We start from the raw sequence: 57,466 nt of genomic DNA, 5'->3' as shown, positions 1-57,466 counted from the left end.
GCTCGTGATCCCGGGAGCGGTCTGCCTCCTGCCGGCCTTCGTGCTGCTCGGGATCGCCCCTCTGGTGATCCGGCTGGTGGCGGGATGACCTTCTCTTCGTCCACAGCCTGCACGATCCGTATTCCATCCACAGGCAGGCCTTTTCCCACAGGTGGGGGCACCTTCGCCAGGCAGTCTGAGATTGGCCGCGATCGGGGCGGCCGACCCGGCCGGGGGCACCGGCCACGGGGAGAGGACAGCCATGCAGCTGAGCACGATTTCGTCGGCTCACCGCTTTCAGGAATGGTTTTCGGCCGGGTTGCTCCGCTGCCGGGAGTCCGTCGGATCCACCCGGCCGACTCGCGAGAGGGGCGCCAGCACCGCGGAGTACGCCATGACGATGCTCGCCGCCTGCGCCTTCGCGGGCGTTCTGCTGGCCATCATCCGCAGCAGCGCGGTGAAGGGCCTGGTGCTCGCGATCATCCAGAAGGCGCTGAGTATCTGATGAATCAACTGGACGGCCGGGGTGATGAGCACATCACCCCGGCCCGCCCGGCCGCGGGCACCGCCCGGCCGGACCGTGGCAGCGTCACCGCCGAGTTCGCTCTTCTCCTGCCGGTTCTCGTGGTTCTCCTGACGGCCGTCCTCAGTGCCGCCACGGCCGGCGTGAGACAGCTGCAGTGCATCGACGCCGCTCGGGCCGGGGCGCGGGCGGCGGCCCGTCACGACGACGCCCGGCCGGCCGCGACCGCCGTCGGCCCGGAGGGAGCACAGGTGGACGTGTCGAACGGAACCGACTCGGTCACAGTGCGGGTGTCGGACGAGGTGTCACTGCCCCTGCCCTGGCATCCGCACCTCACGGTGGGAGCGGAGAACACCGCCCAGGTGGAACCGGAGGCCGGCCCGTGACCATCAGAAGCAGCACGACCATCAGCGGTGACCGAGGTTCCGGGTCCGCCCCGGGGGCAGCGAGCCGCCGGAATCATGGCCTCTCACCTCACCGAACCCCGGAGGCATCGCCCCGCCGGCGACAGGGCTCCGTATCGCGCCCGGCGCATGAAGTGGTGCCTCGTCCCGGCCCGGACACCTCGTTTCACCTCAACCCCGGCGCTGTGACTTCTCGGGACCCCGTTGTCCCACCCCACCAGAACCTCGGCCCCGTTTCTCGTCCGGATCCTGCTGCAGCGGGTCGTCCCGGTCCCGAAATCTCACCTCCCTCCAGCACCGGCACGGCGCCTCATCGCAGACCCGAGGCCGCGTCCCACCCGAGCCCCCGGCCCGCGCCCGGCTCAGGCCCCGGCGCTGCGCCCCACCCGAACCCCCGACCCGCGCCCGGTTCGAGCCCCAGCTCCCCGTCCTGTCCGGGCCTTGAGGCCGTTCTCCGGCCGGAGCCGGGCGCCGGGGGGCGCCGGGGCGGTTGCGCACCGTCCAGGAGCTCTCCGCCCGTCCGCGTCTTCGATGACCGGGGGTCGGGGACGGTGCTGCATCTGGCGTTGATCGCCACCGCGGCGCTGCTGATGACGGTCGTGCTCACCCTCGGCTCGGCGGTGTCGGCGCGTCATCGGGCCGCGGCGGCCGCCGACCTGGCGGCGCTGGCCGCCGTGGACTCTCCCTCGGGCTGTTCGGCGGCGGCCCGCATCGCGACGGCGAACGGTGCCCGGCTGGCTCGATGCGTCCCCGGAAGAGATGGGACGGTCGTCGTGAGCGTCGCGGTCGAGGCACCGGGACTGCACCGAAATGTTTACTGCACCGCACGGGCGGGGCCTGGACCTGCACCGATGGACTCCCGAACGGGTTGAGCGAGCGCAAGGATCAGGGGTGGAACGGGTACCTGGCCCAGGGGCGGGGGAACTTGTCCGCCAAATTGGTGACACCCAGTGGGCGGTGTGGACCATTGGAGTGACCGTCAGATGATTGAATGCCGGAGGCGCGCCCCCATGGCGAGGGCTGAACAACAGATTCGTACACCGCGATACGGGCACAGAATTTCCCGGGGAGGCGATGTGGAGCTCACCGTGGCGACACGGCGCGAAGGTGTCCAGACGGTCATCAGCGTGGCTGGCGAGATTGACGTGTACACGGCTCCCACCCTGAGGGAACGGCTCAACGAGCTGGTCACGGACGGCGAGTACCACCTGGTGGTGGACATGGGTGGGGTCGACTTCCTCGACTCCACCGGGCTCGGGGTCCTGGTCGGAGGGCTGAAACGAGCCCGCTCGCACGACGGCTCGCTGCGACTGGTCTGCGACCAGGAAAAGATTCTCAAGGTCTTCCGGATCACCGGGCTGACCAAGGTTTTCCCGATCCACGCCTCACTCGAGGAGGCACTGGCCGAACCGGCCGGCGATCCCGGGCCGGTCACGATCTCGCTCGACAGCACCACCGAGAAGTCGCTCGACGGCCCGCCGGACGGGGAGTCCTCCAGAGGCACGCCATAACCGGGTCCGGGTCGGGAACGCCTGTGGCCGGTGTCGAGCTGCGGTTCCCGCCGGCCGCCGAATATGTCCGCACGGCACGGCTGGTCGCCGTCGCGGTGGCTCGCCGTGCCGGACTCACGCACGACCTGGAAGAGCTGCGCCTGGCCGTGGGCGAGGCCTGCGCCCGGGCCGTGCGGCGCTGCGACGCGGCCGACTGCGACGAGCCGGTGACGATGTTCGTGGACGACACCGGTCCCCGCCTCGTGGTCGAGGTGACCGACGCGGCGAAGATCGCCCCGGCACCCGAGGCCGAGCCCGAGCAGGTGTCGCTCTCCCTGATCGAGGGTCTGGCCGATTACGTCGAGGTTCGCACCCATCAGGGCATTTCCGGCGCCCAGGTGCACCTGGAGTGGTGGCCGGCAGCACCTTTCGATCCCGACCGGTAACCCGACCACGCGACGTCGGCCAGCGATCCACGTCCACTGTTACCCGCTTTGAACCCGGCAGTTCGGCGATATTAAAACGGGCAAATCCACCCAAAGTGAAAAGAGCCACGCGTCAGACGTTTGGTGGCGCGCATCACAGTACATAGACTCCGCGGAGTGGGAACTTCCGCCGGAGGTCAGGCGTCCCACGCAAGCCACCGCCCCGTTCCACCCTGTCGCCTGCACTGGAGACCTCCCACCCGCGACGGGTGAAGGGGGTCGTCTGCGCACGTCGAGGAGGACGGATGCAAGGCTCTCTGGCTGCCACCACTACGGCAGATGTGAATCTCGAGGGACGAAATCTGACGTTGGTGGTCGTGGTCTTCGTGATCTCGATCATCGCGCTCGGAGTGGCGGCGGCGTTCCGCCGGCTCGTCCTGGCGGCCCCTGACGGCACAAGAAGCATGGTCGAGATCGGCACTGCCGTGCAGGAGGGCGCCGCCGCCTACCTGCGCCGGCAGTTCCGCACCCTGGCCGCCTTCGTCGTCCTCGTCCTGATCGTCCTCTTCCTTCTCCCCGGGGATACGGAGGTACGGATCGGCCGGGGAATCTTCTTCATCATCGGTGCGCTCTTCTCCGCCGCCATCGGTTACCTGGGCATGTCCCTGGCGGTCCGGGCGAACGTCCGCGTCGCCGAGGCCGCGCGCAACGGTGACCGCGACGGAGGCATGCAACTGGCCTTCCGCACCGGTGGATTCGTCGGCATGTGCACCGTCGGCCTGGGCCTGCTCGGGGCCTCGTCCGTGGTGCTGCTCTACGGCGGCGACGCCCCCTCCGTCCTGGAGGGCTTCGGCTTCGGCGCCGCCCTCCTGGCGATGTTCATGCGCGTCGGTGGTGGCATCTTCACCAAGGCCGCGGACGTCGGCGCCGACCTGGTCGGCAAGGTCGAGCAGAACATCCCGGAGGACGACCCGCGCAACGCCGCGACCATCGCGGACAACGTGGGCGACAACGTCGGTGACTGCGCCGGTATGGCCGCCGACCTGTTCGAGTCCTACGCCGTCACGCTGGTCGCGGCACTGATCCTCGGCAAGGCCGCCTTCGGCGTCGAGGGCCTGGTCTTCCCGCTGATCGTGCCCGCCCTGGGCGCGCTCACCGCGGTGCTGGGTGTCGTCATCACCCGCACCCGGCCCGGTGAGAGCGGTCTGACCGCCATCAACCGGGGCTTCGGCATCTCGGCCGTGGTCTCGGCCGTGCTCTGCGGGATCGCCTCCTTCGCCTACCTGCCCTCGTCCTTCGGCGAGTTCACCGGCGGCGACACTGTCGTGCAGGGTCTGGAGGGCAACCCCCGCCTGATCGCCTTCGCGGCGGTGATGGTCGGGATCGTCCTGGCCGGCGTGATCCTCTGGCTCACCGGGTACTACACGGGTACCGACAAGCGCCCCACCAAGGACGTCGCGGCCACCACCACGACCGGTGCGGCGACCGTGGTGCTCTCGGGCATCGGACTCGGCCTGGAATCCGCGGTCTACACCACCGCGGTCATCGCGGGCGCCGTGTTCCTGGCCTTCAGCCTGGGCGGCGTCTCGGTCTGGCTGTCGCTGTTCCTGATCGCGCTGGCCGGTTGCGGCCTGCTGACCACGGTCGGCGTCATCGTCGCGATGGACACCTTCGGCCCGGTCAGCGACAACGCCCAGGGCATCGCCGAGATGTCCGGCGACGTGGACGGTGAGGGCGCGCAGATCCTCACCGAGCTCGACGCCGTCGGAAACACCACCAAGGCCATCACCAAGGGCATCGCGATCGCTACGGCCGTGCTCGCGGCGACCGCCCTGTTCGGTTCCTACACCGATGCCTGGCAGACGGCGCTCGCCGAGAGCGGCGTGGCCCTGGACGAACTCGGTCGCAGCTTCAGTCTCGAGATCGTCCAGCCCAACACCCTGGTCGGCCTGATGCTGGGTGCGGCGGTGGTCTTCCTCTTCTCCGGTCTGGCCATCAACGCCGTCACCCGGGCCGCCGGGGCCATCGTGGTCGAGGTGCGGCGCCAGTTCCGGGAGCACCCCGGGATCATGGACTACAGCGAGAAGCCGGACTACGGGCGCGTGGTGGACATCTGCACCCGCGACTCGCTGCGCGAGCTGGCCACGCCCGGTCTGCTCGCGGCCCTCGCCCCGGTCGCCGTGGGCTTCGGTCTGGGCATCGGCCCGCTCGCCGGGTACCTGGCCGGGGCCATCGGGGCCGGTGCCCTGATGGCGGTGTTCCTGGCCAACGCCGGTGGCGCCTGGGACAACGCGAAGAAGATCATCGAAGACGGCAACCACGGTGGCAAGGGCTCTCCGGCCCACGCGGCCGCGGTGATCGGTGACACGGTCGGTGACCCGTTCAAGGACACCGCGGGACCGTCCATCAACCCGCTGATCAAGGTGATGAACCTGGTCGCGGTGCTGATCGCACCGGCCGTCGTGCAGCTCAGCGTGGGCCAGGACGCCTCCGCCGGACTGCGCTACACGATCGCCGGGGTGGCCGTGGTGATCATCGTGATCGCCCTGGTCATCACCAAGGGCCGGACGGTCGACTACGGGGACGATACGTCGACCGGCGCGGGTGCGCCGGTGACGGCCGGCCATCCGGCCACGTCGGTGACCAGCCCGGTGGAACGTCGTCCGGTCGCCCAGACGGTGGACGTCGACGAGACCGCGCCCTCCGCGTCCACGGGCCGCACCACGCAGTAAGCATTTCCTGACCGACACCGGCCACGCGGGCGATCAGCCCGCGGGGCCGGTGTCGTGTCCGCCCTGATCCGCCGTGATCCGCTCTGAGGTAGAAACTCAGGCATGACAGCTGACGTCACTGACCCCCGCACGGGCGAACTGGTCGGGCGGCTGCGCACCGACCTGGCCGGGTTCACCGTGGACGCGGTCAACGATCTCCTCGGCCCCGTGGCGCAGGCCGCTCTGGGGCGCGAGCAGACGTTGCCGGCACGCATCGTGGTCTCCCAGCACCCGGACGAACCCCTCGCCGCCCTGGTCGCCGTATTCCTGCTCGGTCTCGAGGTACCGGCGGCCCGCCTGGCCCCGGCCGTACCCACCATCGGCCTGGCCGGCCTGGCCGAGCTCGGGCTGATCGCCACGGCCGGTAACGACCCGGGTGACCCGGTCCGGGCCCTGCTCGACCTGCGCCCCTACTCGACCGTGGACGCACTCGGACCGGCCGACTGGTGGCTGATCTCGGACTTCTCCGAAGTCGCCACCGGACATCCCCTGAACGAGGACCACGTGCTCGGCGTAGGTGGCGCCTCCCTCACCCTGGCCCGCTGCACGATCCGCCGGCCGACCGGACGGGTTCTCGACCTCGGGACCGGCTGCGGCATCCAGGCCCTGCACGCCGCCCGGCACGCCCAGCACGTGATCGGCACCGACATCTCCGCCCGGGCTCTGCACCTGGCCCGGATCAACTGGGCGCTCAACTCCGGCACCGTGCCCGGCGCGGTGCTCGAGGGACGGCCCGGCAGCCTGCTCGAGCCGGTGGCCGGTGAGCTGTTCGACCTCGTCGTCAGCAACCCGCCGTTCGTCATCACCCCGCGCTCGGTCCCGGCCGCCACGTTCGAGTACCGCGACGGCGGGATGGTGGGGGACGATCTGGTGCGGCACCTGATCGAGTCGGTCGGCACCGTGCTCGCCCCGGGCGGCGTCGCGCAGTTCCTCGGTAACTGGGAGGGGCGCCGCGACGAGGGCTGGACCGACCGGGTGTCGTCCTGGCTGGAGACGTCCGGGCTGGACGGCTGGGTGGTGCAGCGTGAGTGGCAGGACCCCGCCGAGTACGCCGAGACCTGGATCCGCGATTCCGGGCAGCACCTCGGGAAGGATGCCGACGATCTGTACGCCGCGTGGCTGTCCGACTTCGCGTCCCGGGGTGTGGACGGGGTCGGGTTCGGCCTGATCACGCTGCGGCGTCCGGAGTCCGGGGAGCCGCGGCTGCGCGTGGTGGAGGAACGCCGCAGCGGACCGGGTCTGCCCTGGGGCGACGAGGTGATCTCCACACTGGAGCGTCAGGACTGGCTGGCCGCGCACGACGACGATGCCCTGCTCGCGGCCATGCTGAAGGTGGCCCCGGACGTCACCGAAGAACGTCATCATCTGCCCGGGGCCGAAGACCCGAGCGTGATCCTTCTGAGGCAGGGCGGCGGGGCCGGCCGCGTGGTGCAGGCCGGCACCGCTCTGGCGGGCTTCGTCGGAGCATGCTCCGGCGACATCCCGGTGGGCCGCCTGATCGCCGCCCTGGCATCTCTGCTGGAGGTCGACGGTCAGGCGTTGAGTACCGAGCTGCTCAGCGATGCCCGCAATCTCGTGCGGGACGGTCTGCTGGAACCGACCGTCTGAGCTGGCCCTGGGGCCGGGTTTCTAGGCCCGGCTCCAGGTCGCCAGAGCGTGCTCGACCACCGAGATCAGGGTCTGCTTGGCAGACTCCCGCTCCCGTGCGTCACAAACCAGGACGGGAACGTCCTGGCTGAGCTGTAGCGCCTCGCGGACGTCCTCCGGACGGTGCCGGAGCAGACCGTCGAAGGCGTTGATCGCGACCACGAAGGGAAGGTTGCGGGCCTCGAAGAAATCGATCGGCCCGAAGCAGTCCTCGAGTCGACGGGTGTCTACGAGGACCACCGCCCCGATCGCACCACGGACCAGGTCGTCCCACATGAACCAGAACCGGTTCTGCCCCGGGGAGCCGAACAGGTAGAGCACAAGCTCCTGGTCAATGCTGATACGACCGAAGTCCATGGCGACCGTGGTGGTGGTCTTGTTCGGCGTGGCCGTCAGATCATCGACGCCGACACTCGCCGAGGTCATGACGGCCTCGGTCCGTAGCGGCATGATCTCGGACACCGCACCCACGAACGTGGTCTTGCCCGCACCGAATCCACCCGAGATGACGATCTTCGTCGATCGGGTGGCCCTGGTCTCAGAGCCGCTGAAGGCCACTGAGCACCCTCCTCAAGAAAGCTGGATCACGTTCGTCACCAGAAGCGTTCGCCGTGGACAGCACCTCGACCAGACCCAGTTCGACCATGTCCGCGATGATCACGCGGGCCACGCCGAGCGGGGTGTGGAGTCGGGCAGCGATCTCGGCGACGGAGATCGTTCCCTCACACAACTCGATCACCGTGCTGTGTTCCGGCGAGAGCAAGTCGTTCATTCCGGGGTCCTGACCGGTGACCGTGGTCACCACCAGGGCCTCGAGATCGAGGTCGTGCACCGGGCGGGTCCGCCCACCGGTTCTGGCGTATGGACGCACCATCGACGGTGGCGGGTCCCCGCCCTCATGAGCTGAATAATCGGTCATCTCGGCAATCTGCTCACATCTGTGGCAGCGAGCCGCCGTGGCCGTTGTGACGGATCTCCGGCGACAGGTGCTGGCCGACGCGGTCGACCAGAAGCGTCATCTCGTATCCGACCAGTCCGATGTCGGAGGTCGGAGCCGCCAGAACTGCCAACCATGAGCCGTCCGAGATGGCCATGAGAAGCAGGAATCCACCCTGCATCTCGACAACCGTCTGAACAACCGCACCCGCGGCGAAGCACATGGCCGCGCCGTTCGTGAGGCTGCCCAGGCCGGAGGCCACTGCGGACAACTGGTCGGCTCGGTCACGTGGGAGCCCTGCGGAACTCGCCACCAGAAGACCGTCGGCCGAGACCACGGCAGCGTGAGCCACTCCTGGTACCCGCTGTGCGAACCCGTCGACCAGCCAGGTGACGTCGGTGCCGGTGCCCGTGCTCACTGGTCCCCTCCCTGCTCTGCGGAGGAGCCATTATCGGCACCGCCGTCGCTGTTGGTGGTGAAAAGGCTTGCACCGACCGGATTGAAGGCCGATGCCGGGTCTGATTTCGCCCGTGCCTTACGTGCATTGGCAAGACCACGCTGGTAGCTGCCCAGCCGGCCACGGACGACAGTTGCGTCTGCGGGCTGGCTTCGCGCCACCGGACGAGAACGCGCCGGTGTGGTTTCGGTGACTGACCCTGCCGTCGAAGGCAGGAGGTTGGCACCGGGTCGACGGGTCGGGAGACCCGCCTCGGAGCGGCCGTCCGTCTCGGGGGCCGATGCTGCACGAGCGTTCGTGGCCAGCCATCGCTGGTCCCCGAGCGTCGCCCAGCGGCTGGACTGCTTGTTGCGCTCCCGTTCGTGGTCGCGCAGATCGATGATCCGCTGGTCGCCGTTCTCGACGGAGATCGAGGGGGCGGCCTGCGCCGGCTCCGAACTGAACCAGACCGAAATCTGGTCGAAGATCGGGGTCGGGTCATCGAAGTCGGTTCCAGGGCCGTCCCCGATCAGCGGCGCCGGGGTCTCGGCCGGACGGTAGGCCGCCGCGGCCGAGGCGCGTGCCGCCAATTCGCTGGGCAGGTTGTCGTCCTGCCAGCCCTGGGAGATCTCACCGGTCGGCAGCCCCTGGTTGGGGGCGGCGCGGAAGGATCCGGTCGGAGCCGACAGCGGGTCGGTGACGCTCTGCGCACCGGTCGCCGGGCCGCTCTCGATCGGACGCCGCGCCAGACCGGGCAGACCGGAGATTCCGGCCGCCGGCGTGCTGTCGCCCGTGCCGAACGGGGCCGGACGGGGCGGCGCCTGACGGTTCTCGGTGCCCGGACCCTGCTGCTGGCCCAGCGGCTGCCCCGGCCGGGGCGCGAAGCCCAGGTCGCGGCGGCCGAAGCCCTGCTCGGTCGTAGCCGGGGTCGCGCCGTTGTTCCGGCCGAGGTTGTTCTGGCCGAAACCCTGGTTGCCCTGGTTGTTCGAGCTGCTCGGGTTGTTCGGGCTCAGGAGCCCCTGGGCGCCGAACCCGCTGGGGGGCTGCGGCGTGCGCTCACCCGGGGTGCGGGTAGGCAGGCTGGGGATCCCGCCCGGCGTGGTCTCCGGCGGAGGAGGAGTGAAGTGGCCACCTCGACCGGGCTGGAGCGGCGGGCGGCTGTAACCGCTCTGCTCCTGCTGGTCGAACCCGAAGGCGGGCTGCTGCTCCGGCTGGCCGAAGCTGAAGGCCGGCTGCTCGGGCTGACCCAGCTGGCCCGGCTGAGCCGGTTGACCGAAACCGGACTGCGGCTTGACCTGTCCACGGTTGGCCACACCGTTTTCGCCGGACTCCCCGGCGGCGGCCGGGACATTCGGGGTGAACAGACCCGTCGAGCCGGTCTCCGGGATGGCATTCGCCTCGGGCGGCAGGCCCGCGTTCTGGCCTCCCGGTACCCGGCGGCGACGCGGCAGCTCGGAGTCGTCCGTGTCGGCGACCGAGCGGACACCGGCGGCAGCCTGGGCTGCGACCCCGGCGGCGGCAGCGGCGGCCGAGAGCGCACTCTGGTCACGCTGCTGCTGCTCGCGCTGCTGGTCTCGCTGCGGCAGCTGGTCGGTCATACCGATCGCGCCGAACGTGTCGTAGTTGCCCTGACCCTGGTTGCCCGGGCTCTGCGGGAGCTGCGGACGGGGCATCCCGGCGGCCGGGGTGAGCGGCCGCATCGTCGGGTGGGCACCGGTCGGGTTCTCGCCGGTACCACCCGGCGCGCCGATGACCAGCGATGACGGGACCCGCACCAGGGCAATCGTGCCGGAGGCGTCGGGCCGGGCCTGCAACTGCACCCCGAAGGTGCCGCGACGGGCCAGGCGGGCGACCACGAAGAGACCCATGCGGGACGGGACCTGCGTATCGATCGACTCGGGCTGGGTGAGGCGGGAGTTCAGGCGGTCGAGCTCACCGGGGCTGATACCGACACCGGCATCCAGAACCTCGATCTGCAGACCCCCGTCGGCGGTGAAGGCCGCGGAGAGCACGATCGCGCTGGACGGCGGTGAGTACATCGCTGCGTTGTCGAGCAGCTCGGCCAGGAGGTGGACGAGTTCGCCCGCGACCGTACCGGCGATGGAGGCGCCGCTGACGGGCTGCAGGCGGACCCGCTCGTACTGCTCCATCTCGGAGGTGGCGGCGCGGAAGAGCTCAGCGATCTTGACCGGTGCGGTGGCACGGGTACGCACGGCCGAGCCGGCGAGCACCAGCAGGTTGTCGTTGTAGCGGCGCATCCGGGCGGCCAGGTGGTCCAGCCGGAACAGGTTGCGCAGCTGGTCCGGGTCCTGCTCCTGGCTCTCCAGGCTGTCGATGATGGCGAGCTGCTTCTCCACCATCGACTGGCTACGACGCGACATGCTGACGAATGCCTCGTCCAGGGCGCGCCGCAGGCGAACCTGCGCGGTGGCCAGCCGGACCGCTTCGGCACCCAGGTCGTCGACCGCGTGGGCGACCTCGAGGGTTTCCGGACCCGGGTTGAAGTTGGCCGGCAGCACCGGCGGGAGCGAGATGTCGGCGCCGACACCGTCCTGCTCGATCCGGGCCACCGCGGCCGGCAGCTGCACGCTGGCGACCTCGACGGCACCGGCGCGCAGGCGGCGGAGCGGAGCGGTGACGGTACGGGCGATCGTGGTCAGCAGCGTGCTGACGACCACGATGGTGAGAAGCACGGCTCCGGCGACCAGGGCGACCCGGAAGAGGGCACCGGTCTCGGAGTCCTGTGCGGACTTCAGCGTGGTGCGGGCGCTCTCCGTGGCGACCGACTCGATCTCGGCCAGACGGTTCGAGGCGAGCTCGGCGAACTTGGAGGAGTCACCGAAGTTGGCGTCCCGCTTGCCGATGTTGCCCTCGAGGGCAACGCGCCAGCTGGTCATCGCCGCCGTGCGGTTGCCCAGCGCCAGGAGCTGCTTGTTCTGGTCGGCGTCAGCCACTCGCTGGGCCTGGGTGAGGCCGAGCTGCTGCTGCGCGATCAGGCCTTCGAGCTCACGGATGCGGTCGGTGTTGACCAGGGCCTGCCCGGTGAACACGTTCGAGAAGACGACGATCTCCTCGGCCGACGCGAAGCCGGTCTGGGAGACGTTGGCGAACAACGTTCCCGAGGCAATGGTGGAGCGGCTGCTGGCCGTGACCGCGATGTCCGTGGCCAGGCCCTGCGGCAGCTGCCGGACCAGGGCGAACATGGTCTCCGTGCGAGTGGAGACCTGGTTGACACCGGAGTTGCTGTTCAGCGTGCCTTCGGTGATCAGCAGGTCGACCGTCTCGCGGACGGCCGGGAGGTTGTCGAGCTGCGCCAGCAGGTTCTTGGCGCTGGTGGGGAGCGACGAGCCGGCGGTGTCGCGGTCGGCCAGATCTTCCAGCTTGGGCCGGATCGCATCGATCTCCCGGTCCGTCTCGGCGCGCGCCTTCGTCAGCGTCGTCTTGTCGGTCTTCGCACCGGGCATACCGAGCTCGTTGAACAGCACTCGGCTCAGGCGCAGCGAAGGCTCCATCAGCTCGGCGTCGAGCCGCGCCGTGTGCGCATCCCGGTAGGTGCTGGCCAGCGATGCGACCAGCACGCCACCACCGATGAGCAGCACGACGAGCGGAATGGTGACCAGAAGCGTCAGCTTGCGGCGGATGGACCATCCGGCAATAGACGAGCGACGGGGCGCGTCCGGGACGCTTTCGACGTCGACCCCCGGTTCGACCGAACCGTGTCGCGGCACGCGATCCTCCCTGCGGCCACTTTCAAGTGGCATCCGGTAATCTGGCCGTCCGCTCAGTGATCTTTCCGTGTCTTCGTCGACACGGCTAATCCCAGGCATTTCGACCCACCTCGTTGTCCAGCGTGTGCTGATCGTGGCAGAAGGTCTCGCCCAGAGGCTACGTCCCGATACCGGCCTTCGACGAACCCGGTCTCAACCCGCACTGCCGCCATGAGGGCCTTATTCTTCGCACTCGTGCTCAAATCACCCTAGCGCCTCGAAGCAACCGGGCAGGAATCGCGGCTCATGCCCATGAGCCCCGGCCTGGGCAAGCTCCCATAAGTGGCTTCGGTTGTGACGCTGATCACACCCGGATGGGCTTGGCCGGTTTGGGCCGGGGGTGGCCACTCGTCACTTTGCGTGTCACTCTCGCAACGGCGATGTGATCACCGCCGGGGACCGTGGACACCCACGAGGGTCGCCGTCGGGTTACGGTGCTTCACCGATGCGGGTTGTGTAGCGTCCCGCCGCAGCCGCATCTGAAGGATCTGCCCCGGCCCGGCTGCCGGAATTACGGACGCCGGGAGCGGGCGTCGTCGTGAGCATCAGGAAAATGCGTCAGGAAAGGTGAGCTTGTGGCCGCCAGCAAGACCGCGACCGGCAGGCGGCTCGTGATCGTTGAGTCGCCCACGAAGGCCCGGAAGATCGCCGAGTACCTCGGCCCGGAGTTCGACGTCGAGGCGAGTGTCGGCCACATCCGCGACCTGCCCCAGCCCAGTGAGCTGCCGCCGGAGATGAAGAAGGGCCCCTTCGGCAAGTTCGCCGTCGACGTGGACAACGGCTTCGAGGCCTACTACGTGGTCGACGCGGACAAGAAGAAGAAGGTCAACGAGCTCAAACGGGCCCTGAAAGACGCGGACGAGCTCTATCTCGCCACCGATGAGGACCGGGAGGGCGAGGCGATCGCCTGGCACCTCCTCCAGGTTCTGCAGCCGAAGATCCCGGTACACCGGATGGTTTTCCACGAGATCACCCGCGAGGCGATCCGCCGCGCCCTGGAGCAGACCCGAGACCTCGACGAGCGCCTCGTCGACGCCCAGGAGACACGGAGGATCCTGGACCGGCTGTACGGCTACGAGGTCTCCCCGGTGCTGTGGCGCAAGGTGCGGGCGGGCCTGTCCGCCGGACGGGTGCAGTCCGTCGCCACCCGTCTGGTCGTAGAGCGCGAGCGCGAGCGGATGGCCTTCCGCACCGCTTCTTACTGGGACATCACCGGTGACTTCGCGGCCTCCGAGGGCCACGCCCAGGCCGGACGCTGGTTCGGCGCCCGTCTGGTCAGCCTGGACGACCGCCGGGTCGCCACCGGCCGGGACTTCAGCGACACCGGCCAGCTCACCTCGTCCGATGTCGTGCACCTGGACGAAGAGGCCGCGAACATCCTGGTGCGGGCGCTCGACGGCGCCTCCACCGACGTCCGCAGCGTGGAGGAGAAGCCCTACCGCCGTCGGCCGGCAGCCCCCTTCACCACCTCGACCCTGCAGCAGGAGGCCGGGCGCAAGCTGCGGTTCTCGGCGCGACAGGCGATGCGGGTGGCGCAGTCGCTGTACGAGAACGGCTACATCACCTACATGCGTACCGACTCGGTGACGCTGTCGGACCAGGCCGTCAACGCCGCCCGCCAGCAGGCCACGGACCTGTACGGCCCGGAGTACATCCCGGCGAAACCGCGGGTCTACACCAGCAAATCGAAGAACGCCCAGGAGGCGCACGAGGCGATCCGCCCCGCCGGTGACCACTTCCGCACCCCGGCTCAGGTCTCGAACGAGCTGCGCGGCGACGAGTTCCGGCTCTACGAGCTGATCTGGAAGCGCACTGTGGCCTCGCAGATGGAAGACGCGCGGGGTTCGACGGCGACAATCCGTCTGGGAGCACGCACCGGCGACGGACGCGACGCGGTCTTCGGTGCCTCCGGCACCGTGATCACCTTCCGGGGCTTCCTGGCGGCCTACGAGGAGGGGCGTGACGAGGAGCGTCACGGTGGCGACGACGACGAACGGCGCCTGCCGGAACTCGCGGTCGGCGACCAGCTCGACGCCCGCGACCTGACGGCCGACGGTCACACCACCTCGCCGCCCCCGCGCTACACCGAGGCGAGCCTGGTGAAGGCGCTGGAGGAGCGGGGCATCGGCCGCCCCTCCACCTACGCCGCCACGATCAGCGTGATCGTCGACCGCGGATATGTGGGTCACAAGGGCAACGCCCTGGTGCCGACCTGGCTGGCGTTCGCCGTGACGCGACTGCTGGAAGAGCACTTCGGCGGGCTGGTGGACTACGACTTCACCGCCTCGATGGAGGCCGATCTCGACCAGATCGCCTCCGGCGAGCAGGACCGCAAGGAGTGGCTGGCCCGGTTCTACTTCGGTGACGGTCAGGCGGCCGGCTCCGACGCCGCCCCCTCGACCGGGCCGGACGTGATGCACGGCCTGAAGCCGCTGGTGGACGACCTGGGTGACATCGACGCCCGCGACATCAACTCGGTGCCGCTCGGCGAGGGGATCGTGCTGCGGGTCGGGCGCTACGGGCCCTATCTGGAGGTTCCGGGCGAGGACGGTGAGGCCCGGCGGGCCAGCGTGCCGGACGACGTGGCCCCGGACGAGCTCACCGTGGAGAAGGCCCGCGAGCTGCTGGAGACGCAGGCCGACGGCGACCGTGAGCTGGGTCAGGACCCGGACACCGGGCGGGAGATCGTGGCCCGCAACGGCCGGTTCGGCCCGTACGTCACCGAGATCCTGCCCGACGACGCTCCGAAGTCGGCCAAACCCCGCACCGGCAGTCTGTTCAAGAGCATGGACGTGCAGTCCGTGGGCCTGGACGACGCCCTCCGGCTGCTGTCCCTGCCGCGTCTGGTCGGGGTCGACCCGGAGACCAACGAGGAGGTCACCGCCCAGAACGGCCGCTACGGCCCGTACCTGAAGCGGGGCACCGACTCCCGGTCGCTGGAGACCGAGGACCAGATCTTCACGATCACGATGGACGAGGCCAAGGTCATCTACGCGCAGCCGAAGCAGCGTGGCCGCCGGGCCGCGGCGCCGCCGCTGCGCGAGCTCGGTGAGGACCCGGAGTCCAAGTCGCCGATCGTGATCAAGGAGGGCCGGTTCGGCGCCTACGTCACCGACGGCACCACCAATGCCACCCTGCGCAAGGGTGACGAGGTGGAGTCGGTGACCCTGGAGCGGGCCGCCGAACTGCTCGCCGAGAAGCGGGCCGCCGCGCCGCGCGCCAAGAAGACGGCGAAGAAAACCACCAAGGCGGCCGCGAAGAAGACCACGGCAACCAAGAAGACCGCCGCCAAGAAGACCACCACGGCCAAGAAGACCACGGCGAAGAAGACCTCGTCAGCGGCCAAGAAAACAGCGAAGGCCACGTCCGAGTAAGGCATTCGGTAACTGTGGACGCCGGTCCGCCCGGTCGGTGCCCGAGTCTCGTTCGGGTGCTGTCCGGTTCGGGTGGGCCCGTCCCGGACCGGCGGGCAATCGCCTGATCACGGCCGTCGGTGCCGAGCTGATCGGCGTCCTCCAGAGATGAAAACTCTTTGGGGGACGCCGATCAGGGGCGTGCGTAACGTATTCGGCTCAAAACGCCACGCGCCGGTCCGGGCGGCACGGGTGAACGTTTCCCAGGAGTGTCCGGGGTGGCCGTTACCCTGACCGAGTGACAGCCAGCGGACAGCACGAGAACGGGCGCCGGGAAGCCGGGCCGTCCCACACCGGCGTGCCTGACCAGCACCACGACGTCGCGGCCGGACCGTTCCGGCGGTTCCGGCCGGCGCTCGGGGCGTCGTCCTTCGCGGACTGGCTGGGGTTGCTCGCCGTCATCGCGTCGGCCGCCACGCTGGCCGACGGTTCGTACGCGAAGACCAACCTGGCCGTGGCCGGTGTGCTGGCGCTGCGTCTCGTCCCGGCCGTGCTGCTCGGGCCGGTGGTGGGCGCGCTGGCCGACCGGATGAACCGCAAGGTCGGCATGATCGCGGCCGACGTGCTGCGGGCCGCGGTGATCGTCACCGTCCCCCTGCTCGGCTCGCTCACCTGGCTCTACGTCGCCACCGTCCTGCTCGGGGCACTGGCACTGCTGTGGACCTCGGCCGCGGGCGCGGCGGTCGCCGCCCTGGCCCCGGCCGACCGGCGCCGGTACCTGGCCATCACCTACGGCACGGCCCCGGTCGCGGCCCTGGTGTTCTCCGCCCTGAGCCTGCTCAGCGGGGTGCTCGACAACGCGGTCGCCACGCTGGGCACCCACCCGGTCGACCTCGCCCTGTACGCCTGCGCCCTGGCCTTCGCCGTCTCCGCCGGGCTGGCCTCACGGGCGCCGGTCCCCGGCCGCCGCCCGGGTGAGAGCGCCGAGCACGAGTCGGTGATCCGCTCCATCACCACCGGCCGGCAGCTGATCAGTTCCGTCCCGGTCGCCCGTGGCCTGGTCACCGGCATGCTCGGGGCCTTCGCGGCCGCCGGGTTCGTCCTCGGTCTCTCCCAGACCTACGTGCACGACCTGGGGGCCGGTCAGCCCGGGTACGGCGTGCTGTTCGCCGCGGTCTTCCTCGGCCTGGCCCTCGGGCTGGCAGCGGGCTCCCGTCTGCCCGACGGCCTCTCCCCCTTCCGGTTGTTCGGCCTGTCGCTGATCACCGCCGGGCTGTTCCTGGCCGCGATCGCCCTGATCCCCAACATGGTGATGGCCGCTCTGCTCGCCGTGGGCCTGGGCGCCTGCGGCGGTGTCGCCTGGAACACCGGGCACACGCTGCTCGGCCTCGCCGTCGACGACAGCGTGCGCAGCCGCACCTTCAGCTTCCTGGCCGCGGCCTCCCGGGTCGTGTTGCTGCTGGTGCTGGCCCTCGGCCCGGTCCTGGCCGCGGTGATCGGCCGGCACACGATCCATTTCACCGACTCCCGCACCCTCAGCTACAACGGTGCCGCGTTCGTCTTCCTGATCGCCGCCGTCCTGGTGGTGGCCCTGGGCCTGGCCGCCTACCGGCGGCTGGACGACCGCCCGGGCACCGGCCTGCTGCAGGAACTGCGCGCCCTCCGGTCCTCGCGGGGTCCCCGCCCCGCCGACGCGCCCCGGCCCACCTATCCGGGCGTCTTCGTGGCGCTGGAGGGTGGCGACGGCAGCGGCAAGTCCACCCAGGCCCGTCTGCTCGGCGACTGGCTGCGCTCCGACCAGGGTCACGACGTGGTGCTCACCCGTGAGCCCGGCGCCACCCCGGCCGGGGTGCGACTGCGGGAAGTGCTGCTCAGCAACGGTTCCGACCTGGGTAACCGGGCCGAGGCGCTGCTCTTCGCGGCCGACCGGGCCCACCACGTCGAGGCCGTGGTGCGGCCGGCGCTGGAGCGCGGTGCGATCGTCGTCACCGACCGGTACATCGATTCCTCCGTGGCCTACCAGGGCGCCGGACGGGAGCTGGACGGCGACGAGGTGCTCCGCCTGTCCCAGTGGGCCACCGACGACCTGGTGCCCGCCCTGACCGTGCTGCTCGACGTCGACCCGGTGATCAGCAAGGTCCGCCGGGCCCGCGACGCCTCCCGCGGGGGCGAAGACCGGCTCGAATCCCTCGCCGACGACTTCCACGACCGGGTCCGGGCCGAGTTCCTCGCTCTGGCCCGCCGCGCACCGCACCGTTATCTGGTCGTCGACGCCGGGCTGGGTGCCGATCAGGTGCAACAGCTGATCCGTGAGCGGGTGCGCCAGGTGCTGCCGGTCTCGGCCCGCCGCCGGGCCGAGCTGAACGAACGGCTCGCCGACGAGGACCAGTCCCGTGAGCGCCGGGCGTCGGCCGAGGCCGAGGTCCTGCGGATGGATGCCGACCTGCGCCGTCGTCGCGTCGAAGAGGCCCGGGAGCGCGAGGAGTCGCGGCGCCGGGCCCGGGACGAGGCCGAACGTCAGCTCCAGGAAGAGGCGGAGCGCGAACTGCGGGCCCAGGAGTCCCGGCGCAACCGCGAGGAGGTCGACCGGCGGGCCAGCGAGGCTGCGGCGGCCGCGACGCTGGGGCCGGTCACCGAGCCGGTGCAGATGCCGGGCCGGTATCCGGGGCACCGCGTGGCCGAGCCGCCGACCGACCCGCTGACCGGGCACCTGCCCGTCCAGGAGCCGGTGCAAGAGCCGATCCAGGAGTCGTTCGAGCCGCAGGAACAGGATCTCTGGGCGCCCCCGGCCGACCTGACCCAGCCGGTCCAGACCCCCCAGGCCCAGCCGTACGAGACGTTCGAGTCGTACGAGGGCGAGACCAACCCGGTGCCGCAGGGCCCGCCGCCGTCTGAACCGTCTGATCCGCAGTACCAGCCTGAGCAGGACTTACAGGCGCCGCCGCACACGGTCTACCTGCCCGACGACGATCAGGCGGACGACCGCACCATCGTCCTTCTCGACAGCGAGAACAGCCCTGAGACCGGCCCGTTGCGCCGGCGCGGACGGCGGCAGACATGAGTGTCTGGAACGACGTGGTCGGGCAGGAAGCTGCCATCGGCATTCTGCGACGAGCGGTCGGCGCCGCCGACGAACTGGTCCGGGCCGGGCGCGGGCTCGGCGTCGACTCGGCCGAAGACGCCGGTGAGGCCGCCGCCGTATCCGGCGGCATGACCCACGCCTGGCTGATCACCGGCCCACCTGGTTCCGGCCGTTCCACCGCGGCCCGGGCCTTCGCCGCCGCGTTGCAGTGTCCCGAGGGTGGCTGCGGCATCTGCCACGCCTGCACCACGTCACTGTCCGGGGCCCACGCCGACGTCAGCCTGGTCGCCACCGAACACGTGCAGCTGCGAGTGGACGACGTACGTCCGTTGATCCAGCTCGCGCAGCGCAGCCCGTCCGCGGGCCGCTGGCGGGTGATCGTCATCGAAGACGCCGATCGACTCAACGACTCCTCGGGCAACGTACTGCTCAAGGCGATCGAGGAACCCCCGCCCCGCACCGTGTGGCTGCTGTGCGCCCCGGGTGCCGACGACGTCCTCACCACTATTCGTTCGCGGTGCCGCCGTATCGGCCTGCGGATCCCGCCGGTCGCCGCGGTTGCCGACCTGCTGGTACGCCGCGACGGCGCCGACCCGGCCATCGCCGCCTTCGCGGCCCGTTCCGCGCAGAGCCACATCGGGCTGGCCCGCCGGCTGGCGCTCGACGAGGCCGCGCGAATTCGCCGCCGTGAGGTATTGAAACTGCCCTCGACCCTGCGCAGTGTGGGGGCCGCCGTCCTGGCCGCCGGGCAGCTGGTCGAGGTCTGCGCCGAGGAGTCGAAGGCTCGTACCACCGAACGCGACGCCGAGGAGAAGTCCACCCTGCTGCGGTCTCTCGGTGCCGAGGGCCTGTCCACCCTGCCCCCGGCCGTGCGCACGCAGGTGAAGCAGCTGGAAGAGAACCAGAAGCGCCGGGCCACCCGGGCCCAGCGTGACGTGCTCGACCGCTCCCTGATCGACCTGCTCTCGCTGTACCGCGACGTCCTCGTGCTGCAGCTCGGTGCGAACGGGCGGGAAGACAGCATCGAGCTGGTGAACGCCGAGATGGCCGAGCTGATCGAGGCGGAGGCCCGGCATAGTTCGGCCACGGCGACGCTGCGGCGGATGGAGGCGATCGGGGTGGCCCGGGAACGGATCGAAGCGAACGTGTCACCACTGATGGCTCTGGAGTCACTGATGGTGCAGTTGCGCCCCGCCGCCTGATGTACCGCCCCCGTGGCCCAGCGGGGTCCGATAGCGTTCTGGTCCGGTCGATCACCAGTTATGCCGAGGAGTGCGATGTTCCGCAGCGACCGGCGGGAGCACCGACCCGCCGTCCGGTCCCTGATCCTCCTCACGGTGGCCCTTCTGGGCACAGCATCGTGTTCGTTCCCCAGTTCCGGGTCGGACGGTGGTTCGACGGCGACCCCGACGGCCCTGCCGAGTCCCGGTGAGGTGCCCTCGGGGGTCACCGATCCCGCGACAGACGCGCAGTACTCGAAGTTCTACGACCAGAAGGTCACCTGGTCGGACTGCGGCGACGGCTTCACCTGCATGAAGTACGAGGTGCCCACCGACTGGGACGACCCCACCGGCGAGACCATCCACATCTCGGTGAACAGGCTCCCCGCCTCGGGCGACAACCCGATCGGTTCGATGCTGGTCAACCCGGGCGGCCCGGGCGTTTCCGGTCTGGACTACGCGAAGGTGGCCCGCCAGGCGTTCGGCCAGAGCATCCTGCGCAGTTATGCGGTGGTCGGTTTCGACCCGCGCGGGGTCGGCGAGTCCGACCCGGTCAAGTGCTACGACAACCAGCAGTACGACAAGTACACGTCGTCCGAGAGCACCCCCGACGACCAGGCCGAGATCGACGCCGCGGTCGCCGGGTCGAAGGACTTCGCCGCGGCCTGCCAGGCGAACACGAACCACGACCTGCTCGAGCACGTCGACACGCTGAGCACGATCAAGGACATGGACGTGTTGCGCGCCCTCCTCGGCGACCAGGTGCTCTCGTACCACGGCGCCTCGTACGGCACCTATCTCGGCGCCTGGTACGCGGAGAGCTTCCCGTGGCGCGTCGGCCGGATGACGCTCGACGGCGCCATCGACCCCTCCACCACGGCCGAGGAGTACGTGGCCGGCCAGGCCGAGGGCTTCTCCCGGGCGCTGCGGGCCTACGTCACGGACTGCCAGGACGGTGGGGACTGCCCGCTGCGGGGATCGGTCGACGACGGGCTCAACCAGCTCGCCACTCTGGTGGACCGCACCGACTCCAGCGCGCTCGACACCGGTGACCCCGCGCGTCCTCTGACTCAGGCCCTCATGCTCACCGGCATCGCCCAGGCGCTGTACGCGCAGCAGTTGTGGCCGATGCTGACGACCGGGCTGACCCAGGCCGTCTCGGGTGACGGCAGCGGCCTGCTCACCCTGGCCGACGCGTACCTGGAGCGCACCGACAACGGCTCCTACGGCCAGACCCTGGCCGCGAACCCGGCCATCTTCTGCCTCGACGTGCCCGAGACCCGCACCCCCGACCAGATCGCCGAGGCCGCGGAGAAGCTGAACAAGCAGTTCCCGCCCCTGGGCGGCTCGATCGGCTGGGGTGGACTGGGCTGCTCGCAGTGGCCGTACAAGGCCGTGATGGAGCGCAAGGAACTGCACGCCCAGGGAGCGGCCCCGATCCTGGTGCTGGGCACGGTCGACGACCCCGCCACCCCGTACGAGTGGGCCCAGGCCCTCTCCTCCCAGCTCGACTCGGGCCACCTGCTGACCTGGCAGGGAACCGTGCACACGGCCTACCGCCAGGGCAGCACCTGCGTGGACGAGAAGGTCGAGGACTACATGCTCACCGGAGCCCTGCCGCCCGACGGAACGACCTGTAAGTAGGCCCCAGCGGCGGGCCGGTCACACGCACTCCGCAAAGCCCGTATACTCTTGCATCGTCGCACTGGTGGTTCGCTACCGGTTTGGCGAGGCGCCACCTTAGCTCAGTTGGTAGAGCAGCTCATTCGTAATGAGCAGGTCATCGGTTCGAGTCCGATAGGTGGCTCAGGCAAAGCCCCAGGTCAGATCGATGACCTGGGGCTTTCTTGTGTTCGCTGATCTTGCCTGTGGAATCTGGCGTGGAATCCGTTGCAACCACGGACCTACCTTCCGAGCATGGCAACCGGATATATCGAGCAGCTCCCGAGCGGCAGTTTCCGGGTCTCGGTGTACGCGGGCAAAGACCCGATCACCGGGAACAAGAGTCACCCACGTGAGACCTGCGGGTCCCAGGTCTCGGCGCCGGAGGCCCAGGCTCGGCTCCTGGAACAGGTCGAGGCCGAGACTCACCCCGACCGATAGGCCACGGTCGAGACGCTCCTGCGCCGCTGGGTCGAGGTGGCCGACCACGAGCTGACGACCGCGGACAGCACCCGGGACACGATCGAGCTACTGCTGATCCCGAAGCTGGGCTCGATGAAGGTCAGGAAGATCCAGCACCGCCGCCGTTCTACGCCACCACGCCCCACATCCAGCAAAGATCATCAGACTCCTGACCAGCTCCATTCCCACCCGCCACACTTTGACGTGCTCCTGGGTGACTTCCCCGTCCTCGATCGCGTTCAGGCTCGCCGCGGGTGGCCCCGACCCGGCCACCGACCGGCGTCTTCAGCCGGCCGGCACCGGCACCCGCACGACGAGACACCCGGGCTGGATCACCAGGCGCACTGAAGAAGCCTCACCGAGGACGTCGCCATCGACCTCGCACGGTTGGGCAGGGACGACCTGGAGGGTGACATCGCGCCCGCGCTGCCGCTGCACGGACGGGCCGTCGCCGGAACGCGTGAGCACACGCGCCGCCACGGCCAGCCACCCGCCGAGGCTCTTGGGAGTCAGGACGGCCACGTCCAGGAGGCCGTCATCGATCTGGGCGTCCGGCAGCAGCACCATGCCTGCCTGGAGTTCTCCACAGTTGCCGACGACAACGGTGCGCGCGGCCTCGTAGGTGCTCGTCTCGCCGTCGAGCCCGAGGGTCAACCCGAAGCCGTCGTCGCCGAGATGCTGACCGGCCGAAGCGATGTACGCCGCCCAGCCGGCCTTGTCCTTCAATGCCTCCGGGGCGTCGTCCATCATCTGGGCGTCGAAGCCGAGCCCAGCCATGACCACGAAGCAGTGCACGTTGTCGGCCGGAGACGGCGGGGTCTGCTCCTGTTGAGCCGGGGTGGGCTCGACCACGAGCCAGCCGACATCGATGGCGCGAGCCTGCCCGGTGAGTGCCACCCGGAAGGCCCTACGCAGGTCGTCCAAGGGGATACCGATGTTGCGAGCCAGGAGGTTGCCGGTACCGCCGGGCAGCAGGCCGAGGGCAGCGTCGGCGCCGACGAGGGCCTGGGCCACGGCCCGTACCGTACCGTCGCCGCCGAGGGCGCAGACCAGGTGGGCGCCGGCCTCGATCGCCTCGCGGGTCTGCCCGAAACCGGGGTCGTCCTCGGTCGTCTCCAGCAGGCGAAGATCCTCGACGCCGGCGGCTGCGGCCTCCTCCTGGAGGACCTCCCGGACGTCGTCGAGGTCGATCTTGGTCGGGTTCACGACCACTGCCACGCTTGATGTCATGGCGTGCACTCTTGTACCCCCAGGGGTTGTTCGTGGGAGGCAGATCTCCCGGACGGTAGTTAGGTTGGACGAATGATCAACGGGTCGAACGACGGCGTCCAGAGAGCCGCGCATCACGCGGGCGACAACCCTGTCATCGAGTGGGGGGCTCGCCTGGGTTACGCGGCCAACGGCCTGATCCACCTACTGCTGGCCTGGCTGACCCTGCAGATCGCCTTCGGCAATTCCTCCGGCCAGGCCAGTCAGTCCGGTGCCCTGGCCGAGGTGGCCAAGCAGCCCTGGGGCAAGGCGCTGCTGTGGCCCGTCGTCGCCGGCTTCGTGCTGCTGGCGCTCTGGCAGATCACCGAAATAATCACCCGCCGCAAGATCTCGGACAAGGCCAAGGCCGGCGGCAAGGCAGTGGTCTACCTCGCGCTGGGAGTGACCGCGTTCCAGTTCGCCCACGGCAGTGGGACATCCAGCAACAAGCAGACCAGGGACTTCACCCGGACCGTCATGGACTGGCCCGGGGGCCGTCTGATCGTCGCCGCCATCGGGATCGGCATCCTCGGTGTCGCCGCCTACCATGTCTACAAGGGGTGGAAGAAGAAGTTCCTGGGCGATCTGCAGGAGCACCCCGGTTCCTGGGCGGTGTACACCGGGCGGACGGGCTACATCCTCAAGGGAACAGCCCTGGCCGCCGTCGGCGTTCTCTTCGTCATCGCTGCGGTCCGGCGCCAGGAAGACCAGGCCACCGGCCTCGACGGCGCGCTGCGGGCTCTGCGCGACCTGCCCGCCGGCACGGCGCTGCTGGTCCTGATCGCAATCGGCCTGGCGGCGTACGGGGCCTATTCCTTCGCCCGGGCCCGCTACGCACGGGTCTGATTCTTCCCGTTGCCCGACCGGCCCAGCCAGGCCCACGCGAGCAGAACCGCGACCAGTCCGTTCAGGACGGCGACCGACACGTCACTGACGTGGTGCATCCCCCGGTACAGCCGCGCCCAGGCGACCAGGAACGGCATCGCCACGCACACCGTCATGACCACGGCTCGCAGAACGGGATGGCGGATGCGCAGCGCCATCAGAGCGAAGCTGAAGTAGAGCGCCGTGGTCGCTCCGGTGTGCCCGCTGGGGTAGCTGGACGTCGGCGGAGAGTCGTCGAGCTGCTCGACGTCGGGGCGTTCGCGATCGATCACCAGGGTGGCGAAGAAGAACACCAGCGACTGCAGCGTGATCGCCAGCAGCGGCACCACCGAGTACCACCACTGCTTGGTGCGCCACAACACCAGCGCCACCACGACCAGGCAGAGCCCGACGATGCTCGCCGTGGCACCGACCCAGGAGAAGATCAGGGTGATGTGGTTGAGGATCGAGGTGCGGCTGTCCTCGAACTGCCGGTTGACGCTCTCCTCGGAACGCCCGAGCGACTTCAGCGGGCCGTTCGTGAGCAGCCACCCGCCCGCGACCACCACCAGCCACCAGGCCGCCATCGGCAGGACGGCTCGCAGGACGACATCCCGGGCCGCGACTTTCTTCGGCGGCGCGGAGGTGTCGGCCTCCCATCTGGTCAAGAAACTGCTCACATTTTCTCCTTCGCGGGGGGCGCCGGATTCAGGGCCGGATGATCGGGAGCCGGAGTGGGGAGATTCGGGGTCCATCCCCTATACCCGGCATAAGCCGCCCAGACTAGGCCCAAGCCCAACATCACGCCTCCGATGACGTCGGAGGGGAAGTGGGCACCCAGGAAGAGGCGGTCGGCGCAGGTGATAGCGACCCAGGCCCCACCCAGGCCGAGGACGAACGGGCGGGCGCGAGGGGAGAGCACGGGCCAGACCAGCACTATCAGAGTGCTCGCGAGCACGGTCGCATTGAGAGCGTGCCCGGAGGGAAAGGAGTAGCCGGAAGGCTGCGAGACCGGGTCCTCGACAACGGGTCGGGCCCGCTCCACCACCAGCTTGAGTGACCAGCCGAGCATCCAGCCGACCAGCATCGTCACGATGGCCCACCAGGCCCGGGTGACATAGCTGCGGCGCAACCACATCCACAGGCAGACCGGCAGGCCGATCAGCGGGTATCCGACGAGCGGCTGACTCACCCTCTGCCAGACCTCGAGCACCTGAAGGAAGCCGGGATGCGTGCGGGCGACCCTGGTGGCGGCCACGATGACCGACTGGTCGGCCCGGGCCAGCGGGTCGAACCCGGTGCGCACGAGGTAGGCCAACAGGGCGAACGGAACCGCGACGGCGACCGCATAGACCGCCGCCCGCACCAGCCGTCGGACCCGGCTGCGGGTCATCACATTCATGAACGCTTTGTTACCCTGTCGGGAGACGGACGGCACGGCCAAGCGGTCCTGACAGCTCTCCAGGAGGAGGGTGTCCTCCAAGGCGCCCGGCCTTTCGCCGTAGGCAATCGGCCTTCGGGCGGTTTGAACGGCCCAGAAGACATCGATCTCAGAGCGCCAACCCCAGCACCCGCTGATGCTCCCGCCGGTACCGGCCCGGCGAAACCCCGAACTCCCGCCGAAAAGCATTGGCGAAAGCGAACTCCGACGAATACCCCACCTGCCCGGCGATCCCGGCCAGCAGCGTGTCCGTGTCGCACAGCAACTGCGCGGCCCGGGTCAGGCGCTGGGTGGTGAGGTAGGCCATGGGGGATGTGCCGGTCTGGGCCACGAACCGGCGTCCGAAGGCCGTGCGCGAGAGCCCCGCCCGGGCACTGAGCTGGTCTACGGTCCAAAGGGTTTGGGGGCTGTCGTGGATCGCGCTCAGAGCCGCGGCGACACCGGCGTCGTCGATCTCGAACAGTGGCTCCGGCCCGGCCCTCAGCGCGTGCACCAGGATCAGGTCGATCAGGGCCGTGCGGGTCAGGCTGGTGCCGGCCCGGCTCTCGCTGATGTCCTGGCCCAGCACCGTGATCAGCGCGGAAAGTTCCGGATACTGGGCCGGATCGGGCGAGACCACGATCAGGTCGGGCAGGTTACGCAGGAACGGGTGCAGGTGGCCTCGGCCCAGGCGGTAGGCACCGCACAGGCATTCGATGTCGAATGCGCTCAGGGGCGGTGGCGGAGCCTGCGCCTCCAGCTTCATCAGCGGCAGTTCACGCAGCGGGCGCGGCTGCAGGCTGAGGCCGTGCTCGGCACCGCTGGGGATGAGCACGATGTCACCGGCGTTCAGCGACTGCGGTTCGCCGGCGGCGCCGACCAGCCACGCCGAGCCGGAAAGCACCGCGTGAAAGCCGATTCCCTCGAAACGGTCGAACCGCATGCCCCAGCCGCCTGACCCACCGAACCAGCGTGCACCGGCCTCGCCGATCCGGGCACCGCCCAGAGCCACACTGACCAGGTCCATGCCGGCGATTCTAGGCCGATGACCGGCAAGGCCGAACGCGCCTCGTTCGCGATCACGCATGAGCCGGGGAAGGTTTGCCTGATCACGAACGAAGTGGGTGGCGATCACACGGGCCACAAGCACTGGTCAGGCGGGATCCAGTGCTTCCCCGAACCGTTCGGCCGCCAGGTAGGCGTTCAGGATCGGATGCCGCCCCGCCACCGCGATGTCACGCCAGAACCTCTGCAGTGTGCTGGAGTTCGCGAGCCCCTGGGTGGCCCCCAGGTCCAGCATCAGCTCGACCGCCGCGCGGCAGTCCCTGGACGCCTCGGCCAGTTCCCGCACCAGTCGCGGACCATCGATCTGGGGTATCTCCTCGGAATCGACCAGCGTGGCCACGACCAGCAGGGCCTGCTCGGCCCGGTTCGCCAGCCGGGTCGCCTCGGCCAGCCAGTACCGGGCCCCGGACGACTCCCCCATCCGCGTGTACGCGGTCATGTAGGGCTTACGGTCCGACGCGAACATGTCCTCGATCACGCCCAGCGCACCCCGCGTGGCCCCGACCACCGGAGCCAGCGCGGTGAGACCGAAGTACAACCGGTCCGAGAGCAACCCGGGCAGCGGCATCGGGGCAATGAGCTCCTCGGGCACCAGCACACCGTCAGCGACCAGCGTGTGACTCCCGGTACCGCGCATCCCCGCCATGTCCCAGCTGTGCCGCACCTCCAGCTCGGCAGTGGAAACCAGGGCTATCGAGAAGACGTCCCCGTCGAGCACCCCGACTCCGGCCCAGGTCGCGTCCTCACAACCGGACACGCTCTTCCAGGAACCCGTCACCCGCACACCATCGGCACCGCGTTCCGCCCGCCCGGAGGGAACCCCCGTGCCACAGGCCTGCACCTGATCGAAGCCGGCGGGCAGCGCGTCGCCGAAAGCTTTCTTCGCCAGGGTTTTCGTCACCGCGTTCGTGCCCACGTTCCAGCTGGTCGACGGGCAGGCCGACGCCAGCTCGGCGAGCCGCCGCACCGTGGTCACAGCCCCGGCGCCCCGGCTGAGCGTGAAATCGGCACGCACGGCCTCGACACTCTCCGCCGCCGGGCGCCCCTTCTCCTCGGTCTCGGCAGCATGCTCGGCCAGGATCTTCAGTTCTGCGCTCGTCACCCTCCGAGCCAACCAGCGGACGCGGATGCCGTGAATACGCAGGACACCCGCGTCCATAAGCAATCCGACACCCGCGTCCGCCGATCTACCGGGCTGGTTGTTCCCCGACCGATCCGGCGCGGGTGTCGCCACCACCCCCTCGCCACCCTCTGGACGACACGGGTTGAGCGGAAACGCTTCACGAGATCCTCCGGATCTTGAGCCGCCGAGACCGATCTCTCGGCCCGCGACGTCCACCCGCAACTGCTAGAACGACTCCCCGAACACTGCGTGGACGCCCGGTCCCGGTGCCCGTTGATCGCCTGGACGGCGGCGGTGGCCCCACTGATCGGATTGACGTAGCCGACCTGGCCCTGCGGTTCGATCTCCGGCCGGCGGGTGAGCCCGCGCAGCAGACGGGACAGACTCCGGTACTGCGCCGGGCACCTGGGAGCTGGAGCACGGCGACGTCGTCACCGATTTCTTCCCGGGTGAGAAGGTGCTGTCGCCCCGCGCCCTGGCGCCGAGGTGGCCCGGGTCACCGATAATTGAGGACGACGTGCGGGCTCACGCGGCCGTCCGGTCTAACGATGGGCGTCTCGGGTGCGGTCCTGACCGGCGCAAACCCGTACGGGTCCAATAGGCTCATCAGGTTGCGGCGGCCGGCCGTGACGAACATGAAGCAGGAGTTGCTGATGGCCGAGGAACGGACGATAGGTCAGCTCGTATCTCAGGCGAGTGAGGACCTTTCCGCACTCGTCCGTTACGAGGTCGCGTTGGCCAAGGCCGAGATCATGGCCGACGTGAAGCGGGGTGCCGTGGGCGGCGGCCTGTTCGGGGCGGCCGGGTACCTGGCCTTCCTGGCTTCGATCACGCTGATCGTCACGATCGGCTTCGCCCTGGTCGCCGCGGGGCTGTCAGCCTGGCTGGCTTTCCTGATCGTCACCGTGGCGCTGCTGCTGCTCGCCGGGCTGCTCGGTTTCCTGGGATTCCTCCAGGTCAAGAAGATCAAGCCGCCGCAGCGCACGATCGCCTCGACCAAGAAGACCATTGCCGCGGTGAAGGGCAGTGTCCGGTCGTGACACCATTTGCCCGGTGAGGCTTCGCCGGGCCGACGACTCCGAGCCCTCCCCCGAACAGTCCGCTGTCACGCGTCCCGCCCTGGAACCGGCGGGCGCGCTCTATGTCGATTCCGCGGACACACTGATTCGCGGTCCCTGGACCCACCGGTTCATCGCCGCGAACGGCGCCCGCTTCCACGTAGCCGAGGCCGGTGAGGGTCCGCTCGTTCTGCTGCTGCACGGCTTCCCGCAGTTCTGGTGGAGCTGGCGGCACCAACTGACAGCCCTGGCCGAGGCCGGGTACCGCGCCGTGGCCATGGACCTGCGGGGTTACGGCGCCTCGGACAAACCTCCGCGCGGCTACGACACGATGACCTCGGCGACCGATGTGGCCGGGGTGATCAAGGCGCTGGGCGAGGTCGAGGCCGTGATCGTGGGGCAGGACTGGGGCGGCTGGCTGGCCTGGTCGATGCCCGGCCTGGCCCCGCAGCAGACCCGCGCCGTGGCCGCCCTGTCGATGGGTCATCCGCTGGTGATGCGCCGCGCGCTGACCCGCAACCCCCGGCAGCGCCGGGCCTGGCGACGGGTACTGGAGTTCCAGATGCCGATGCGCCCCGAGCGCCGGCTGGCCCGCGAAGACCTGGTCGGCGACGTGCTGCGCGACTGGTCCGGACCGGGCGGGTTCCCCGACGAGGAGAGTCTGGACGTCTACCGCAGGGCCATCCGGGTGCCGTTCGTAGCCCACAGCGCGATGGAGTACTTCCGCTGGGCCTTCCGGTCGGTGCCGCGCCGCGACGGGCGCCGATTCTCCACCTCGGTGAACGAGCCGATCATGGTGCCGACACTCAGCATGCACGGTGAGGAAGACTCGTTCGTGCTGCTGCCCAGTGTGCTCGCCTCACACCGTCAGGTGACCGGGCCCCTGAACTTCGAACTGGTGCCCGGCGCCGGTCACTTCCTGCCCGAAGAGGCACCCGAGCGAGTCACCCAGGCATTGCTGGACTGGCTGAAGAGCCTGTGAGGGGCTCCTCCGCCACCGGCGGAGTGGCTCAGCCGCTGGCGCAGTTGCCGGTACTGACCCGCTTCGTCTGCGCCGCGCCGGTCTTGATCGCGTCGCGGGCCTCGTCCATCGTCAGGGCGTAGCCGGTGTCGGCATCGTCGAGTGACTTGGCGAAGACCACGCCGACCACGTTGCCGGACGGGTCGAGCACCGGGCCGCCGGAGTTGCCGGGACGCACATTGACGTAGAGCGAGTAGACCTCGCGCACCGCGCCCTCGTTGCCGTAGATGTCTTCACCGCTGGCCCGGACGATCGAGCGGATCCGCGCCGGGGACACCTTGAACGGCCCGTCGTTCGGGAAGCCGACCACCACCGCGTCGTCACCCCGCTCCAGGTCGCCGGTCATCTGCAACGGCGCGACCCGCAGCCTCGGCACCGCCAGCACGGCCAGGTCGCGGGTCGGGTCGAACGACACCACGCGCGCGGCGTAGACCGTGCCCTTGCCCCCGACCTGCACCCGCGGCTCGGCGACACCGGCCACCACGTGCGCGTTGGTGACTACCCGCTGCGGGGCGATCACGACACCGCTGCCCTCCTGACCCCGGCCGCAGCTGTTCGCCTCACCGGTGATCTTCACGACCGCCCGGCGGGCTTTGGTCACGGCCTCACTGTTCACCAGCGCCTCGTCGGGAGCCTTGACCGGGGTGATATCTTCTGGCTCCACGCCCGCGAACACCCGCGGGAAGCTGCTGGAGCCGACGGCGTCGCGGAAGCGGTCGGCCACCCCGATGAGCTGGGTCGGCACCAGGTCGTCGATGTACCGGATCACCTTGGACCCGGCGACCGTGCGGGACAACTGCTCGGACGGCCCTCCGCGCACGGCCCCGGCCACGAACCACAGCACCAGCGCCACGGCCAGCACCCCGGCGGCCGCGCCGATGATGTGGTCGGCGAGCGCGACCCCACCGCCCTCGGGCACCGCCTGACGGATGCGGCCACCGAGCAGGGCGCCGAGGAACTGGCCCGCCCAGGCGGTGAAGATGACCGCGAGCAGCGTGATGATCGAGCGCTGCGTGCCCGGGTCGAGGCCGGAGACCAGCTGCGGCACCACGAACATGGCCAGTACCGCCCCGCCGACGAAACCGCCGAGCGACAGCACGCCCACGACCAGTCCCTGGCGGAAGCCGGAGATGGCATAGCCGAGCATGATCAGCACCAGGATGATGTCGATCATGGAACTTCCACCTCGTCCGGCCCGGACGTGCCGTGCACGCTCAGGCCCTGTTGTTCGATGAGATCCCTGCGGAGTTCCTGACGCGCCGAGAGGCGAACCTGTTGCTCGGGAACCGGAATTATCCGGGTGCGGTCCCACGGTTCCTCGAGCCCGGCGAGGCCCAGCATCCAGCTCAGCACCGCGGCGGTGAAGCCCCAGACGAAGAGCCCGGAGGCCTCGAACCCAGGGCCGGCCCGGCGGTCGCGGAAGTGCGTCACGAACCGGTTGGCCGGGTCGGTGAGCTCGGCCAGCGGCACCCGGACGACCCGTTCCACCTCGCCGGGGTCACCCGGCACGGGGGCGGTCGGGCGTTGCCACCAGCCGATGACCGGCGTGACCCGGAAGTTGGTGACGTTGAGGAAGAGCTCGGCGCACTCGGCCCGCACGAGCACATCGCCCGGCTCGACCCCGGCCTCTTCCTGGGCCTCGCGCAGGGCGGCCCCGGCCGGGCCGGCGTCGCCCGGGTCGACGCGCCCACCCGGGAAGGCGACCTGGCCGGCGTGCGAGCGCAGCGTGGCCGCGCGCTGGGTGAGCAGCACGTCGGGCCCGTTCTCGCCGGGGCCGAAGAGCACGAGCACCGCCGAGTGCCGGGCGTCGGGGCCGGGCGCGGTCAGGGTGCGCAGGGCCGGGCGGTGCCGGGGGTCGGCAACGGCTTGGGTGAGCCGGTCGAGCCACGCCGGTGGCGAGGAGGTCACGCGGAAACCGCGGTGAAGGCCGAGTCGCGCAGCAGTTTGGCGGCCTTGACCGGGTCGGTCTCGCCGATGCCGAACGAGGGGCAGAGCGCGGAGACCGGGCAGGCGCCGCAGGCGGCCTTGGCCGCGTGGCAGGTGCGGCGGCCGTGGAAGATCAGCCGGTGGGACAGCATCGTCCAGTCTTTCTTCGGGAAGAGCGCCGCGATCTCGGTCTCGACCTTGACCGGGTCTTCCGAGGCGGTCCAGCCGAAGCGGCGCGCCAGCCGGCCGAAGTGGGTGTCGACGGTGATGCCGGGCACCCCGAAGGCGTTGCCGAGCACGACGTTCGCGGTTTTGCGGCCGACGCCGGGCAGCTTGACCAGCTGCTCGAGCTTCTTCGGCACCTCACCGTCGTGCTCTTCGACCAGGCGCGCGCCGAGCTTCAGCAGCGAGTCGGTCTTGGCGCGGAAGAAGCCGAGGGGCCGGAGGATCTCTTCCATCTCGGCCCGGTCGGCACCGGCGTAGGCGGCCGCGGAAGGGTACTTGGCGAACAGTTCCGGGGTGGTGAGGTTGACCCGCTTGTCGGTGGTCTGCGCCGACAGGACGGTCGCGACCAGCAGCTCCAGCGGACTGGTGAAGTCGAGCTCGCAGTGCGCGTCGGGATATCGCTCGGCCAGCAGACGGTGGATCTTGCGTGCCCGCCGCGTCAGCGCGACCGGGCTCTCGACCTCGGCCTTCTGCCCGTTTCGCCGCCCATTGCCTACCGTCACGGGCTCAGCGTACGCGTCACCACCGACAATCCGGATCTCCGCGCGACCCGGTGGAAGCGGCGCGGCCCGTGAACGCTACTCGCCGGTCGGGTCACGCCACCCACTTGGTCGCTCAAGACATCGTCGCAGGTCGCCCCGCATAACCCGATCCGCCGAACGCCTGGCCCGACCGTGGTCCCCCGGGAGTGTGAGCGGCCGGTGGCCCGCTCAAGCGCCCAGACGCCACCGACGAACACTCATGCGTAACGCCGGCCCAAGATCCGGGTCCGGTTCGAGCCGTACGCCGCGCCTCTGCGTTCTGCAGCCGCCCGGGGAGAGGAGAAGAGGTGGCCCTGGGCCTGACCGATCCACTCACCGCCCTGTCGTTCTCGGCCATGCCGGTCGACCAGCTCACCGACTACCACCGGGCTCTGGTGGCAGCGCAGCGGGACGTCGACCACTGGCGGCGGCTGATCCTCGCCCGGATCGACCTGGCCGTCGCCTCCGTCACCGATCTCGACGAGCTGCGGCCCCCACCCGGTCTTCACGGGACGGCCTGCCATCCACCCGCCGGTCTGCGCCGGCTCATCGGGATCGCGCCCACCGACGTCCACGCCGGCGAGGGAGGCATGCTGATCCGCCTGCGCGGGGCGCTGGACGACCTGGCCCGCTACGAGAAGACGCTCGAGGCCGTCACCGGGGAGGCCGCGGGCATCCTGGCCTGTCGGATCGGGGCCGTCGCCTGAGCGGTCCGGTCCCGGACCACTTTCGGGGTAGCCCCGATTCCACAGCTCAAAGCCCTTTCCGCCATGATGGAGTGCAAGCATCCGGGACAGGCACGAGCCTGTCCCCACCCGTGGCCCCATGGCCACGACGTGCATCATCGGCGCACTGTGGGTGACCGTTCTTCGGCCCCAGGTGTCACCGGGACCCAGGGGTGCGGCAAACTGCGTGCGGGTGGGGCATGATGCCTCATTGATGAGGCCGTCGGAATCGGGCGGCGTGTGAGGAGGAACAGGTGGACGACGACGTCGTTCGTCAGGCGCCACTGTTCGCAGCGCTGGACGATGAAGCTGCCGCGGCATTGCGGGCCACGATGGCGCCCACCGACGTCGCCCGAGGCCAGGTGCTCTTCCACGAGGGAGACCCGGGCGACCGGCTGTACGTGATCGTCGAGGGCAAGGTGAAGCTGGGGCGCGCCTCCGGCGACGGCCGGGAGAACCTGCTGGCGGTCCTGGGCCCGGGCGAGATGTTCGGTGAGCTCTCCCTCTTCGATCCCGGCCCGCGGAACGCGACCGCCACCGCGGTGGCGGACACGTCGCTGATCGGGCTCGGCAACGATGACCTGGTGACCTGGCTGACCGGTCGGCCCGACGTGGCCCGGCAGTTGCTGCGGGCTCTGGCCCGGCGCCTGCGCCGGACCAACGAGAACCTCGCCGACCTGGTCTTCTCCGACGTTCCCGGTCGGGTGGCCAAGGCGCTGCTGGATCTGTCCGAGCGGTTCGGGCGGCCCACCGACGACGGCCTGCGAGTGGCTCACGACCTCACCCAGGAAGAGCTGGCCCAGCTGGTCGGCGCCTCCCGCGAGACCGTGAACAAGGCCCTCGCCGACTTCGCCTCCCGCGGCTGGCTGCGGCTCGAGGCCCGGGCCGTGGTGCTCATGGACGTGGAACGGATGCGGCGCCGCGCGCGCTGAACATCCGCGACCCATTCCGTCCGGCCCCCTCCCCGGTGGCCGGACGGCGTCCTCAATCAGGAGTGGTGACCCCCAGATAGGTGAGCTGTGCGCGGACGCTGAGCTCGGCCGCCGGCCAGACCGAGCGATCGACGTCGGCGTAGACGACCTCCACCACCTCGCGCGGTGTGCGGGCCCCGGCCCCGACCGCCGCCCGCACCTGGTCCAGACGCTGCCGGCGGTGCGCCAGGTATCCGTCGACGACCAGCCCGGGCTGTTCCAGCACCGGGCCGTGGCCGGGCAGCAGGTACCGCAGGTGCGCAGAACCGGAGAGTTCCCCCAGCCGCTCCAGTGAGTCCAGGTAGGCGTCCAGCCGCCCGTCCGGGTGCGCCACCACTGTGGTGCCCCGCCCCAGCACCGTGTCGCCGGTGAGCAACGCCCGGGACCCCGGCAGCAGGAACGACAGCGAGTCGGCGGTATGGCCCGGCGTGGCCACGACCTCCAGCCGAACTCCCCCGGCCTCGACCACGTCGCCACCGGTCAGTCCCTCGCCGCCGTAACGGTGGGCCGGATCGAGCGCGCGCACCGGAGCCCCGGTGAGTTCCGCGAAGTGCCGTCCGGCCTCGGCGTGATCGGCATGGCCGTGGGTCAGCAGGGTCTGCGCCACCCGGGCCCCGCGACCGGCCACGGCGTCCAGCACTGCCTGAAGGTGCCGATCATCGTCCGGACCCGGATCCACCACCACCGCCTCGGTGGAACCGGGCGCGGACAGGATCCAGGTGTTGGTGCCGTCCAGGGTCATCGGCCCGGGATTACCGGCGAGAACGCAGAAGGCGTCCTCTCCCACTGCACCACCGAACCACGGCACATTGCCGGGAGCCGGTTGCGACCCTGACGATGGATGTGGCCCGGTGGAGTCGTGCGATGTGTTCGGCACGAAGAAAATGCTACGGGCGCCACGCAATGCACAGCAGAAGCACTAGGTGCGTAATTGCACAGGCCGCCGATATTCGGTGCAGCTCGGGTGAATGCCCATTTGGCTGAAGGCAGTACGGTGGTTACTGATAGCGATCAACTCTTTGACGGGGTGTCAACGAGCGTTTGACTACATCGCGGGCGGACGGCGCTCTGCTCGCCGACACGGGGATGACGATGGGGGCGCAGGACACTTTCACGATCGAGGAGTTGGCCACGGCGGCCGGGATGACACCGCGCAATGTGCGGGCCTACCGGACCAAGGGACTGCTCGCCCCACCGACTCGGGTGGGCCGGACGTCCCGTTACCAGGACTCCCACCTCCGCCGGCTGCATGACATCCGGCAGCTACGGGACGCCGGGCTACCTCTCAAGATGATCATCGACGCCGCGGCCCGGGGTGAAGACCTGGGGCCCACGGGGGCGCTCTGGCAGGCCGCCGGGCCGACCGCGGTCGAACGAGGAAGACGCCGTCTCGACGGTGATGACGACGGCCCGGCTCCCACCGGCGCATCGGTGCTGGTCGATCCCGAGGCGTACGACCTGATGCGCACCCTGCGCGAGGCCGGAGTGCCTGCCTCGACGGTTCTGCGGGTGGCCCTGCGGGCCGCGTCCGCAGGACGGTTACTGGCCCAGGAACTCACCGACGTCCTGGACGAGGACGGCGAACCGGCGGCGCGCACGCCGCAGCAACCCGCCCCGGACGAACCAGAATTCACTCCCGGGCCGGTCCCCGACCTGGTCGTGCTGGACGGCGAACCGCAGACCGCCGACGTCATCGATCTGGCGACGGCCATCACCAGGGGTGTTCTGGGCAGCAGCCGACTGGCCCGCGGCTGACATCGTGAAATCGGGGACGGCGCCGGAATCCGGCGCCGTCAGCCCGAACCCCCTCAGGAGTTGATGGCGAGCACCATTTCCACCTCGACCGGTGCCCCCAGCGGCAACGCGACCACGCCGACAGCGCTGCGGGCGTGCTGCCCGACCGGGCCGAAGACCTCACCCAGGAACTCGCTGGCACCGTTGATCACCAGCGGCTGACCGGTGAAACCGGGTTCACTCGCGACGAATCCGACGACCTTGACGATCCTGCGGATCTGGTCCAGGTCGCCGATCACCGACCGCACGGCAGCCAGCGCGTTGAGCGCGCAGACCCGGGCCAATCCGTTCGCCTCAGCCGGGCTGATCAGCCCCTCACCGCCACCGCTGCCCACCCGGCCGGTGAGCGGGAGAGCACCGTCCACCATCGGGAGCTGCCCCGACACGTACACCCGGTCACCGTCCAGCACAGCCGGCACATAAGCCGCCACCGGCGCAGCAACCTGGGGCAGCACGTACCCCAGCTCGATGAGCCTCGCCTCGATCCGTCCAGTCATCGCCGTCACCTGTTCAGTCTCGGGGGCGCTTCAGGTAGGCAACAAGGTTTGTCTCGTTGGGCCCAGGCACCACCTGAACCAGCTCCCAGCCGTCTTCGCCCCATTGATCCAAGATCTGCTTGGTCGCATGAACGAGCAGAGGCACCGTCACGTATTCCCACTTGACCATGGCCGTGAGCCTATCCATGAGGTGAGTGGGGCTGCAGCCCTGGTTCTGGTAGGCGATGCAGGATTGTCACCGGATCGACGTGCCCCGACAGGCGGAACCACCCATGTCACCCTGCGGTCCGGACCGCTGCTGTTTACGCTGGTGCCGTGGCATCGCAGGGTTTTCGCACCGACTCGGCCAGGCGACGCCCGGCCCGTTCGCTTCCCGCCGGGCAACGGGAGACCGATTGGCCCGGCGTCCGGCTGCACATCGTGACCGGCAAGGGCGGCACCGGGAAGACGACGGCCGCGGCCGCTCTGGCCCTCGCCCTGGCCTCCGGTGGGCACCGCACCCTGCTCGCCGAGGTGGAGGGACGGCAGAGCATCGCCCGGCTCTTCGACGTGCCGCCACTGCCGTACGAGGAGACGAAGGTGGCCGTCGCCCCGGGCGGCGGTGAGCTCTACGGCCTGGCGGTCGACCCGAAGGCCGCGCTGCTGGACTACCTCGAGATGTTCTACCGCCTCGGCCGGGCCGGCCGGATGCTCGAGAAGATCGGTGCCGTCGACTTCGCCACCACGATCGCCCCGGGCGTGCGTGATGTCCTGCTGACCGGCAAGGTCTACGAGGCGGTCAGACGCCGGGAGACGATCCGGGACGGCGGCGCGGAGGTGGAGCGCCCGGTCTACGACGCCGTGGTGATGGATGCCCCGCCGACCGGCCGGATCACCCGCTTCCTCAACGTCAACGAGGAGGTGGTCGGGCTGGCCAAGGTCGGCCCGATCCGCAACCAGGCGAACTCGATCATGACCCTGATGCGCTCGAACCTGACCGCGGTGCACCTGGTCAGCGTGCTGGAGGAGATGCCGGTGCAGGAGACGGCCGACGCGGTCACCGAGCTCGAGCAGATCGGGCTGCCGGTCGGCGGGGTCTTCGTCAACATGGTGCGCGAGCCCTTCTTGCCGCCGTCGGCCCTGGAGGCAGCCACCCGCGGCTCGCTGGACCGCTCCGAAGTGCTGGACGGGCTGGCCGCGGCCGGGCTGGGCCGGCGCTCCCGCGCCACCGGCAACGACACCTCGCACGCCGCCCTGGCCACCGCCCTGCTGGAAGAGGCCGCCGGGCACGGGGAACGCGTCGCGATGGAACACACCGAGCGCGGCGAACTGCTCTCCCTCGGGCGGCCCACCTACGAACTGCCCGCCCTGGCCGGCGGCATCGACCTCGGCGCGCTCTACCAGCTGGCCGGGCTCCTGGGTGAGCAGGGGGCGGCATGACGCTCGACATCGACACCCTGCTCGACGACCCGGCCACCCGGATCCTGGTGTGCTGCGGGTCCGGCGGCGTCGGCAAGACCACGACCGCGGCTGCGCTGGGTGTGCGCGCGGCCGAGCGGGGCCGGCGCGTCGTGGTCCTCACCATCGACCCCGCCCGGCGGCTGGCCCAGTCGCTGGGCCTGGCCGAGCTGGACAACACCCCGCGGCCGGTGGCCGGGATCGACACCTCGGCGGGCGGTGCGCTGCACGCGATGATGCTCGACATGAAGCGCACCTTCGACGAGGTGATCGAGGGGCACGCGACGCCCGAGAAGGCTTCGCAGATCCTGGAGAATCCGTTCTACCAAGCACTCTCGAGTTCCTTCGCGGGCACTCAGGAGTACATGGCGATGGAGAAGCTGGGGCAGCTGCGGGCCCAGGCCGATGCCGGTGAGCACGACTGGGACCTGATCGTCGTGGACACCCCACCGAGCCGGTCCGCCCTCGACTTCCTGGACGCGCCGCAGCGCCTCGGCTCGTTCCTGGACGGCCGCTTCATCCGCGTGCTCAGTGCCCCGGCGAAGGCCGGCGGGCGCGCCTACTTCAAGGTCATGTCCGCGGCCATCGGCACGGCCACCGGCCTGATGACGAAGCTGCTCGGCGCCCAGGTGCTGAAAGACGTGCAGACCTTCGTGGCCGCACTCGACACCATGTTCGGCGGTTTCCGTGAGCGCGCCGACGCCACCTACCGGCTGCTCCAGGCGCCGGGTACGGCGTTCCTGGTGGTCGCCGCACCGGAGCGGGACGCGCTGCGCGAGGCCTCGTACTTCGTGGAACGCCTGGAGGACGAGGGGATGCCCCTGGCCGGGCTGGTACTCAACCGCGTGCACACCGGGCCCGCCGAGGGGCTCTCGGCCGAGCGTGCGCTGACGGCGGCAGAGGATCTGGACGACGCGGGTGAGCACGCGCTGACGGCCGGGCTGCTGCGGATCCACGCCGACCGGATGCGCCTGAGCGAACGGGAGAAGGCGGTGGCCAGCCGGTTCGTGCAGGCTCACCCCGCCGTCGAGGTGGCCCAGGTGCCCGCCCGGCCGCAAGACGTGCACGACCTGGACGGCCTGCGCGGCGTCGGCGCGGACCTGGCCCGGTCCGGTCAGCCGGTCCTCTCCGTCTAACAGGCAAGAAACCGGGGGCCCGGGCTGGATGTCCAGCCCGGGCCCCCGGTTCAAATGTTTGCGGAGCCCTCAGCCGACCTTGACGGCGGCTTCTTCATTGAGCAGATCGACGATCCGGACCTGCTGCGAACGAGCTGTCTCGAGCAGTCGACGCCATGACTGCACGTTCGGGCGACGGCGGAGCAGCGCGCGGCGCTCCCGCTCGGTCATCCCGCCCCAGACCCCGAACTCGATCTTGTGGTCCAGAGCATCCGAAAGGCACTCGGTCCTCACCGGGCACGACATACACACCAACTTGGCCCTGTTCTGTGCCGCCCCCTGAACGAACAGTGCATCAGGGTCGCTCTTCCGACAAGCGCCCTGAGTTGCCCACTGGTTCACCGTCACACTCATTTCCCTCGGCCCTCCCTGGACCCCCGTGGATCCACGCTCACCCCCGAGCCGAACCCCTCTAGCGATGACGGTAGGTGAGCAACTACAACGCCAATAAGGACCGGATGGATGAAACAGCATCGGCCGAAGTGACGATGAGTTACTCTGTGCAATCGTTTCGCTACAGATAGTGCCGGATTGAGAGATTGTGTTGCCCGTCTGGCGGTGCTTCTGAGTGACCACGTCCCCATTGACGCGGGCAGTCCGTCACAGCACATTGACCTGCGAACACTCGAAGCTCGCCGTTCAACTTGCCCTTCCCGGACATCTCTGCCCAGTGGATCGCTCCAGCCCGTAATTTCGTTACGCCACCCTTTTGGGCTCTTAAGGCAGGCATATCGAGGCCACGTCATCCGGAGCGCAAAGCTACCGTTGCGTCAGGAGAGAGTCACACAGAGCAAGGATCGATACATGGATGCGCTGCGGATTCAGTGCCCGTTCCGGAGGTCTGCGGCACCCGAAACCCGCTGGTGCAGCGGGTGAAGCCGGGCGAAGGCGGCTGACAACAGCCTGGTCCCACCCCGGCGACCAGGGGAAAGATCCCCGCCCGATCGCGAAAATCGCACAGCAGCTCGTATTAACCTACGAAGCATGTCGTCCGCACCTGCCCCCAGAAACGTCTTGGGCCTGCTTGGCGCCTTCGTGGTGACCAGTCTGGTGGCGGGGGTACTCGCAGCCGGTCTGGCCGTGCCGGCGATCGGCGCGACGGGCATGGCCTCCAACAACGCGGTCGAGGCGTTCGACGCGCTGCCCAGTGAGCTCGCCAGCACCCAGGTGGCAGCCAACACCACGGTGCTCGCGTCCGACGGGTCGGTGATCGCGACGTTCTACGACGAGAACCGCGTGCCGGTCTCGCTCGACAAGATGTCGCCGTATCTGCAGAACGCCATCGTCGCGATCGAGGACGAGCGCTTCTACGAGCACGGCGGCGTCGACCCGCAGGGTCTGATCCGTGCCCTGGTGGTCAACGAGATCGCCGGCAGCGTCTCGCAGGGTGCCTCCACCCTGACCCAGCAGCTGGTCAAGAACATGCTCAAGGAGCAGGCCTACCTGGCGGGCGACAAGGCGGCCTACGAGGCTGCCGAGGAGCAGACGAAGTCCCGCAAGATCAAGGAGATCCGGCTCGCCGCCGCCCTCGAGAAGAAGATGTCCAAGAAGGAGATCCTCGCGGCCTACCTGAACATCGCCTGGTTCGGTGGTCAGGTGAACGGCGTCGAGGCGGCGTCCCGCTACTACTTCAACACCACGGCCGCGAAGCTGACCCTTCCGCAGGCCGCGATGCTGGCCGGCATGGTGCAGTCCCCGGTGCAGTTCAACCTGGCCGACAGGGACAAGCTGGCCGCGGCCAGGAACCGCCGCGACACCGTGCTGAACAAGATGTACTCGCAGGGCATGATCGACGAGGAGACCCGCGACAAGGCGATCAAGACCAAGCTGCGCACGAAGATCACCCCCACCTACCAGGGGTGCGCGAACGCCGGCACGAGCGCCTACTTCTGCGACTACGTCTACAACCTGATCACCAAGAGCAATGACTTCAAGGCCCTGGGCAAGACCAAGAAGGCGCGCCAGGCGGCCCTCAAGCAGGGTGGCTACACGATCCGGACCACGCTCGACCCGAAGCTGCTCAGGGCCAGCTGGAAGGCCGTGAAGGAAGCCATCCCGCCGAACGACAGCAGCAATGTCGCGACGGCCGCGGTCACCGTCGAACCGGGCACCGGCAAGGTGCTCTCGATGATCCAGGACAAGTACTACAGCGTGGACAAGGGTCGTAAGAACACCACGATCAACTACTCCACCGACTACAAGTACGGCGGTTCCTCGGGCTTCCTCACCGGTTCGACGTTCAAGCCCGTGGTGCTGGCCACCTGGCTGAAGGCGGGCAAGTCGCTGAACGCGACGATCGACGGCTCCCCCGGAGCCATCGCCGAGAGCTCGTTCAAGCGCTGCGGTTCGAGCCTCCAGTCCAGCGCGACCTGGAACTTCGTCAACTCCGGCGACGGTGGCGCCCGCGGCTCGATGAGTGTCTGGGACGCGACCGCCAACTCCATCAACGGCGCCTACATCCGCATGGAGCAGCAGCTCGACCTGTGCGACGTGGCCGACATGGCCAAGGCCGTGGGCATGCACCTGGCCGCACCGGTCGCGCAGCAGTGCGGCGTGAAGAACACCACCAAGATCCCGAACTGCTACCCCTCGGTCGTACTCGGTATCGCCAACCAGTCCCCGCTGACCATGGCCAACGCCTACGCGACGTTCGCCGCGAGCGGTAAGTACTGCAAGCCGATCGTCGTCACCTCGATCAAGAACCGCAACGGCAAGTCGCTCGAGGTCCCGACCGCAGACTGCAAGCAGACCGTCGACTCCAAGGTCGCGAACACCGTGACCCTGGGTCTGAGCCGCGCGCTGACCAACGGCACCGCGGCCCGCACCGGCCCGCTCTCCAACGGCCAGCCGGCCTCCGGTAAGACCGGTACCACCAACGACTCGCAGGACACCTGGTTCCTGGGCTACACCCCGCAGCTGTCCACCGCGGTCTGGGTCGGCCCGGAGACGGTGAACGGCCAGCGCAAGACCATGCGGGGCGTCCGGATCAACGGGACCTACTGGAGCAGCGTCTACGGTGGCTCGATCGCGGCGCCGACCTGGAAGAAGATCATGGAGGCCGCGCTCGAGGGCAAGCCGGTCAAGGAATTCCCCGAGGCCGACTCCAGCCTGACCCGCACGCCGACCACGAACATCCCCAGCGTGGTGGGCAAGAGCCCGGACGACGCCCGCGGCATCCTCGAGGACGCCGGGTTCCAGGTCAGCCAGAGCGGCGACCTGGAGACGTCCGACCAGCCCGCCGGCACGGTGGCCCGGGTCGACCCGTCGGGTTCGGCCAGCACCGGCAGCACGATCACGATCTACCTCAGCGCCGGCCCGAACACCGGTGACACCGAGGAGGGCGACGACACGGTCGACGCGCCCACCACGGGAACCACCGACCCCGGCAACGGGAACGACACCGGCGGCGGGGGCGGTCAGGGCAACGGCCGATGACGTAGGCCGACAGGAACGACGAAGGCCGGGAACCCTCAGGGGTTCCCGGCCTTCGATATTGGTGGGAGCGTCAGGCCCCGAGCCGGCTCTTCACCTCGGCGGCCACCAGGCCACCGTCGGCCTTACCGGCGGTGCGGGCCCGCACGGCCTTCATCACCAGGCCCATCGCGGCCCGGCCGGTCTTGCCCGCGGCCTCGGCCGTCGCGACCTCCTCGGCGATGATGGCGGCCACGTCGTCTTCGGAGAGCTGCTCGGGCAGGTAGTCGGCCAGCACCGCGAGCTCGGCGCGTTCCTTCTCGGCCAGCTCGGCGCGACCGGCGTCGGTGTAGGCGGTGGCCGCCTCACGGCGCTTCTTCGCCTCACGGGCCAGCACGGTCGTCACCTCGTCGTCGGAGAGCTCACGGGCGACGGTGCCGGACACCTCCTCCCCCTTGATCGCCGTCATGGCCATCCGGATGGTGCTGGAGCGGATGGCGTCACGGGCCTTCATCGAGGTGGTGAGGTCGGAACGCAGGCGGGCCTTGAGGCCGGTCGGGGAGTCGGGCATGAGGTCATCTTCGCACCCGGGCCGATTCGGCAGTACCGGATTTCGGTTCACCGTCATCGATCCCCCGTTCGACCGAAAACGCCCGATTGAGGACGCGTATGAGCTCCCTCCCAGCGGTCCCCGGTTTACTTCCCCGTACCGCGCGACCCACTCAGGCAGACCTGCGAAGATGTCCGAATGCGCACATCCGTGAAGCTTCCCCTCGCCGTGCTGGCCGCCGGCGCCGCCGGGCTGGGCTGGTCCCTCGCCGAGGCGCAGGCCTACACACTGCGCCGTTTCAGCGTGCCGGTCCTGCCCGCGGGAAGCTCACCGCTGCGCGTGCTCTGCCTGTCTGACCTGCACCTGGTGCCGAACCAGACGAAGAAGCTGGACTGGGTGCGGGGCCTCGCCGCCCTGGAGCCCGATCTGGTGGTCAGCACGGGTGACAACCTGGCCCACCTGGAGGCCGTGCCCGCGGTGCTCCGGGCCCACGAGCACCTGCTGAAGCTGCCCGGTGTGTTCGTGCTCGGGTCGAACGACTACTTCGCCCCACGCCCCAAGAACCCGGCGCGCTACCTGCTGCCCTACGGTGGCAAGAAGCGCATCCACGGCGTGCGCCTGCCCACCCGCGAGCTGGTCGAGGGCTTCAGCGAGGGCGGCTGGATCGACCTCAACAACCGCCGCGCGCAGCTGAAGATCAACGACCTCCAGCTGGAGTTCGTCGGGGTGGACGACCCGCACATCAAGAAGGACCGCTACCCCGAGGTCGCCGGTCAGGCCGACCCCACAGCCGCGCTCACCATCGGCGTGGCCCACGCGCCCTACCTGCGGGTGCTCGACGCCATGACAGCAGACGGCGCGGGCCTGATCCTGGCCGGGCACACCCACGGTGGCCAGCTCTGCGTGCCCGGTTACGGCCCCCTGACCACCAACTGCGACCTGGACCGGCGCCGGGCCAAGGGCGTCTCCCGCTACCCCGGCAACGGCTCCGACCCGACGGACGCCTGGATGCACGTCAGCGCCGGCCTGGGCACCTCCCCGTACACCCCGGTCCGCTTCGCCTGCCGCCCGGAGGCCACCCTCCTGACCCTCACGGCCGCCGTCTGACGTGTGCTCCGTCTCGTTCTGAGGCCGGAGCGGGTATGCATTTCAGACTTCGGCACCTCGTCGGGTAAGGTTACGACCGCTCCACCGGGGTGTGGCGCAGCTTGGTAGCGCGCTTCGTTCGGGACGAAGAGGCCGCAGGTTCAAATCCTGTCACCCCGACAGCAAAACTGCTGGTCAGCCGCACATTGGCTGACCAGCAGTTGTGGTTTGGCACCCCGAATGGCCCTCTCGGGAGAATCTGGGGAGATGATCTTGGTTTTGGGGAGAACTCAGCTCTCCCGACCAGGGTCTTTGAGCAGCGCGTCGAGCGCGGCGACCGGGGAGCTCGGGCTGATCGCCCGGCGCCTCTCCAGTGACTCGGCCCACAGATCCGTAAGCGCCGTAAGCAGCCTCCGACGCATCTCAGCCGTGACGTGCGAGTAGCGAGCCTGAACCGAGCCGTCCGCGTGGCCCATGCGCTCATCCATCAGCTTCGGCGGGATGCCGAGCTCCAACATCAGGGTCTTGTGCGTGTGCCGCAGACCGTGAGGCGTCAGCCCCGGCGCGATGGGCAGCCAGCAGGCGTCAGCGCGGCTTGAGGCACCTCGACCGCGCAGGGGGATGCCTGGCCACGGTTCGCCGAGAATCGGCACCGGGTGCGCCTCTGCCGGCGCCCGCTTGGGATAGGCGCCGGTCGTAGCCGGCTGAAACAGCCAGGCGCCGAATCCTGAGCGTCGCCAATGAGCGGCCAGCTCGCCGGCGCTCCCGCCCCGCACGTAGTTCAGCTCGGCCAGGGCGCCGGCCACCTTCTCCCGGGTCGCGGCCGGCACGGTGTCGGGGCGATTGAGGACGTTCGACACCGTGCCGGTCGAGATGCCGGCCCGCCGGGCCACATCGACCATGGTCGGTCCCTGCTGTCGGGCCGAGCCGTTCGCGGCCCGATGACCACTGAAGACGTACCGCAGCCCGTGGCACCGACAGGCGGCCGGCCTGGTGCGGGCGATGTGGGACGTCACCAGCTCCCCCAGCCATTCCGGGGTATCGATCGTGCGGTGAGAGTCATCCTTCGGCGGGCACCGATGCAGCTCCCCGGTTCCCAGCTCGTAAAGCTGCCATTCCACCCGGACGTTGGTCGGACGCACGAATTGGGTTTCCAGACCGACCAACTCGCCCCACCGCATCCCGGTGTAACCCGCGAGGATCACGGCCACGAATTCATCATCCCGGCCCGACAGCAGTGCGGTTCGCTCGGCAATCAGCAGCAGCCCGAGGGCTTCCGTCACCGGCTTTTCCGGGCCACGGTTCCGGGACCGTCCCGCGCGCCGGCCTCAACCCCGCCGGACGGCGGCGGGGTTGTCTGCCCGTAATCCTTCCTCGACCGCATCGGAAAGGATCAGGTGTAGCGTCGCGCGCCACGTCTTCACGCTGGACGCGGCGTAACCGGCCGCGCGTTCCCGCTTCTCCCACAACGCGATATCCGAGGCTGAAATGTCGCCCACCGGATTGTCTTCGAGGGCGGGCAAGAGGTGGGACTCGATATGCCGCCGATAGTTCTCCATCGTGGATGCCGCGAGATCCTGCACCGCGTACCAACGGTTGACGTAGTGGCCGAACGTCTCGCGGCCGGCCGAACGATCCCGCAGGGTGCCGGCCCGGGCTTTGCTCTCCACATCGTTCGCTGCCGCCTCAGCTTCTCGCTTCGTGCGGAACCGAATGGTGTCGCCTCGCTCATCGGCCACCGTGCCGTACTGACCGGGCGCCTTCTTGTAGCGACCGCGCCAGTAGTCCCCGCGCTTCTCGGCAAATCCCACAGCGTTTTTCCTTTCGTGGTGCGGTGATTCAGTGCTCAGGCAGCGGCTGGACCGGCGCGCCGGGGTTGCTTGGCCACCAAGCGGTCGACCAGCCGCAATGAGGCCGCCTGCCCCGGTGTCGCGCGGCGGCGCGTTGTGGTCTGCTCGGCGCTATCGATCGGCCGAACCTCGCAGATAGCAACAATTTCGATCAGGTGCTCGGCGGTGAACCGGTAGCTTCCGCCGATCCAAGCGAACGGAATCCGCCGGCGCCGAGCCTGTTCCTTGATCCACCACTCCGAGCATCCGAGAGCGGCGGCAGCTTCAGCCGGTGAGTAGAGATCAGCGTGGTTCTTCTCTGAACGCATCGTGCCCTCCGGAGCGTCTTCCGGGGACGCCTCGCGGACGGGCGTCCCCGCAGTGCGGGTGTTCCTGCTGATCAGAGCGATTCGGGGACACCGGGGACGGCAGGGACTCTCCCCTCGACACCAGGCAACGGCGCCGATCCGGGCGCCGGCGCCGTGTACCGTCCGCCGGTGGCCGGCCAGATCTGCCCAGCGTCGTTCATCCGCTGACAGGTCTTCTTGACCGTCTCGCCCTTGATCCCGGTCGCCTCGGCGATCGCCGTAGGCCCGAGCGGCTTTGTGCTCTCCCGCAGGCATTTCAGAATGGCGGCGCGGGTGTCGCCGAGCTTCACCTCATCGGCCGGCCGATCCATCTTCACCCAGTGCCCGGTTTCCGAATCGTGGGTAAGGGCGATCTCGGTCTCTTCGACGTCGCGGCCGGTGATGGACAGCGTGCCGTCCGCCTGTCCCCGGGGACGCTTGAGGATCAAGGTCGCATCAGCGGCGCCGGCAATTCCGTTGGTGCCGCTGACTTCTTGGAGGAAATCGTCCGATCCGGCCTTCCGGACGTGGTGAATCAGGACGATAGCAACGCCGTAGTTGTCGGCAATCCGCTTAATCCGCCCAACCGCGGCGTAATCGGCGTCGTAAGCCGACAGCGACGGAGGCGCGATCCCCCGAACCTTGGCGAACACGTCGATCCCGATCATCCGGGCATCAGGGTGAGCGTCCAACCACGCCGCGATCGCAGCGTCTCCGCCCTGCGGCATGGTGGGCCACTCGGTGGCCAGGTGCAGGCCGGCCGGCGCGGGCCGGTCGCCGAGAAGCTGCCCCATCCGGGACTTCAGCCGGCGCGGAGTGTCTTCCAGCGCCAGGTACAGCACCGGCCCGGGCCGAACCGGGATCGAGCCCAGCGCCATACCGCCCGAGGCGACAGCCAGGGAAACGGCCAGCAGCATCCACGACTTGGCCACCTTCGGCGGGCCGGCCAGCAGCGACACGCCCTCACAGATCAGGCCAGGCACGGCCCACTTCGGGGGCGGGAACTCGGTCGCCATGATCTGGTCGGCCGACCAGAGCTGCGGGCGCCATACCCGAGGCTGGTCGGGGTCAACGGCCTGGAGGTGCCGGCCGGACTGCCCGGTGTCGGGCTGGGTCTGGGGTGCGGTCTGGTCGATCACGCGGCAACTCCGGTGCTGGATTCGATGGGCAGGGTGCGGGGACGCTTGGCGCCAGCACGCAGGCCGGAAGCGATCGTGCGGGTGGCCTCGGCCTCGGACTGCCCCACCGCGGTCGCAGCCGGCATCAGCGCGGCGTACACCTGGCCGGCGGGCAGGGCACCGCCGGCGACGAGCTGCCCAAGCTGCACCGCGGCGCCGTAGAGCGCCCGGTTGTGCTGCCCGTGGCCCGAGGCGCGCACCGCCTCGGCCGCCCGGTTCACCGCGGCTTCGAGGTAAGCGCCGGCCCGGTCGCCCGCGCCGGCCCGCAGGTGGATCGGGGTCGGGGCTTGCACCGGCAGCGGCCGGGGCGTCAGTGCCTCGGTTAGCCATCCGGGCAGCGGCGCCGGCTCGGCGGTGTCGTCCTCGGCGACGTAGGCGCGGCCGGCGACGGTCGAGGGTGCCGCGACGACGTAGCCGCCGTGGGCGCGGGTGTCGATCAGCCATGCCAGGTGCCCAGCGGTGCACCGCAGCTCCGGCGCCTCGGGACCGGTGGGCGCGGTGAAGTACAGGTGCGTCCCACCGGAGCCGGTACGGGTCGCGTAGGTGTCCCACGGTGCCGGGTGGCCGGCCCGCTGGCACAGCAGGGCGAACACGTCTCCGCCGTCGAGGATCCCGGGCTCGGCCCACTCGGCCGGCGGGAGCGCGATAGCTCCGGCCGGGTCGGGCTTGGGCTGGTCGAGGTCGATGACCAGCAGACCGGACGGGCCGGTGGCGATCCCGATCCCGTACGGCGCCGACGTCCACGCCGCGCGGATCCGGGCCGGGTCGGTGGTGGCGCGTTCCTCCCACGACACATGCCGCCCAGCCCGCCGGCATCGCGGATCCCGGCCGGCGCATCGCGCCTCGGCATGGTCGGGGAAGGCCGGCCGCTTGTCGTCCGCCCGCAGGGGGAAGACATGCCAGCCTCGCTCGGCGTGGGCCAGTACCGCGGCGACCAGGGCCTCACGGCGAGCCGCGCCGGCAGGGCCTCGCTCGGTGCAATTTCGGCCGGCCAGGGTGCGGCCGGCGTCCTGGCCGGTACGGTCCGGCTCATGAGCGTTGATCGACCCCGGCGAGATCTGGATCCGTGGATGCGCCGGCTTCTCTGGTTCAGCGCCATCGCGGGCTGCCTCGGCCTCGCTCTGGTTGCCCTTGACGATTTCCTCAGTGGAGCGCTGGTTACCGGCAGCCTGCGTGTGGTGGCAGCCATCTGCATGGGGCTGGTGTTCAGGTCGATTCTGCGCCGAAGCAAGGGCGACGACGGCCCGTGATGCGTTCATCCTGAATCCTTTTGGCGTGAGCACTGACGGGGCCTTGGGTCGGGTTGCGGTCACGGAGTCACCACCGGCGACGGCGGCGCGGGGTGAGGGGACGTGGGTCGCCGGTGATCTTCGACCAGCGGCCGGAGGGGTCGGTGTTCAGCTTTTCCAGCACCTTTCGGCCCGGTCGGATCGCGCGGCCGGTGCCGGCGCATCGGGTGCACTGGCGAAACCCGCCGCCGATCAGCCGGTTCTGTCGGGTGCCGCGTCCGTGGCAGTGCTTGCAGGCTCGGAACGGGAAGATCAGACAGGCCAGCGCGTACAACAGTGCGTAACCAATGGCGACCAGGATCAGGAATGTTCCGGCGGTGCTCATGGTGACCTCCGTGCCCCAGGGCAGGGGCGTCGGGCGGGTTATGGGCGTGGTTAGCCACACCGGTGGCGGGTTAGGTTCCTAACCCGCCACCCGTGGATGGCAATGTTGGGTCTGAGCTGCAAGGAGTTAGGAGTTAACCCCGTTAGATCGGTGCTGGTCAGCGTCCCGAAACGGCGCTGAGAGCCGTTTCGGCGCCCGTCCTGGCCGGCTAACTGGCCAGCAGTGCCGGGGGTTCGCCGTCCTCGCCGTCGCCGGATCGGCCGGCGGTTCCGGGGTCGGGCCGGCGGGCGATGGCGTCACGGACGGTAGCGGGATCGAGGGGGTAGCGGTTGCCGGTCGAGGGGACCTTGATGCCGTGCTGGTTGGCCAGGATCGCCCGCAGGCTCTTGCCGTTCAGCTCCCGGTACGGGCGCCAGCCGGGGAACGCCCGGGCCAGCAGCGCGGGGACGTCGGCGGCCGGCACCGGGTCGGCGCCGAGCACCTGGTCGAGATCGGCCAGCAGATCCCGGACCGCCGGCGCAGCAGCGATCGGGCGGGTTCTGCCGGTGCCGGGCACGGCCCGGCCGCGGTCGGCGATGGCCTTCATGGCGCGTTCGATGATTGGGGTGATCTGGTCGTTGTCCTTGTCGACGTCGATGAAGTAGACCTGCACGATCTCGGATCGCTGCCCCGAGAACCCCTTGACCACAGCGGTTCCCCGGTCGGTGCCCGGGATCAGCTCGGTTGCCCGGTGGCCGGCACGGAAGGCACCCTGTCCGAGCAAGGCGTCGTTGGCGACGTGGTCCCCGACGGCGAAAGCAATTCCGTTGGAGCAGTTTCGGGTGACGTCACGCGGCATGGAGTCCTTGGTCGGGGCCTGCGTGGAGACGAACAGATGGATGCCGCGCTTGCGCCCGAGCCGCACGATGTCGACCAGCAGCCGGGATGCCTCCTTGCCCAAGTCGGGGTGCTGGATCAGGACGTGTGCCTCTTCCAGCAGGCACAGCAGCGGGTGCAACCCGACATCCTTGGAGGCAAGCTCCCTGGTCACCGAGGGAACCTGGTACTTGACCAGCAGCTCGCCCCGGGCCTGAACCTCGGAATGGAGGTCGCGCAGATCTTGCACGATCTGCTCGAGCTTCTCGTCCTCGGCGCCCATCACGTACCGGGAGCACCGGGGCTTGAACGCCTCGAAATCGAAGTTGGCGTCAGGCACCCAGATCCGTAGCTCGGCCGTGGGGTCGAGGGCAGCGCCGGCGAACACATCCCGGGCCGCGGACGACTTGCCCTGCCCGGGCATCCCGCCGCCGATGGTGTTGCGCTCCATGATCGGGGCGACCACCGGCTCACCGCGCAGGGTCTTGCCGAACGGCACGCCCTTGAACACGTCGCACTTGCCCTCGCTCAGCAGCGGGTACTCCCCCGCGCCGTCGGCCAGGGCGCCTTTGTCGGCCGCCCACAGGTCGAGGATGCCGGCCTCGGCGCCGGTGGTCGGCCATACCTCCTTGGCCTGCCGGTACAGCCCGCCGGCCAACTGGGCCCGTTTCGTGGCGACCTGCTCGGCCGTCACCCCGGCCGGCAGACGAACGACCGCGTGCGTCCCCCGCCCGTCTCGGCGGGCCGGAGTGATGAACTGCAACGGAGCCACTTTCAGCGCCGCCGTGATCTGCGGGATCCGCAGCGCCAGGAGAGCTTGAGCGATCGTGCGCTCATCAATGGCCACATCGACATCCGCCTCGGACGCGGTTGCCAGCCAGGACGGCATCGGCGACCGACGGCGTCCCTCATTCCACAGCGCCGCCACCACGATCCACGGGAACGCCACGACCAGGGGCGTCCACGCCACCGTGACCACGATCGCCAGCACGTTCACCACGGCCAGGAACGCCACGATCGGCCCCAGCAGCGCGCCGGCATCCCGCCGGGCACAGGCCAGCAGGATGCCCAGCCCGAGCAGGAAGAAGAACAGTGAGAACGTGCCGACGATAAGCCCTTTGGCCAGGACGAAGGGCGCGGCAATCCAATCCATCGTGCGCCGGTGCCGGGCGTTGCGGAACGCCTCGGCGCGGGTCTCCCACTCCGACAGCAACTCGGCGTTGCCGGACAGCTCCGCCGACCGCATCATCCGCTGATGCCGCGACGTCGTGCCGGCCTCCCACAGCCGTTTAGTGAGGCTCAGGGCGCCGCCGGGGACGTAGAGGACGTGCCGGGCCAGCACCTTGGAGGCGGACACGCTGCGATCGCTGGTGATGATCGCCCTGACCACCCGCACCCCGGACACCGCACCGGACATCGGCCCGGACACGCCACCCGCCGGGAAGGGCGGCAACACACGCCCCTCCAGCACCTCCCGCACGGCCGGAGCGTCCGGGGCGGTGTCCGCCCGGTTGTCCGGGTCGTTGTCCGGGTCCGTGTCCGGGTCGGCGTCGTCCTCGGCGGCCGGCCACCACTGGACCGATGCAAGCTCGCCCGCCGGCCCAACCTGCGGCGCCGGGGTGGGAGTGCCGTACTCCGGCCGGCCCGCCTGCCCCGTCGCCCGGGCGAGTTCGTGCGGTTCGTGAACGTTGCTCATGATGCATCCCCTTCCGTGAGCAGTGATCAGGCAGCCAGGTCCGACGGCTCGCCCGTGGCGGGCAGGTCGATGGACGTCTCGGCCGAGATCTCGGCCGGCGCGGTGTTGAGGTGCCGGCGGACGGTGCGGTCAGTCACACCGACGCGGGAAGCGATCTTCTCGACCGTCCACTCCGGGTGCTTGGCCCGCAGCTCGTGCACCTTGGTCGCGGTGCCGACGCTCTTGCGGCCGGCCGTCGCCCGGACACTCGTCCGCGGCTTGCGGGCCGCGACCGTGTCGCCCTGGTCGTCCGCAGGGACGGTCCGGGGCGCCGGGGTCGGCAGGTGCCCGGTCGGCGCCAGGGCCTCGGCGATCTCGGCGACCGCGTCCGCCGGCCAGGACGGGTGCCGCTCCCGCACCGCGTTCACGATCACGGCCCGCTCGGTCCACACCTCGGCGTCATCCGGCCCGGCCGCGTCGCCCTGGTCGTCGCCCTCGACGCTCGGCCCGACCACGGCCGGCCCCTCGGTCACCTCGGCTGTCTCGGTCACCAGGTGGTGGAGGGCGGCACCCATCCCGAGCACGGCCACCGGCAGGCAGGCCACCACCGCGGTGATCTGCCAGGGTGCCGAGACCATGCCGGCCGCCGACATCAGGTGGTAGGCGACCTGACCGGCCGCGCCCAGCGCCAGCGACCCCAGCGCCGAGGCACGGGCGAACCGGGTGGCCCTGTCCGAGGTGCCGCCGGCCAACCACACGTTCAGCGCGTACGCCGCGTACGTCTCCACCCCAATCGGGAGCGTGATCGCCGTGTCGATCGTGAGGGTGTCCCAGATCCCGGGCAGCGGCTTCACCTCACCGAACCCGGTCAGCCGGCCCAGCTCCACCCAGCCCGACCAGATCGCCACGAACGCCGGCAGGGCCAACAGCAGCACCGGCCACGCACGTTGGCTCCCCTCGACCCGCGTCCTCTGGTTGGTGTTCTCGATCATCACTTGCCCTCCCCATCCGCAATGACACCCGTCAGATGCGCCGTCACTAGCCGCATCTCGTTCAACCGCGCCGTCAGCACCTGCACCTGTTCGATTGCCTCACCCGTCGCCGTCCGCAAGACCGCCATCTCGCCGGCCACATCAGCGCCGGCGTCATGCCCAACCGCCCCGGTCTTCGCCGCCCGCGCCAGCCACCCATAGCCCTGCCGTAGTGCCTGCTCCGAGCCCGCAACCGCCGTGGTCAAGTGCGCAATCACGGCGTCCACATCGGCCGGCCAGACGTACCCGCCGGCGGTGCGCAAGGTGGCGTGGTTCAGCGACCGCACCGCCTCGGCCGCGTCGTCGGCGTACTGATCCGGCGTCTTGTTCGTCCGCGCGTTCATGCCGCCTCCCCGATCTCGTGCTCTCCGTGGCCGGTTTCGCCGGCCGGTCCGTCGTGGCAGTCCACGCACTCGCCCAGCACGACCGGGATCACGTAGCCGGCGTCCTGTTCGCAGGTCGGGCAGATCCGCCGCGCCCGGTTCGCCGCCGCCAGGGCGCGCCACCGGCCCGGCGTCATCGGCCGCTTGGGCTTGGCCGTGGTGAGGTCATAGAGGTGAGCCACCCAACGGCCCCGGGGACGGGCCACACCCGCGACCGGCCGGCAGCCACCGGGGCGCAGGCCCATCGCGCTCAACTGCCGCAGCGTGGCCAGACCGGAGGGCGCCATCCCGTACCGGTAGGTCGGGCACTCCCCCGCCGTCACCGGCATGACCCGGTTGTCCAGAGTCACCCCGGCCGGGCTACCGCCGCCGGCCACCATCCGCGCCACCGTCGCAGCAGCCTCGGCGCTCAACGGTCGCGCCGGCATCAGCACGGCTCCCCGGTGTCCGTGGCCAGGAGCAGCCCATCGGGCCGGCCGGTGTCGATCCCGTGCTGAACCCGGCCGTTCAGACACCGGACGTCGACCACCCGATGAACCGGACGGCCTATCTCGGCCGCGTCGTCACCGGAGACAGCCCTGATCACGAGCGTGGACGGGATGGCAGACACGACCACCGCGAGCAGGCCGGCACCGATGCGGCGAACGGTCGCAGAGGCGTGCCGAGGCTCTGAACTGCGGATATGCGAGGCAACCGAAGTCATGCCGCACCGCCAAGTGGTCCACCGCTGAACCAGTCGCGCGGCTGCCCGCCCAGCTCGCCGCGCACGATCGTTGCGCCAGTTTCGGCCTGCGACAGTCGCCGCCGGCCCAGTTCCGAAGTGCCGTCGTCGCCGGTCAGAGCCATTGCGATCTCGGCATCAACCACGGCGAGGTCCGCCGCGATCAGCGGCCATTCGGCCTCGATCTGCCGCAGCTCGGCCCGGCTCGGCCCGTTCAGTGAGCGCCAGGAATGCATCAGGTTCCCCATCCGTTAACCAACTGGCTTAAGCCAGTAAGTGGCTTGAGCCAGTTATAGCGACATGGCGGGGGAGAGTCAACAAGTGGCTTGAGCCAGATCGCCTAGACTCCTTGATCACAGGACCCGAACGGAGAGCCCAACCCATGAGCACGCAACGCGAACTGCCCCCGAGCCGCCGCATCGCCGAGACGCTGCGCCGGGCAATCGCGGACGGCACCTACCAGGAGGGAGACAAGCTCCCCTCCGAACGAGTCCTGGCCGCCACCTACAACTCAGCCCGCAACACCGCCCGCGAGGCAATCAACATCCTGGCCACGGAGGGCCTGGTCGACGTCCGGCACGGGTCGGGCGCCTACGTGCGCCGGCAGGTCCGGATGATCCGCCTCGGCGCCGAGCGATATAGCGAGAGGACACGCCGGGAAACTGGCCTGTCCCCGTTCCGCGCCGAAGCACTCAAGCAGGGCAAGACCGTCCGAGTGGACGTGCCAGACATCAGCCGCGTCATTCCGCCGGCCATCGTCGCCGAACGCCTAGCGGTCGATCCCGAGTCGAAATCCGTTGTGCAGCGCGTTAATCACTACTACGCCGATGACGTTCCGGTTCAGATCGGCATCACGTACATCCCGTGGGAGATCGCCGAAGGCTCGGTGCTGGCGTCCGAGGCCAAGACCGGAACCGGCAGCATCTACGCCCGTTTCGCCGAGCTCGGCCACCAAATCACTCGTGTCCGTGAGGAAATCGCCGCTCGGATGCCCCGCCCGGAGGAAGCGCAGATCTTGCGCACCCCGCCCGGTGTCCCCGTCCTCGATGTCGTTCACACCGGCATCGACCAGCACGGAAAGCCTTTCGAGGTAACCAACTTCATCATGCGATCCGACTTGACCGGACTGGACTACTCGATGGCAGTGGAGGACTAGTGCCCGACGAAACGACCGCAACCAGCCGCATCCGGCCCCGGACCGCAGAAGATCTGCCCGCCCTCGGCGCGCTCCTGGTGCGCGTGCACGAGCTCGACGGCTACCCGGTCGAGGGCGTCGACGACCCGCAGGCATGGCTGAAGTCAGACCAGGAGCTCGCCGCGCTCACCGCGGAGAAGGACGGCCAGGTCGTCGGGCACGTCATGCTCAGCTACCCCGGCCCCGGTGATGCCGGCGCCGAGGAGTGGACCAAGCGCTCCGGCGAGCCGACGGACCACATCGCCATGGTCGGCCGGCTCTTCATCGGCCCCGAGGCCCGGGGCGATCGGCTCGGCGCCCGGCTCACCGACGCGGCGACCGAGATCGCCCGCAAGCTCGGCCGGCGGGCCGTGCTCGACGTGATGGCGAAGGACAAAGCCGCCATCCGCACGTACGAGAAGCTCGGGTGGCAGCGGATCGCCGAGGTGGAACACGCCTTCGGCGACGGCCAGAGCGTACCGGCCTACGTCTACGTCTCTCCCCTGGAGTAACCCACAGGCTCCCCTGTTCGCCGGCCTCAGACGGGGGCAGGCCGGCGAGGCGCGCAGGGGAAACGTCGCCGTCCGGGACCGGGGTGCAACCCGGTCCCGGACGGCGACCAGCAGGCAGGGCGTCCGTTCCGGCATTACGCCGCTCCACCGGACGACCCGACCAACAGCTCCCACCGCCCCGGTGAACATCCAAGAGTCCTGGCGCGGTGGGGGCACCATCGTGGCGCGCTGACACTCCCTCCGTCGAGTCGCGTCACGGGCAAGAAGGCTCCGGCCGCGTCCTCAGCGCTGATGGCTTACCAGCGCCGGGCGCGGCCGGAGTTTTATGTCTGACGAATCGCTAGGTCCAGCGTTGCACTTGCCGCCGCCAAGAGGCAGACGACAGCATTTCCCGCGTAGGCAACACAAGTTAAATATATTAAAGAAAAGCTTTCCTGAGCCACCTCTCTCGATCCGCTTCCTCGCGTGCCATCTCCTCGCGAACCATTCGCTCCCGAACAGCCAACTTCCGGGCTATGCGTTGCATACGAATGGACTTCACGGTATAGCTCCAAGTTGCCAAACCTATGATCAAGATAACTTCGATACCCAAGAGATAATCAAGGATAGTTAATCCCAAAACATCTGGTGGGGTGAAGACTTGCCGAATTGTAAGCACGGCTACAAGAGCCGCCGCCAGTTCGAGGGGGCTTGTGGCAGAGTCCAAGAATCTTGGACGGACACTGTAAAGCGTTAGACGCCATGCCAATTTATGTCTTCTGATTTCAAATCCCCGAACTGCGAATGCAACAATCAATGCAAAGGGGCTGAGTGAGATTAGCGATATGAACGAAGCGTCTTGCGCCTTCCTCGACAATTCAATGTTTGCTTGCGTAATTTCTCCAGACCTCCCCGGACGATATACGGTTGCCCGCGGCCGAGCGGCCACCCACATGGTGTCCTCTATATTCCAATCGCTCAAGGTCGGCGCACCGGTAACATTCATAACTACGGTTGGCCCAGACTCGATTCTGTTAGCACCATAGCGACTTATCCAACGTACGTCGTCACTAAACACGACTTTCGCGCCGAGATAGGTTGTGTAACTGTCAAACGGAAAGCGCCGCCCTGGCCCGGAGCCGAAGGGTACTGTGAATGCATGTCCCTCCGGTGCAAGCAACGGGGCGGAGCCTGAGTGGGAAAGGGGTCCGTCTACTCGGTATGCTTCCAACTCCTCGAAAGAAATCTTGGTAACTGCTAAATGATTCGCTAACAACCTCACTGAGGCATAAGATTTCTCGTACTTCGGCTTCAACCGTCCGGATGAATCAAATACGGGAGACCCGTCTTTTCCAAGAAGTCGCGACTTCCAATTCGCGCCTGAAACCCATGACATGTAGAGCGAACCACTCATTGTGCGCTCAGAGGTAGAAACGGAACCTAAGTCAAGGCTTATGGCCATAAAATCGTCATAGCCAATTATGTTCGATGCCCGTCCAATCTCCCTATCAGTAGATTCCCGATCGCGCTGGAGTTCTAAATGCGGAAAGGAGAGGAGCGCGAAAATCATCCCGCCGATGCAACCAAGGACCGCGCATAGGATAATTCCTTTTACATGGAATTGCCTAGCCAGCGATTCAAGTAGATTCTTATTTGGAACTCGCTGCGCCCATCTAAAGTCCACGACTTTGACTCCCGGAGTTTGGTTCCTTCAATTTGATCAATTGGCGGCCTCAACAGAGCTTTGAATCATCGCTGTATTGGCTTAGGCGACGAATAGCTTTGCAAATCTCAATCTCGGCACACTTACCTGGTGAGACCCAGGACGTCGAAGAACGCCCTGTTCCTCTGCCTTGCCGAGATCAGCAGTCGATCGAAACTTACAACTTCAAC

At 69.2% G+C, this 57,466-nt stretch carries 52 protein-coding genes, 2 tRNA genes and 3 pseudogenes (2 of these 57 only partly in view); 28 read left to right on the top strand and 29 right to left on the bottom strand.

The window, feature by feature from the left end:
* The 8 genes and pseudogenes from LR393_RS12020 to LR393_RS11985 all read left to right on the top strand — a co-directional run.
* Positions 1-88, top strand: the final stretch of a protein-coding gene (locus tag LR393_RS12020) for a type II secretion system F family protein (protein ID WP_231483932.1). It extends 416 nt beyond the left edge of the window; 88 of the gene's 504 nt are visible here — the last part of the coding sequence; its start codon lies beyond the left edge, outside the window; the stop codon is at positions 86-88.
* A gap of 153 nt (positions 89-241) precedes the next feature.
* Positions 242-484 (top strand): DUF4244 domain-containing protein, encoded by a 243-nt coding sequence (locus LR393_RS35235; RefSeq protein ID WP_269327107.1) that lies wholly within the window; start codon positions 242-244, stop codon positions 482-484.
* Entirely contained in the window at positions 484-888 is a 405-nt protein-coding gene (locus LR393_RS12010) for a TadE family type IV pilus minor pilin (RefSeq protein ID WP_231483930.1), read from the top strand. Before LR393_RS35235 ends, LR393_RS12010 begins: the two co-directional genes overlap by 1 nt.
* A complete protein-coding gene (locus LR393_RS35230) occupies positions 885-1,778 on the top strand; it encodes an Rv3654c family TadE-like protein (RefSeq protein ID WP_331282937.1) in 894 nt (297 codons plus the stop codon). Before LR393_RS12010 ends, LR393_RS35230 begins: the two co-directional genes overlap by 4 nt.
* Before the next feature lie 204 nt (positions 1,779-1,982).
* Positions 1,983-2,312: pseudogene (locus LR393_RS12000) on the top strand (STAS domain-containing protein); the annotation flags it as partial.
* A 128-nt stretch (positions 2,313-2,440) separates the two neighbouring features.
* Positions 2,441-2,842, top strand: coding sequence for an ATP-binding protein (locus tag LR393_RS11995; protein WP_231483928.1), 402 nt, complete (start codon positions 2,441-2,443; stop codon positions 2,840-2,842).
* 284 nt (positions 2,843-3,126) lie between these two features.
* Positions 3,127-5,553 (top strand): sodium-translocating pyrophosphatase, encoded by a 2,427-nt coding sequence (locus tag LR393_RS11990; RefSeq protein WP_231483927.1) that lies wholly within the window; start codon positions 3,127-3,129, stop codon positions 5,551-5,553.
* Between the two features lie 102 nt (positions 5,554-5,655).
* Positions 5,656-7,200 carry a DUF7059 domain-containing protein gene (locus tag LR393_RS11985; protein ID WP_231483926.1) on the top strand — a complete coding sequence of 515 codons (1,545 nt, stop codon included), beginning with the start codon at positions 5,656-5,658 and terminating at the stop codon, positions 7,198-7,200.
* 21 nt (positions 7,201-7,221) lie between these two features.
* Here LR393_RS11985 and LR393_RS11980 read toward each other — a convergent pair whose 3' ends face one another.
* From LR393_RS11980 to LR393_RS36335, 4 genes are read right to left on the bottom strand one after another with little or no spacing between them, the layout of a single operon-like run.
* On the bottom strand, positions 7,222-7,797 hold the full coding sequence (locus LR393_RS11980; protein ID WP_231483925.1) for a GTP-binding protein: 576 nt from the start codon (positions 7,795-7,797) through the stop codon (positions 7,222-7,224).
* Positions 7,778-8,158, bottom strand: coding sequence for a DUF742 domain-containing protein (locus LR393_RS11975; protein WP_214153235.1), 381 nt, complete (start codon positions 8,156-8,158; stop codon positions 7,778-7,780). Before LR393_RS11975 ends, LR393_RS11980 begins: the two co-directional genes overlap by 20 nt.
* 13 nt (positions 8,159-8,171) lie before the next feature.
* Positions 8,172-8,594, bottom strand: coding sequence for a roadblock/LC7 domain-containing protein (locus LR393_RS11970; protein ID WP_285599128.1), 423 nt, complete (start codon positions 8,592-8,594; stop codon positions 8,172-8,174).
* Positions 8,591-12,340: a nitrate- and nitrite sensing domain-containing protein gene (locus tag LR393_RS36335; protein ID WP_231483924.1), complete on the bottom strand. Its 3,750-nt coding sequence runs from the start codon at positions 12,338-12,340 to the stop codon at positions 8,591-8,593. Before LR393_RS36335 ends, LR393_RS11970 begins: the two co-directional genes overlap by 4 nt.
* A gap of 614 nt (positions 12,341-12,954) precedes the next feature.
* Here LR393_RS36335 and topA point away from each other — a divergent pair.
* The 6 genes from topA (at position 12,955) to LR393_RS11935 (ending at position 22,137) form a co-directional block, all read left to right on the top strand.
* Positions 12,955-15,753 carry a type I DNA topoisomerase gene (topA, locus tag LR393_RS11960; protein ID WP_231483923.1) on the top strand — a complete coding sequence of 933 codons (2,799 nt, stop codon included), beginning with the start codon at positions 12,955-12,957 and terminating at the stop codon, positions 15,751-15,753.
* Positions 15,754-16,030: 277 nt separating this feature from the next.
* The gene (tmk, locus tag LR393_RS36330; protein ID WP_231483922.1) at positions 16,031-18,793 is read left to right on the top strand and encodes a dTMP kinase; all 2,763 of its coding nucleotides are present in this window, start codon (positions 16,031-16,033) and stop codon (positions 18,791-18,793) included.
* On the top strand, positions 18,790-20,016 hold the full coding sequence (locus tag LR393_RS11950; protein ID WP_231483921.1) for a DNA polymerase III subunit delta': 1,227 nt from the start codon (positions 18,790-18,792) through the stop codon (positions 20,014-20,016). Before tmk ends, LR393_RS11950 begins: the two co-directional genes overlap by 4 nt.
* A 75-nt stretch (positions 20,017-20,091) precedes the next feature.
* Positions 20,092-21,678 carry an alpha/beta hydrolase gene (locus LR393_RS11945; protein WP_231483920.1) on the top strand — a complete coding sequence of 529 codons (1,587 nt, stop codon included), beginning with the start codon at positions 20,092-20,094 and terminating at the stop codon, positions 21,676-21,678.
* A 90-nt stretch (positions 21,679-21,768) separates the two neighbouring features.
* A tRNA-Thr gene (locus LR393_RS11940) sits at positions 21,769-21,841 on the top strand.
* 110 nt (positions 21,842-21,951) lie between these two features.
* Positions 21,952-22,137 carry a hypothetical protein gene (locus LR393_RS11935; protein ID WP_231483919.1) on the top strand — a complete coding sequence of 62 codons (186 nt, stop codon included), beginning with the start codon at positions 21,952-21,954 and terminating at the stop codon, positions 22,135-22,137.
* Here the strand turns inward: LR393_RS11935 and LR393_RS11930 are convergent.
* Positions 22,122-22,313, bottom strand: coding sequence for a hypothetical protein (locus tag LR393_RS11930; protein WP_231483918.1), 192 nt, complete (start codon positions 22,311-22,313; stop codon positions 22,122-22,124). The two genes, LR393_RS11935 and LR393_RS11930, sit on opposite strands and share 16 nt — an antisense overlap.
* Before the next feature lie 130 nt (positions 22,314-22,443).
* Positions 22,444-23,388: a diacylglycerol/lipid kinase family protein gene (locus LR393_RS11925; RefSeq protein WP_231483917.1), complete on the bottom strand. Its 945-nt coding sequence runs from the start codon at positions 23,386-23,388 to the stop codon at positions 22,444-22,446.
* A gap of 72 nt (positions 23,389-23,460) precedes the next feature.
* Here LR393_RS11925 and LR393_RS11920 point away from each other — a divergent pair, with 72 nt between their 5' ends.
* On the top strand, positions 23,461-24,252 hold the full coding sequence (locus tag LR393_RS11920) for a DUF1206 domain-containing protein (protein WP_231483916.1): 792 nt from the start codon (positions 23,461-23,463) through the stop codon (positions 24,250-24,252).
* On the opposite strand, the gene LR393_RS11915 is transcribed toward LR393_RS11920, so the two are convergent.
* From LR393_RS11915 to LR393_RS36325, 4 genes are all read right to left on the bottom strand, one after another.
* Positions 24,237-24,950 carry a phosphatase PAP2 family protein gene (locus LR393_RS11915; RefSeq protein ID WP_231483915.1) on the bottom strand — a complete coding sequence of 238 codons (714 nt, stop codon included), beginning with the start codon at positions 24,948-24,950 and terminating at the stop codon, positions 24,237-24,239. The two genes, LR393_RS11920 and LR393_RS11915, sit on opposite strands and share 16 nt — an antisense overlap.
* Complete coding sequence (locus tag LR393_RS11910) at positions 24,947-25,672, bottom strand: phosphatase PAP2 family protein (protein ID WP_231483914.1); 726 nt, start codon at positions 25,670-25,672, stop codon at positions 24,947-24,949. The genes LR393_RS11915 and LR393_RS11910 overlap by 4 nt, the downstream gene beginning before the upstream one ends.
* A gap of 148 nt (positions 25,673-25,820) precedes the next feature.
* Complete coding sequence (locus LR393_RS11905) at positions 25,821-26,717, bottom strand: AraC family transcriptional regulator (protein ID WP_231483913.1); 897 nt, start codon at positions 26,715-26,717, stop codon at positions 25,821-25,823.
* A 126-nt stretch (positions 26,718-26,843) separates the two neighbouring features.
* Positions 26,844-27,857 carry an acyl-CoA dehydrogenase family protein gene (locus tag LR393_RS36325; RefSeq protein WP_231483912.1) on the bottom strand — a complete coding sequence of 338 codons (1,014 nt, stop codon included), beginning with the start codon at positions 27,855-27,857 and terminating at the stop codon, positions 26,844-26,846.
* A 656-nt stretch (positions 27,858-28,513) separates the two neighbouring features.
* On the opposite strand from LR393_RS36325, the gene LR393_RS11895 reads away from it, so the two are divergent.
* Both LR393_RS11895 and LR393_RS11890 read left to right on the top strand, forming a co-directional pair.
* Entirely contained in the window at positions 28,514-28,918 is a 405-nt protein-coding gene (locus tag LR393_RS11895) for a phage holin family protein (RefSeq protein ID WP_231484088.1), read from the top strand.
* Positions 28,919-28,931: 13 nt separating this feature from the next.
* Positions 28,932-29,918 (top strand): alpha/beta fold hydrolase, encoded by a 987-nt coding sequence (locus tag LR393_RS11890; RefSeq protein WP_231483911.1) that lies wholly within the window; start codon positions 28,932-28,934, stop codon positions 29,916-29,918.
* Between the two features lie 28 nt (positions 29,919-29,946).
* Here LR393_RS11890 and LR393_RS11885 read toward each other — a convergent pair whose 3' ends face one another.
* From LR393_RS11885 to nth, 3 genes are read right to left on the bottom strand one after another with little or no spacing between them, the layout of a single operon-like run.
* Complete coding sequence (locus LR393_RS11885; protein ID WP_231483910.1) at positions 29,947-31,131, bottom strand: MarP family serine protease; 1,185 nt, start codon at positions 31,129-31,131, stop codon at positions 29,947-29,949.
* Positions 31,128-31,865 carry an NUDIX hydrolase gene (locus LR393_RS11880; protein ID WP_231483909.1) on the bottom strand — a complete coding sequence of 246 codons (738 nt, stop codon included), beginning with the start codon at positions 31,863-31,865 and terminating at the stop codon, positions 31,128-31,130. The genes LR393_RS11885 and LR393_RS11880 overlap by 4 nt, the downstream gene beginning before the upstream one ends.
* Positions 31,862-32,611 carry an endonuclease III gene (gene nth, locus LR393_RS11875; RefSeq protein ID WP_231483908.1) on the bottom strand — a complete coding sequence of 250 codons (750 nt, stop codon included), beginning with the start codon at positions 32,609-32,611 and terminating at the stop codon, positions 31,862-31,864. The genes LR393_RS11880 and nth overlap by 4 nt, the downstream gene beginning before the upstream one ends.
* Before the next feature lie 326 nt (positions 32,612-32,937).
* Between nth and LR393_RS11870 the strand changes: the two genes are divergently transcribed.
* Together LR393_RS11870 and LR393_RS11865 are read left to right on the top strand one after the other, a co-directional pair.
* The gene (locus LR393_RS11870) at positions 32,938-33,336 is read left to right on the top strand and encodes a hypothetical protein (protein ID WP_231483907.1); all 399 of its coding nucleotides are present in this window, start codon (positions 32,938-32,940) and stop codon (positions 33,334-33,336) included.
* A gap of 272 nt (positions 33,337-33,608) precedes the next feature.
* Complete coding sequence (locus LR393_RS11865; RefSeq protein ID WP_052527295.1) at positions 33,609-34,286, top strand: Crp/Fnr family transcriptional regulator; 678 nt, start codon at positions 33,609-33,611, stop codon at positions 34,284-34,286.
* A 52-nt stretch (positions 34,287-34,338) separates the two neighbouring features.
* Here the strand turns inward: LR393_RS11865 and LR393_RS11860 are convergent, their stop codons facing one another.
* Positions 34,339-35,067, bottom strand: a complete 729-nt coding sequence (locus LR393_RS11860; RefSeq protein WP_269327095.1) for an MBL fold metallo-hydrolase — start codon at positions 35,065-35,067, stop codon at positions 34,339-34,341.
* Positions 35,068-35,366: 299 nt separating this feature from the next.
* On the opposite strand from LR393_RS11860, the gene LR393_RS11855 reads away from it, so the two are divergent.
* A complete protein-coding gene (locus LR393_RS11855) occupies positions 35,367-36,080 on the top strand; it encodes a MerR family transcriptional regulator (protein WP_231483905.1) in 714 nt (237 codons plus the stop codon).
* Between the two features lie 53 nt (positions 36,081-36,133).
* Here the strand turns inward: LR393_RS11855 and LR393_RS11850 are convergent, their stop codons facing one another.
* On the bottom strand, positions 36,134-36,616 hold the full coding sequence (locus tag LR393_RS11850) for a RidA family protein (RefSeq protein WP_231483904.1): 483 nt from the start codon (positions 36,614-36,616) through the stop codon (positions 36,134-36,136).
* A 13-nt stretch (positions 36,617-36,629) separates the two neighbouring features.
* Positions 36,630-36,785, bottom strand: coding sequence for a DUF4177 domain-containing protein (locus LR393_RS11845; RefSeq protein WP_231483903.1), 156 nt, complete (start codon positions 36,783-36,785; stop codon positions 36,630-36,632).
* Between the two features lie 146 nt (positions 36,786-36,931).
* Here LR393_RS11845 and LR393_RS11840 point away from each other — a divergent pair, with 146 nt between their 5' ends.
* Both LR393_RS11840 and LR393_RS11835 read left to right on the top strand, forming a co-directional pair.
* Positions 36,932-38,035, top strand: a complete 1,104-nt coding sequence (locus LR393_RS11840) for an ArsA-related P-loop ATPase (RefSeq protein ID WP_231483902.1) — start codon at positions 36,932-36,934, stop codon at positions 38,033-38,035.
* On the top strand, positions 38,032-39,189 hold the full coding sequence (locus tag LR393_RS11835) for an ArsA family ATPase (RefSeq protein ID WP_231483901.1): 1,158 nt from the start codon (positions 38,032-38,034) through the stop codon (positions 39,187-39,189). The genes LR393_RS11840 and LR393_RS11835 overlap by 4 nt, the downstream gene beginning before the upstream one ends.
* A 69-nt stretch (positions 39,190-39,258) precedes the next feature.
* On the opposite strand, the gene LR393_RS11830 is transcribed toward LR393_RS11835, so the two are convergent.
* Positions 39,259-39,582: a WhiB family transcriptional regulator gene (locus tag LR393_RS11830; RefSeq protein ID WP_231483900.1), complete on the bottom strand. Its 324-nt coding sequence runs from the start codon at positions 39,580-39,582 to the stop codon at positions 39,259-39,261.
* A 630-nt stretch (positions 39,583-40,212) separates the two neighbouring features.
* Here LR393_RS11830 and LR393_RS11825 point away from each other — a divergent pair.
* Entirely contained in the window at positions 40,213-42,663 is a 2,451-nt protein-coding gene (locus LR393_RS11825) for a penicillin-binding protein (protein ID WP_231483899.1), read from the top strand.
* A 70-nt stretch (positions 42,664-42,733) separates the two neighbouring features.
* On the opposite strand, the gene LR393_RS11820 is transcribed toward LR393_RS11825, so the two are convergent.
* Complete coding sequence (locus LR393_RS11820) at positions 42,734-43,210, bottom strand: GatB/YqeY domain-containing protein (RefSeq protein ID WP_231483898.1); 477 nt, start codon at positions 43,208-43,210, stop codon at positions 42,734-42,736.
* A 177-nt stretch (positions 43,211-43,387) separates the two neighbouring features.
* On the opposite strand from LR393_RS11820, the gene LR393_RS11815 reads away from it, so the two are divergent.
* Complete coding sequence (locus LR393_RS11815; RefSeq protein WP_231483897.1) at positions 43,388-44,296, top strand: metallophosphoesterase; 909 nt, start codon at positions 43,388-43,390, stop codon at positions 44,294-44,296.
* Between the two features lie 85 nt (positions 44,297-44,381).
* Positions 44,382-44,455 (top strand) — tRNA-Pro (locus LR393_RS11810).
* A gap of 110 nt (positions 44,456-44,565) precedes the next feature.
* Here the strand turns inward: LR393_RS11810 and LR393_RS36320 are convergent.
* The 4 genes and pseudogenes from LR393_RS36320 to LR393_RS36315 all read right to left on the bottom strand — a co-directional run bounded on the left by LR393_RS36320 (position 44,566) and on the right by LR393_RS36315 (position 48,516).
* A pseudogene (locus tag LR393_RS36320) lies at positions 44,566-46,086 on the bottom strand (tyrosine-type recombinase/integrase).
* A gap of 35 nt (positions 46,087-46,121) precedes the next feature.
* Entirely contained in the window at positions 46,122-46,433 is a 312-nt protein-coding gene (locus LR393_RS11795) for a helix-turn-helix domain-containing protein (protein WP_231483894.1), read from the bottom strand.
* A 71-nt stretch (positions 46,434-46,504) separates the two neighbouring features.
* Positions 46,505-47,590, bottom strand: coding sequence for an AAA family ATPase (locus tag LR393_RS11790; protein ID WP_231483893.1), 1,086 nt, complete (start codon positions 47,588-47,590; stop codon positions 46,505-46,507).
* The gene (locus tag LR393_RS36315) at positions 47,587-48,516 is read right to left on the bottom strand and encodes a bifunctional DNA primase/polymerase (protein ID WP_231484087.1); all 930 of its coding nucleotides are present in this window, start codon (positions 48,514-48,516) and stop codon (positions 47,587-47,589) included. Before LR393_RS36315 ends, LR393_RS11790 begins: the two co-directional genes overlap by 4 nt.
* 9 nt (positions 48,517-48,525) lie before the next feature.
* Here LR393_RS36315 and LR393_RS11780 point away from each other — a divergent pair, with 9 nt between their 5' ends.
* Positions 48,526-48,879, top strand: coding sequence for a hypothetical protein (locus LR393_RS11780; RefSeq protein WP_231484093.1), 354 nt, complete (start codon positions 48,526-48,528; stop codon positions 48,877-48,879).
* A gap of 67 nt (positions 48,880-48,946) precedes the next feature.
* Here the strand turns inward: LR393_RS11780 and LR393_RS11775 are convergent, their stop codons facing one another.
* The 6 genes and pseudogenes from LR393_RS11775 to LR393_RS11750 form a co-directional block, all read right to left on the bottom strand.
* Positions 48,947-49,243 carry a hypothetical protein gene (locus LR393_RS11775; protein WP_231483892.1) on the bottom strand — a complete coding sequence of 99 codons (297 nt, stop codon included), beginning with the start codon at positions 49,241-49,243 and terminating at the stop codon, positions 48,947-48,949.
* A gap of 208 nt (positions 49,244-49,451) precedes the next feature.
* Positions 49,452-51,794 carry an FtsK/SpoIIIE domain-containing protein gene (locus LR393_RS11770; RefSeq protein ID WP_231483891.1) on the bottom strand — a complete coding sequence of 781 codons (2,343 nt, stop codon included), beginning with the start codon at positions 51,792-51,794 and terminating at the stop codon, positions 49,452-49,454.
* A 527-nt stretch (positions 51,795-52,321) separates the two neighbouring features.
* Positions 52,322-52,720: pseudogene (locus LR393_RS36985) on the bottom strand (ABC transporter permease); the annotation flags it as partial.
* A gap of 44 nt (positions 52,721-52,764) precedes the next feature.
* Positions 52,765-53,148, bottom strand: a complete 384-nt coding sequence (locus LR393_RS11760) for a hypothetical protein (RefSeq protein WP_231483889.1) — start codon at positions 53,146-53,148, stop codon at positions 52,765-52,767.
* Complete coding sequence (locus LR393_RS11755; protein ID WP_231483888.1) at positions 53,145-53,615, bottom strand: RRQRL motif-containing zinc-binding protein; 471 nt, start codon at positions 53,613-53,615, stop codon at positions 53,145-53,147. The genes LR393_RS11760 and LR393_RS11755 overlap by 4 nt, the downstream gene beginning before the upstream one ends.
* A 271-nt stretch (positions 53,616-53,886) precedes the next feature.
* On the bottom strand, positions 53,887-54,156 hold the full coding sequence (locus LR393_RS11750; RefSeq protein WP_231483887.1) for a DUF6284 family protein: 270 nt from the start codon (positions 54,154-54,156) through the stop codon (positions 53,887-53,889).
* Positions 54,157-54,290: 134 nt separating this feature from the next.
* Between LR393_RS11750 and LR393_RS11745 the strand changes: the two genes are divergently transcribed.
* Both LR393_RS11745 and LR393_RS11740 read left to right on the top strand, forming a co-directional pair.
* Complete coding sequence (locus tag LR393_RS11745; RefSeq protein WP_231483886.1) at positions 54,291-55,064, top strand: GntR family transcriptional regulator; 774 nt, start codon at positions 54,291-54,293, stop codon at positions 55,062-55,064.
* Positions 55,064-55,594: a GNAT family N-acetyltransferase gene (locus tag LR393_RS11740; RefSeq protein WP_231483885.1), complete on the top strand. Its 531-nt coding sequence runs from the start codon at positions 55,064-55,066 to the stop codon at positions 55,592-55,594. The genes LR393_RS11745 and LR393_RS11740 overlap by 1 nt, the downstream gene beginning before the upstream one ends.
* Positions 55,595-57,379: 1,785 nt before the next feature.
* Here LR393_RS11740 and LR393_RS11735 read toward each other — a convergent pair.
* Positions 57,380-57,466, bottom strand: the 3' portion of a protein-coding gene (locus LR393_RS11735; protein WP_231483884.1) for a hypothetical protein. 2,028 nt of this gene lie beyond the right edge of the window; only the last 87 of its 2,115 coding nucleotides appear in the window; its start codon lies off the right edge, out of view; it ends in the stop codon at positions 57,380-57,382.

This window comes from Kineosporia mesophila (assembly GCF_021129235.1).
GTDB lineage: Bacteria > Actinomycetota > Actinomycetes > Actinomycetales > Kineosporiaceae > Kineosporia > Kineosporia mesophila.
Note: the sequence above shows the minus strand (reverse complement) of the source record. Positions and strands in the feature narration are given on the sequence as shown.

Coding starts and splice junctions, on each gene's coding strand:
- LR393_RS11895 (WP_231484088.1), top strand. CDS start 28,514: ATGAAGCAGGAGTTGCTGATGGCCGAGGAACGGACGATAGGTCAGCTC.
- LR393_RS11775 (WP_231483892.1), bottom strand. CDS start 49,243: ATGAGCACCGCCGGAACATTCCTGATCCTGGTCGCCATTGGTTACGCA.
- LR393_RS11795 (WP_231483894.1), bottom strand. CDS start 46,433: ATGCGTTCAGAGAAGAACCACGCTGATCTCTACTCACCGGCTGAAGCT.
- LR393_RS11755 (WP_231483888.1), bottom strand. CDS start 53,615: ATGCCGGCGCGACCGTTGAGCGCCGAGGCTGCTGCGACGGTGGCGCGG.
- LR393_RS11845 (WP_231483903.1), bottom strand. CDS start 36,785: ATGGTCAAGTGGGAATACGTGACGGTGCCTCTGCTCGTTCATGCGACC.
- LR393_RS11835 (WP_231483901.1), top strand. CDS start 38,032: ATGACGCTCGACATCGACACCCTGCTCGACGACCCGGCCACCCGGATC.
- LR393_RS35235 (WP_269327107.1), top strand. CDS start 242: ATGCAGCTGAGCACGATTTCGTCGGCTCACCGCTTTCAGGAATGGTTT.
- LR393_RS11830 (WP_231483900.1), bottom strand. CDS start 39,582: ATGAGTGTGACGGTGAACCAGTGGGCAACTCAGGGCGCTTGTCGGAAG.
- LR393_RS11780 (WP_231484093.1), top strand. CDS start 48,526: ATGCCAGCCTCGCTCGGCGTGGGCCAGTACCGCGGCGACCAGGGCCTC.
- LR393_RS12010 (WP_231483930.1), top strand. CDS start 484: ATGAATCAACTGGACGGCCGGGGTGATGAGCACATCACCCCGGCCCGC.
- LR393_RS11770 (WP_231483891.1), bottom strand. CDS start 51,794: ATGAGCAACGTTCACGAACCGCACGAACTCGCCCGGGCGACGGGGCAG.
- LR393_RS11910 (WP_231483914.1), bottom strand. CDS start 25,672: ATGAATGTGATGACCCGCAGCCGGGTCCGACGGCTGGTGCGGGCGGCG.
- LR393_RS11815 (WP_231483897.1), top strand. CDS start 43,388: ATGCGCACATCCGTGAAGCTTCCCCTCGCCGTGCTGGCCGCCGGCGCC.
- LR393_RS11985 (WP_231483926.1), top strand. CDS start 5,656: ATGACAGCTGACGTCACTGACCCCCGCACGGGCGAACTGGTCGGGCGG.
- LR393_RS11745 (WP_231483886.1), top strand. CDS start 54,291: ATGAGCACGCAACGCGAACTGCCCCCGAGCCGCCGCATCGCCGAGACG.
- LR393_RS11820 (WP_231483898.1), bottom strand. CDS start 43,210: ATGCCCGACTCCCCGACCGGCCTCAAGGCCCGCCTGCGTTCCGACCTC.
- LR393_RS11945 (WP_231483920.1), top strand. CDS start 20,092: ATGTTCCGCAGCGACCGGCGGGAGCACCGACCCGCCGTCCGGTCCCTG.
- LR393_RS11920 (WP_231483916.1), top strand. CDS start 23,461: ATGATCAACGGGTCGAACGACGGCGTCCAGAGAGCCGCGCATCACGCG.
- LR393_RS11885 (WP_231483910.1), bottom strand. CDS start 31,131: ATGATCGACATCATCCTGGTGCTGATCATGCTCGGCTATGCCATCTCC.
- LR393_RS11760 (WP_231483889.1), bottom strand. CDS start 53,148: ATGAACGCGCGGACGAACAAGACGCCGGATCAGTACGCCGACGACGCG.
- LR393_RS11850 (WP_231483904.1), bottom strand. CDS start 36,616: ATGACTGGACGGATCGAGGCGAGGCTCATCGAGCTGGGGTACGTGCTG.
- LR393_RS11950 (WP_231483921.1), top strand. CDS start 18,790: ATGAGTGTCTGGAACGACGTGGTCGGGCAGGAAGCTGCCATCGGCATT.
- LR393_RS11925 (WP_231483917.1), bottom strand. CDS start 23,388: ATGACATCAAGCGTGGCAGTGGTCGTGAACCCGACCAAGATCGACCTC.
- LR393_RS11990 (WP_231483927.1), top strand. CDS start 3,127: ATGCAAGGCTCTCTGGCTGCCACCACTACGGCAGATGTGAATCTCGAG.
- LR393_RS11860 (WP_269327095.1), bottom strand. CDS start 35,067: ATGACCCTGGACGGCACCAACACCTGGATCCTGTCCGCGCCCGGTTCC.
- LR393_RS11750 (WP_231483887.1), bottom strand. CDS start 54,156: ATGGGGAACCTGATGCATTCCTGGCGCTCACTGAACGGGCCGAGCCGG.
- LR393_RS11905 (WP_231483913.1), bottom strand. CDS start 26,717: ATGGACCTGGTCAGTGTGGCTCTGGGCGGTGCCCGGATCGGCGAGGCC.
- LR393_RS11935 (WP_231483919.1), top strand. CDS start 21,952: ATGGCAACCGGATATATCGAGCAGCTCCCGAGCGGCAGTTTCCGGGTC.
- LR393_RS11825 (WP_231483899.1), top strand. CDS start 40,213: ATGTCGTCCGCACCTGCCCCCAGAAACGTCTTGGGCCTGCTTGGCGCC.
- LR393_RS11975 (WP_214153235.1), bottom strand. CDS start 8,158: ATGACCGATTATTCAGCTCATGAGGGCGGGGACCCGCCACCGTCGATG.